Source organism: Vibrio sp. 10N.247.310.23, from assembly GCF_041467155.1.
GTDB lineage: Bacteria > Pseudomonadota > Gammaproteobacteria > Enterobacterales > Vibrionaceae > Vibrio > Vibrio crassostreae_C.
Window position 1 is genome coordinate 1 of record NZ_JBFSTZ010000023.1, and the last position, 57,671, is coordinate 57,671.

Consider the following 57,671-nt stretch of genomic DNA (forward strand, 5'->3'; position numbering starts at 1 on the left):
CGGCAAGTTATCCGCTAAACACCTGCACCCTAGAAGGGATAAACAACAAGATAAAACTAATCAAGCGAATGGGGTATGGGTATCGAGATACCGACTACTTCTTGGAAAGCCGCGATGAACCACAAATAAGCGGCTCTTTTTTAGCCCAACTTTCTGCTCTTAAACCTTATCGACTGTATCCGCCCCATGAACCCACGGGACGATATTGTTAATACGTGAGCGCCGCAATCACACTGTTAGCGCTAAGGAACCTTTGAAACCGTCATCAAAGCTCATTCATAATAAGCTATTATTTACAGTAGATTTCGGTTAATTTTCCAAAGGCCATTATGAAAAACAAACTGAGTTTAGCAATTCAAGCATACTGCAACTGGATTGATTCAAACATTATTGAAATTGCTTATGTCGGTTCCATTCTAGTTGTGATTCTAACGCTCATCATCAATCTTATTTAGGCTTCCATTTCCTAAATATTAGTTTCCTTTACTCATTACCGAGCTTTTCTAAAAGCCTCAGAGTTAAATCAATCACCTCATGGATTTGGAGTTTTACGCCTTCAAATAGCTGCGTGAGCGGATCTATTTTTGAGGTTGCAGCTTCAACAATGACTGATTTACCTCAACGATAAACTGATAACCTCTCATTCAATGAATCCTATCTTTTTAACCATTGCCTTGTTCGTTTGTAGGGGCCCGTCCTCTATACACGACTATTGGTTACGCTTGAATGAGGATACTATTGAATTAGAATGCCCCTCAAACATATATCGCCTTGGTGATTGAGAAACAAACAGAATGAAACAAACAAATCATATCGAACAATGCCAGCAAGAAATTTTGAGCTTTTCGGACCGATTACATCAATCTGGTTGTGCGCCTTACTCGGTAGCTCAATACACTCAAGCTTATGCAAAACGCCAGAACATTGATGTCTCTATTGATGTGACCCCGACAAAAGTCATCACTATTTTTGAGCAACCCACGCAAAAAGTCGTGATGGAAAACAAAAAACCACCCTCGGTTAACTTACGTGATTTAGTCGCAACGCTTAAAGGGTTTTCGACTCATTCCCATTACGAAGGTTCAGAAACCTACTCGAATCGTACCTTGTGCTTTGCCAATTTATTGCTTCCGCCATGTTATTTAATGTTAGTTGGCAGTACTTATCTGGCGGTCGGTTTATCCATTATTCTGGGCGCTATAGCCTGGCTAGCACAAATTTTCCTGACTGGGCCAAGAAGCATTCTTGTCGAGTTCTTTGTCGCCTTAGTAGCCAGTTTTTTAACCGGTATGATAGCGGCACAGGTTCCCGGCTTACCAACATTGGCACTGTGCATTTCTTCCATTGTCCTTTTTATTCCTGGGTTAACCGTCACCAACGGCTTAGCCAGTCTTGCTCTCAATGACTTTCGGTCAGGTATCGAACTGCTTGCACAAAGCGCACTCATAGTAATGAAAATATTCATCGGCATTGTTATGGGGTTAGGCTTAGCCAACATAATCAATCAACCATTATCGGTACCGGTATTTATTGATGAAATCCCATTCGTTCTTCATGTCACCGCACTGATCGGGATTTCTGTCGCTATTGGCCTTATTTTCAACGCAAGTATGACAGAAATTCTCTTAGGCCTTCCTGTCGCGGCAATTGGCATGTGGGGGCCACATTGGTTTACTTCCGATTGGGTTGTAGGTACATGGGTAAGCACAATACTCATTACGCTTTACGGGTTGGGGATGGGAAAATTGCGTCACGTTCCACCACTCATATACATTATTCAAGGGATCATCATTCTTGTCCCCGGTAGTCGAATCATTGTCGGAGCAAGTGAGTCCTTCTTTGCGACCTCCATTTTACCCATTCCGAATATTGGTCTGTCCGCCTTGCTGATGTTTGGCGCGATTATGGCGGGACAAATCATGGTTTATTCTATATTTAGTCGTCATTTTGATTCCATCATTGAGGACTAACCATCGAGCTAACAATCGCTGATCAACACGCCCCAATAAGCCACGATTGAGTCTTTATCTGCTTTTTGACGTTAACCGATTCTGAGAAGGTACTGATGAACAGAGTCTCGAAAATCGATAAGACTATTTTGTTTCAGATGGCGAGGGGAATGAGCAATATGGATTTGGAAAAACCGAATAGAATCGAAAGTAGCCAATAATTCAATAAGATAAGGATGCTTAGGATGAGTCAATGCAAAGTAGGCAGAGGTAAGCTAGGTATAGGCAAGCGCTAGGTTGATAGGCTTGCCATCTACTCCATTTCCGCTCTAACTACGCCACCAGTGCGTTCAGTTTTTTACGCATACTCTCTTTATCAAGGCCACCTTTAGGTCCAATGAAGACTAACCGTGACGAACGAGATTCATCATCTTCCCATGCATCTCCAACCGTCACATTGGCTCGCTGGCCCGTGCACTGAAATACACAGCGATGATCAGGACGATCGGTTAAATTTAAAATACCTTTCATGCGATAAGCATCAATTGAAAACTGTTGCAGTAGAGGATACAAACTTTGTAGATTAAGCGGTTGATCAGTTTCAAAGCTGAATGTTTCGAAATCATGGTTCACGTGATGACAGTGCTCATCATGACAATCATGGTGCTGGCATTCCCTTTGATCAGCCGCTATTTTGTTAGTGACAAAGCGCGTACTTTCAGGGGCATCAAATAAGATAGGTAAATCCACTTCGCCGAATGAAATATCAATCAATTTAGCAAACGGAGCTTGTACTCGGCACCATGCTTTGACTTGCTCTAGTTTATCAGCATCGACTAGGTCAACTTTATTAACCAGAACAATGTCAGCCACTTGAATTTGCTGCTTCGACAACGTCTCCATTGGGCCTTCTAGCCCTAAAATGTTTTCCGCATCGATCGTCGTCACGATTGCATTTAAAGGTGCGTGTGCTTGCAGTTCCGGATCTTCAAATTGAAGTGCCACTTCTTTGGGTTCTGCGATACCTGAAGTTTCAACAATAATATGGTCTGGGCGTTCCTCTAATGCGAGTAAACGCATTACCGAAACGACTAGTCCTTCTGCAAGGTTACAACAGATACAGCCATTCTCTAGGCTGATCATATTTTCACTTTCAGATTTAACTAACTCCGCATCAACATTGATTGATCCAAAATCATTGACGATCACAGCCATGCGCATTCCATTTGCATTGGTTAATATATGGTTTAGTAGGGTCGTTTTCCCTGCTCCTAAAAATCCGGCTAAAATTGTTACTGGAATAGGCTTCTTGCTCATAGCATGCTCTCTTTCGATTTTCGTTGTCTATATTTACTCGGTAAGCAATAAAAAAGGTTGAGCTAATGCCCAACCTTTTAAGTCAGGATAACTTAGCCAGTAACTTTGTTGCGAACCGCTTCACCTGGGTTTGAATCTAACAACATTTCACCAGCTTCAATGATAGGTGTCCCGTTTACAAGTACGTATTTCATGCCTGTAGAAAGGGCATTTGGTTTATCAAATGTTGCAACGGCTTTTACTTCATCAAGTTTGAAAATAGCTAAATCAGCATCTTTACCTACTTGAATACGACCTTTATTTGCCATTTGTGGAACAGCATCCTCAAGAATACGACATGCGTTTAAGCTAGTTCTTTCCATCGCTTCTACTAGTGTTACCGCTTTGTATTCCTCGACATATTTTTCAATAAAACGAGAGAAACAAGCAAGTGAGCGAGGGTGAGCTATTGCGTTGCTTGGAAGTGGCCATACATCACCTTCAATTAATACGCCTTTATCATCCATCCAAGGCATTGCATCTGAAGCGATAGCTGCACCTGGGAATAATACTGAACGGTCCATTTTAGCGCGATCTTCTTTGTTCTCATCGGGTTTTAAGAAGTGCATGACAACCACGGTACCGGGCGCTGATGCTTGTAGTTCAGTGACTTTTTCTTGGTTTAGTGCTTTACCATTCGCTTCCATGTAGCTAGCGCTTGGTACACCCCAACGTTGTAACCAATCGTCACCACGGAAAACTTCTGCGCCAATAACGGAAGAGCCAGCACCATAAGGATAAGCTTCAGTAGTAACGGCTAAACCTTGATCAATGGCGGATTGAACTAAATCGGCACAATCTTCGATATCTTGTACTGACGTGCTGTTGAGGTGACAAATGTGCATGTGTGCACCCGTTGTCGCCGACAGGCTAATGAGTTCTTGGTATGCTTCAAAGCTTGATTGTGGCTCTGCGCTGTTTAGGTAACGAACGTGAGTGTAGGTTGGTACTTCATAGCGTTTTGCTAGTTTAGCAAGATCATAGTACTCTTTGTGGCCATAACCTGGTGCGTAACCCGCGTTAATACCAATGCCTAAGCCCCCCTCTTTAAGACCTTGCTCAACCGAGCCCAGAATTTGTTTTAATTCATCTGGGGTTGCTAGGGTATTTTGCCAATTGTTTTTAGAAAAAGCTTTCTGGAACCAAACAATCGTACCATCAGGAGCAGGCATCGTAGGTTCTTTTGCTTGAATACGAGCGTAAGTCCATGCTACAGAAGCGCCGTAATTAATCGGGCGACCTTCAGCAGCAGTAATATCGTAGTACGTTCCGATTGGGAATAGACCAGATTCCATCTCAAGAGCGGTGGTTACGCCATCGAATGCTTGAGCACGGGCAGCAGGAAGTTGTTGTCCGTGAGCGTGCATATCGATAAAGCCAGGTGCAACCACGAGACCTTCAGCATCGATGATTGTTTTGCCTTGCAGCTTTTTGTCTGAGATTGCAGCAATACGCTTACCTTTAATACCGACGTGACGAATTGCGTCGAGTCCAGTTTCAGGATCAACAACACGGCCATTTTCGATAACGATATCAAATGGCCCTTTCTCGTTAGGCATCAGTTTGATGTTTTGGCCAACCAGTTTTTCAGGGGCTGCATGTAAAACAGAGGCAAAAGGCAGTGCCGCAGCCCCAACCGCTAACTTAGTCAAAGTCGAACGTTTATCTGTATCGACACCATCAAGTAATACTTGCGTAGCGTCCAATTCATTTGGGTCGTAATTTTTCATATTGATACCTGTTATGTTTGTTGTAAAAAAATACTAGTTCATGATTGCTATGAAAACTATGCTGCATGTAGAAAAATCAATCGATTGACTAACACCCACCTTTCCATCATTAGAATCCACTGCCAACCGTTATATAAAACGCGCTGTCAACGTCACTAAAAGCGAGGTCTACCCCCATGTGTAACCCATATCGGCAAGCTATCTGATAGCGAAATCCAGCACCATACGCATCGACACTTTCATCGTCTGACAGACTGCCCTCTACTGTCGCTTTACCCAGGCCATAAAACGCAGAAACGGTCCAACGATTATCAATCGCATTATCGTATTCCGCGACAACACCCAGCCCAGAGGTCACCGAGCTTTCGCCCATAAAATATTGAATAACGCCATTGATAGCGTTATTCACATCTTCATTACTGGTCTCAAACTCTACCGAGCTCTGGCCAATAATCTGTTTCACACCCAGCATCAATGGTGTGTTTGCCACTCGAAACTGGAGCTGCTGAAGCGCAGCGACTCCCGAGTTTTTTGTGCCGAATTGAATCGTTTTGTTGTACGACGCACCTATACTGAACTCTTTGAAAATATCGAGGTTCGCCTTTCCAGCGCCAACGCCACCCGTATATCGAATGGTATCTTTTAGCCACGACGGTATCACCGTTAATGTCGGTATCAGAACCTGCGCCATATTCAAAGTCCCCACCATGAATAAAGACATACACGGGTAATGACTCTGAACCATTGATCTCCGAAGGACGCCAAATATTAAGATTCAAGCAATCTTCAGATTGCTCTTGCTGGGTTATTTTAAGCTGTGGGCACACGACGCCAAATTGTGTCGCATCTATAGCGCTATCAGCATTGTCTTCTAATTGACGGAGTGACTGTGCTGAAAACGTTGTTGATCGGCGTAAGTGATTCCTTTAAACGCTTCAATGGATACGCGTTGCTCGTCACCTGCTAAGGTATTGATCACAACAGACTCTCTATTTGCGAAAAGAGTCGCGTCCCCGATGGATACTGAAACCTGCTCTGTTGGTAATGTCTGAAGCGGTTCTGGCTTAATAGGACGTGAGCTGGTTTCATCACTACCCCACGCAGAAAGAGCAACAGTGATAGCGATAACCATGAGTGAGCGATGCGTTAAATTCATGGTTGTACCCATAAATGTGTTCGGCCATCTGACCTGATATTGGTATCATCAAACCTGAGAATCCCTATGCTCAGCCATGCTCATTTCTGGAGTATTTGAAGTATTTTTTCTTTATGGTGCGATATTAATTCACTCTTTAAATTTGAATAAATCGCTTATGCAGGACGTGACCCTACATATATTCACTACCGTGAGTGGATGTCGCTTTTTATTTATCACAAAGACTTCTTGTTGTACCTTATTTGGCTGACTATCTAGGGTTGATAAAATTTCAACGGGTTCTTGAAACAGCTCTATAGGGGGTTGCTGTGACTCTCCTTCTGAAGCTTCAAACTCATCAAAGAACCCAAATATGTTATTAGAGTCCGATGGCATAGTTAGCACCAAACGTAAGTTTCGAGGCCAAAGCCAATATTGTTGAGGTCTGTTTTGACTTGACCCGAAGAGGTCCAAGGTAGAAGTGCGTCGATATCAGGCTCTGCTTTCGCCAGCTCTTTCATGCACTTGACCATGTAGTCTTAGAGGATAAGACCGTTGGCTTTCGCGGTCTCGATGATGCTGTAAAGCATCGCGCTCGCATCAGCACCGTTTGGTGTGTTGGAGAACAGCCAATTTTTCCTGCCAATAACCAGCGGTTTAATTGCGCGTTCAGCGCGATTATTATCGATAGATAAGTGACCATCGTCGATATAACGAATGAGTTTAGGCCATTGCCCGAGCTAGTACTTTATTGCTTTGCCTAGTGGGCTAGAGCCTATCACCTTCTGGGTTGTCATCCATTGGTAAAGCTCATCCAGTATCGGCTTGGCATACGCTTAACGCTCTGCTTTGCGTTCTTCGGCAGGCGCACCTTTTAAGCGTGATTCTATCCCGTAGAGCTTTTGGGGGTTAGCCAGCACCTTATCAGCCTTGCCCGATTTACCTTCCCCTTGAAGCTTCTTCGCGTCCATGAACTTGCGTTAAGCACCCCACATTAGTGACGTGATGCAGACCATGATAAGCCGTGTAGCCATCGGTTTGTAGATAACCGTTGTAGTCACCTAAAAAGTCCACGGGGCACACCCTCGCGCGACTGTTTTGATAGTCGTACAAGGCGATTTTTTCACATTCGGCAGTGCCGCTTCGGGCGAGTCAGCGCCTGAGCAGTAAAGCCACATATAACACTGCTTCTCTTCTTTGAGCACATTGAGCGGCGTTTCATCCGCCTGAACCACCACTTGTTGAAGTAGGTTCTCCTTCAAGGCCGCATACAGCGGGGCGAACTTCTCACTGACTTGGATAACCCACCTTGCCATGGTGGCGCGTGATAGCTCGATACCCGACTGGGTAAACAGCGATCATCAATCAATGCATTGGGTGCTAACTCTTGTCCTCCACCCGCTAAGCGACCATTACAAAAAGCACCCACAAGGATCTCGCCGGTAAAGCTGCCTTTGTCTATGGGCAACGTGCCACTGTAGGGTTTAAAGCCAAGTGCTTTCACCACACCTGTTAGTGTATACGCACCGCCACCGAGAAAATCTTTAAGCTCGACTGGCGTTTCAGCTGTGACTTCAGCACCAAAACCCGCCGCAGCGACATTCATAAAATAGCGGTCATTCGCACGCACGCTATCCACCGCAAACGCCTTGCCTTCCAGCGCCAGTTCAAAAGCACCCGAAATATCGTTAGGTATTCCCGTTGCGGTAGCAAAATCATTCGCAGTGCCCATTGGGACAAGCGCCAGTTGTGGTCTTTCACTGGCACGGAACAGGTTGAGCGCGTTAACGGCTTCATTCACCGTTCCATCGCCACCGACAACAATCAGACGCTTAACACCATCGCATATTGCCTCGCTTACCAAACGAAACATGTCCGACGATTCCCAAGTCACTCTAACTTGCAGGTCAATATCATTGTCCCTCGCCGCAAAGGTGGCTTGCCTTAATTCCGGGATATTGGCTTTCTTTCCGTTTAAAATCACGCGAATGCTGTCCATGGCTATGTCCTTGTATAGGCTAACTTGATAACTCTTTTGCTGCCGCTTTGATCTTAGCTCGTAACCACTTATGGCTTGGTTCATTAGTACGGCTTGGATGCCAAATCATACACATATCGAGGTCTTCCAACTCGAAGGGTAATGGTAGTGTTTTTACCGCGTACTTTTCAGCAAAACAACGCACTGATGAAATAGGCATTACTCCGATGTACTCAGAGCCTTCGATAACAGGAAGCATCTCTACAACGCCCGCTGCGCGATACACGATTCTACGTTTCTCAAGGTCACTATAGTGCTCAGAGCTTAATAAGCTTTTGCGCGCATGCCACCTAGAGACCACCACATGCTCGAGTGCTAAGAACTGTTCCATATCGATGGTATCGCCAACCGTAGGATGATCACTACTACACACCACGACCAGCTCTTCTGTAGAAATCACCTCGTGCTTAAGCATGGTTCTTCCTTTAGGCGTCATATCAACAATCACGTCGTGTCTTTGCAGCCTTAAATCAGACTCATAGTCTTCGGTAAACAGAGGATGAACCTCTAACGCGATACCTGGTGCGACTTGGCTGATTAACCGGATGACTTTTGGCATCATTTCGTAGCTCGCCGCCGAGACGCAGGCAATGGAAAACACGCGGCCTGAGGTTTTAGGATCGAAGTCTCTTGATGCGGATAAGGTAGAAGTAAAGTTTTTAAGTGCAGCGGCCATTGCAGGATAGATATCAATAGCGAATGTGGTTGGCTCTACGCCTGATGTGGTGCGATGAAACAGTGGCTCATCATAGATATCTCTCAACCTTGCAAGTGCTTTACTCACTGCTGGTTGGCTTATATCCATGCGATTAGCAGCTCTAGATAAGTTCTGCTCTTCATAAATAGCGACAAATATAGGAATTAGATTTAGTTCGGTACTTTTCATACAGTTCCATATTAAAGAAACAGGTTCTCCATAGTAGAGAACCTGTCGATTATGTTCGATGCGAATGACTAAAGTTTGCTACTTAGTTCTATCTTTTAAGTCTGGCAAGGCTTTAGGGATTTTCAAGCGAGCAGCAATTGAACGAGAATTGCTTGAGTTTGATGTGTCACTGGGCAAGTTACGTAACCCTTTCCATAAACGAGTGAATACGTTTTTATCTTCACATCCTTGTTGAAGGGCTTTGCTATCTTCTAGCCAACGCTTTTGTCCATTTGATTTACCATGTTGCGCTTTATCCAGTTGCACTTTATTCAGTTCTAACTGAGAGGTTTGGTTTCGCAATTGACGGTAGATAAAGGTTCTTAATGCAGCCCAATTACCTTGCTTAACTAAACGACGTAGTACCAGCCAACTCGGTGTTGGGCGGTTTGCGTAGTAACGCTTAACCGAAACAATCAACGCAATGCAGACTAACAACACCAAACCAACACTAATAAACACCGACATGTAGGCTTTGATGAAAGATTGGACTGTGTGTTTGGCTTCAAACACTTCGCCTTTTATCACCACGTTTTCAAGGCGTTGATTTTTGCTGTCCCACCACTGAAATGAAAACTCTGGCAGCGTAAACTCACCACCCTGCTGAATCACATATACAGTCTGTTCAACTCGGCTTGAGCGATAATCACCACGTTCTTGAGTGTCATCCAAACGGTTGGGCTGTGGGTAAGCTTGGAAATGCTTAGTGGACTTATTGGTTAGCACATCTGGCAGCAACACAGAAAAGCTGTCTTTTGCCTTAATCGTGATAGTTCGAGTAATAGCATCGCCAACTTTTAGCTCTTCACTTGAGCGTTGCCATTGTTGCTCTATATCTACTTCTGTCGCAGAAAACCAAGGCGTTTCATTATCGAGTAAACCTGAAGGCAACGAAGCTTCAAACTTAATCGGCTGCGTGTAAAGCGTACCGCCCACGTTTGAACCATCAGGAGCAGAAACTTGGATACGAACCGGTACGGTTGGAATAACAAACTCACCGGAAGTCATCGGATAAAGCGTCACTTCCCAACGCTGACGTGACCATGTAGTACCACCGACTCTTTCTGTGTAGTTCGTCGCGAGTTGGTTACGCTGCTTAGCGATAACGTTAGGGATTTCGATACTGCCGATTCGAGTGCCGCCCGTTAACCAGCGCGGTGTCGCCACCTCAATGTTCAGAATGACCTGCTCATTTACGCTGACTTTGCCCGGCGTTATCTTATCGCCTGACTTTGGCTTTTCCCCTACCCAAGCGATAAGCTCAACGTCACCACTTTTTTGCAGATCGAAGATATCTGCAGCAGAAACAAAAGTAGGGAAAACAGTGCTAATCAATAGAACCATCGACACAAGCAAGGTCTTGGTTAGTTTAAAGGACTCTGAGCGCCCTACCTTTACTTGAATCGATTCAAGAGCTAAATCATATCGACTCATTGCGTTTGCTCCTGTTTTGACGCTTGTTCGATGGAAGGCGCAGGATCTCTTAACTGAATTTGGAATTTGGATTTCAAGAAGAACTTAGGATCGGCTTCTACTCGCTTTAACCACTTGTCGGCAAGCTCTTGGCTGCCCAAAATCTCATTCGCGTTAAGTGTTTCCTTAAGCATCAATTCCGCTACCGTTTCTTCTTCAGCGCCATCACCCGTTCGCGGCTGATCGTCTTCGAGTTCTAAAGATTCTTCAGGGCCATCTGTGGTTCCAGACTGGCTTTCACTGGTTCGGTTTACCTCTTCGACAATTCCACTAAGCACAGCAAGATTGTTCTCCACATCCGTTCTTAGTTCTGGTGACAGATCCTCTTTCTCACTTAATGATTTCAAGAGGTCTCGTGCGGCAAGGTATTCACGCTGCCTAGCTAACGCACTCGCTGCATTGTACAAACCAAGGTCAGTTTTGGTTTGCAAAAACGCACTGTGAGCGAGCTTAAAATCACGAGCATAGTAATAAGCCGCGCCCTTTCGCATTGGGTCAGTAAAATGTTTGGCAGCTTGAAGATATTCTTTCTGATTCAACAGGCGTTGACCTTGCTGATCGGGCGTTAACCATAAGTCCCACCACCATTGAGCTGTTTTGTCCCAAGTAGTAACCGACTCCACCACAACTGGTTTCTCAGCGGTTAAGTTGACTGTTTTCGCCAAAGTGTCTGGTGAATACATGCTGCTTGTGATCATCAAACCAACGACACACCACTGCACCAACCACCCTTTTCTGAACCATAGCAACATAATGAAAGCCATTGGAATAAGCAGTCCATAGCCCATGTCTTTCCAAGGCATTGAAGATTCGCCGTTGAGCTGCATGTTTCTTTCAACCGCTCTGTTCAGTTGTTGGATATCCGAATCATCAACGGTCACTTCAATCACTCGTCCACCCGTCTTACTCGCTAAGTTACGCAGTGAATCTAGGTCGACAGGGTTATCGCTCACCACATTACTGTTTCCTGCGGCGAGAATGAGCAACTGATACGGATTGTCGTTAAAGAAACTCTCGTACGCCCTAATGGTGCTTGGGTTTACACCATCTGATACCAACAGTACAGAAGAGCCTAACTCACCAGACAGTTGCTGATTAATCAGTGGCAGTGCTTCCTCTGCTGACTTACCTGAAACAGGCATGATATCGGGTGTGATAGCCGCTAGAAACGGTTCAAACACCTTGCTGTCTTGCGTGATGGGCATCGCCACGTGTGCGCTGCCTGCATAAACCACTAAGCCCGTATTACCGCCTTTGCGAGCTGCCAATAAGTCTCTAATTTTCTGCTTAGATCGTTCCAAGCGACTTGGAGGCAAATCTTTAGCAAGCATAGATTCACTATTATCAAGCACAACCAACATCGACGCTTTGTCTTCACCAAAAGGCGAAGCCTCACGCTGCCATGTTGGGCCAGAACAGATAATGATGGCGATAGTCACAATCACCACCAATAGCTTCAACGGCAGTTGCTTGCGCCAGCCTGTTTCGCCAATCGTCAATGCATCACGTAAATGTGTAGGTAAAATGTCTTTCCACGTTGGTTTGGTCTCTTCTCTCCAACGAACCCATAACAGGAAGAACATCGGAATAAAGGCCAACAACCACAAAGGTCGGATAAAATGAAACTGGGTAAAAAACTGTTGTATCGTGAGAGAATCAGGCATCACTCTCTCCTTTCAAATTCTTAACAGAAGAAGCGAGCAGCGATCTTCGGCGTATCGTTGCTAAGCTGAATGCGGTCAAATACATCACTACAACAATCGCCATCAAATAGTGGTGCAGCCCCTGTTTAGGGCGATAAGTGGTACTTTCATATAACTGAGGTTCAAGCTCACCAATCTGAGCATAGGCTTTGGTCAGTTCGTCGCGGTTAAGTGCTTCAAAGGCTTCGCCACCTGACTCTTGAGCGACACGCTTGATGGTTTCCATATCCAGAGCAACCTCTCCAACGGTTTGCGGATCGCCCATCGCAATAACGTGAATTCGAACGCCTTTAGCCTTGGCGACTTTTGCGGCATCGATAGGCTCAACAAAACTTCCTGTATCATTACCGTCTGTTAATACGATCACGACTTTCTCTTTTTCGTTGGTGTCGACGTTTGAATCTTGAACGGCAGCACTTTGCTTTTCACTTTGTTCAAACACCTTGATCGCCAAGCCAATTGCATCGCCCAAGTGCGTACTTTGCCCTGCCATCGCGACATCGGTTTGATTAAGCAGTTCAAGCCATACATCTTGGTCCGCGGTAAATGGCGTTTGTACAAACGCTGCATCACCAAACAAGATCAAACCGAGTCGGTCTCCTTTTCTGGTTTTCGCAAAATCGGCTAACACCTCTTTGGTCGCATCTAAACGAGAGATTTTATCGCCTTGTTTAGAAGTGAAATCTTGCTCCGCCATTGAGCCAGACAAATCGACCACCACCATCACATCACGACCCAATTGTTCGCGAACCTGTGGCTCACCAAGAATGGTTGGTTTCGCTAACGCACACACGACCAATACCCAAGTAATAATGAGCGTGGTTCGTTGCCACCAGCTTGGAGTTAACTGGCTTGCACCTTCTGACGGTGCTTCCCCAATCGCTTCTACCAATTCTCGAAAAAATGGCACCTTAATCGCCATTTGCTTAGTTCGATAAGCTGGCACCGCAAAGTAGACCAACAACGGTAAAGGCAGCGCAATAAACCACAGCGGATGCGCAAATTCAAAACTGGCAGATAAAACATCAAACATTGTCTTGCCCCTCAACCGTTACCTGTACATTCGGCTTGTGAAGTTTTAGCCACATCATCGCGGTTTGAATTACCTCTAAACGCTGTTCAAAGCTCAAACGCACATTAGGGTCAATTAGGCTTTGCATCCATAATTCCGAAACTTCATCGGCAAAGAACGCATTGCTGTTTTCACTCGTGTTGGCGCTAACAGGCAGATAAGCGTTTAGACGGTTTACATAGGCTTGTCCAAACAGCTTTGCATTACTGCTGTCTAGGTAACGAAGCACCACTTTGAGAACTTTAAAGGTTCGCTCGGTTGAGTTCTTGTCTCGTGCATCCAATAGCACGAGCTCTTGAAGCGCTTCTTTGCGATAACGGTTATTCCACCATTTCTGCGCCAAACGATAAGCCAGATAGATAGCGACCAATAACAGAATAACGCCAAGGATCTTCCAGCCGATAGTTTGAGGAGCCCAGCTCACACTGTCAGGAATCGCTACATCGTGCAGTTCGCGGAGGATATAGGTACCAACAGCCATTTAGCGCCCTCCCACTAGCTTCTGCAGCTGTGATATGTGATTGCCCGACGTGTCTAATTCTATATAAGGGAGGTTTTTCATCGCCATCAATTTAGCAAGGGACTGTTTCTGCAGTGCCGCTTTTTGAGCAAGACTTTCACTCGCGAGGTTTACCTTAGATTGGCTATCCAGATTAAGTTGAAAGCGACCATCACCCACCACCCAGTTTGCGCTTGCAAGATCTTGAGGCAATGACTGTTCTAATGGGTCGGTGACCATAATGGCCAAGATATCGTTGTGTTGCTGTAACTGCTTTAGTCGATCGAGATGTTGTTCTCGGCAGTCTCGCCAGTCACTAATGAATATCAAGGTTGATTGCTTGAGTCTCATTCGCTTGATCAGTTCAATCCACTGGCTAAAACCAACACCCTCGCTGTCACTCACACTCACGTCTAAGCTTTGATTAGCCTTGGTAAGATGCTTTAACTGAGCCAATAAATCAGACTGTGAACGCTGCGCTTTGGTATGAAAGAGCTTTTGGTGTGACGCTAAAACGAAGCCGACACGATCACCATCTTTAAGCACTCGCCACCCACACAGTGCCGCCACTTCGGCAGCCACAACGGATTTCATGGTGTTTTGAGACGCAAAGAACATCGAACTGCGCTGATCGACACAGATCATCACATTACGGTCTTTCTCTTCGGTATAGCTACGAACATGAGGCTTACCCGTTCGCATCGTAACTTTCCAATCGAGATTACGGATATCATCACCCAATTGGTAATGACGTAATTCTTCGAAGTTCAAACCACGACCACGGAACAAAGAGTTATGTCTGCCCGAAAGTACGCTGCCCGCTTTTAAATGAGGTAACAGTGAAAACGACTCAGCTTGAGCCTGAATTCGCACTAACCTTGAATAATCACAATACAGTCGTGGATCAAGGCCTTGCGATTTGGGAGCTTGTGTTGGCTTCGCCATGACGCCCCCTAGTTATCCAATCTCAACATTATCGAGCAGTTCTTCAACCACTCTTTGATGGTCAACACCATCGGCCAATGCGTCGTAAGACAACGAGAATCGGTGACCTAATACGGTTGGTAACATGGCACGCACATCGTCCAACGTGACATGGTCACGTCCTTGCAACCATGCATAAGCGCGAGCACATTTATCCAACGCGATGGAAGCACGCGGACTTGAACCAATCTCAATCCATTTAGACAAGTTTGATTCTGGGTAACGCTCTGGCTTACGAGTTGCCATCACCAAGGCCACAATGTAGTTCTCAACTAAATCAGAAACGGCAATGTCTGGAAGTTGGCGCCGAGCTTCAAGTACCAACTCAGGTTCAATATGTTGTGGCGTGACTAATTCTGAACTCGTCTCGCTACCGAGTTCCTCACTGCGCACAAGTCGAATGATGTCGCGTTCAGCTTCATCTTCTGGATAGTCGACTGTCACTTTCATAATGAAACGGTCCATTTGTGCTTCAGGCAGTGGATACGTACCTTCTTGCTCAACTGGGTTTTGTGTGGCTAGCACCATGAACAAATCTGGCAGGATGTGAGTTTGACCACCCACCGTAATCGTCCCTTCCGCCATCGCTTCAAGCAGAGCAGCCTGTACTTTTGCAGGCGCACGGTTCACTTCATCGGCTAATACAATGCTGTTGAAAATAGGACCCGGTTGGAAATGCAACTGAGGCTTTCCATCAAGCTCTTGATACACCTCCGTGCCCGTCACATCAGATGGCAGCAGGTCTGGCGTAAATTGAATTCGACCAAAACTGGTGTTCAGTAGATTCGCCAGCGATTTTACTGAGCGAGTTTTCGCTGTACCGGGAAGTCCCTCTAAAAGCACATGGCCATTAGTCAATAACCCTATCACCAGAGCCCGAACGACGTGGCTCTGACCGATAACACTTTTCTCTGTTTGTTCAATCAGTTGGTTTATTGCTTGTTGCGCATGGTTCATAGGTCTTCCCTTAATTCAATCTGGCTGCGTACATCCTACTCACAAGCTCCATAACTATTAGTTATAAACGCGATAATTGGTTACAAGCGGAATAAGCAGCAAGCTCGATAGCCAAGCTCACCTCATCGCTTTATTTAAACCTAGCTTTCAATTGGTTAATGGCTTCCGGCGGTGCCACTTTGCTCAATGATGAAATACATTGCTCAAACGCCTTTGGTACGCCCGGTATATGACTGTTTCGCGCCAACACTTCACACTGGGCATACTGGTGCTGTGGGTTGCGGCTAAATTGGTAAGCCTTATGCAGTGATTGACTTGCCGCAAGCACATCCGATTTTTCCAAAGCCAATCCGTACACATACCAATATTGAGGGTCGGTTTGCGCAGTTTCAGCGGCTTGTTTAAGGTAGTCCGTTGCTTGTTCGTAATCTTTCACACGAAGCAGAGACAATCCTGTGCTGTATGGCAAAACACTCGATTTAGGCTGAGCTTCAATACCTTGCTTCAAGGTCGACAACGCTTTTGCCTCGTTACCTTGCGCTCGATACAAATCCGCTAAATTGGCGTAGCTGTTTTCGAAATAAGGCTCAATCTCGATAGCGCCTAGATAAAACTCAATCGCTTTGTCGTGCTGGCCTAAATCTCGGTAAACGTTGCCTAGGTTAGTACGTCCAAATCCTCTGTCGGCATTAAATTGCTGTATTTCAATGTACTCTTCTAATGCAGGCTTGATTTGGTCTTTCTGCAGAGGGTTCATTTCTCCCCAATAACGCACTAATGCGCCTGCGGTTTCTGAACGAATCGACAATACAGGGTCTTTCAGTAGCGGCTCTAGAATTTGCCAACGGTCAGTGAATGGGAAACCAGACGAGCCTTGTACCACACCCAAACGGATCATTTCATCATCATGTTTCACCGCTCTTGCCAGCGAAATAAGCGTATTCTTACCCGTATTACCGCCCAAACGTTCTAAGCTCGATGCACGAATGATATTGCTTAAGCTGGAGTCCTGAGCCGAGTATGCCAACGCATCCTCTGCCCCTCTGTGCCCTATTGAGTCAGCATAAAAGGCAACGGCAAAGTGCTGCTGATTACGATACTTAGAATCTGGGAACCACTCACCGATTTGCTTATCTGCCCACTGGTCGGTTTGGTCTTCATGACAGCTAGTACAAACGTTCGGCGTTTTAATGTGTTGGCTAATATCAGGACGCGGGATATGCCAACTGTGGTCGCGTCTTGGGTCGACCTCCATGTAAGTCGTCTCTGGCATGTGACAAGTCGTACATTGTGAAGCTTCAGTATTCGCTTCGTGGAATGTGTGCTTCTCAGGCGTGTATTCTGATGCAATGTGACATTGGCTACACACGGCTTCTTCCGCAATTTTTAGTTCAGCAGTATGGGGATCGTGGCAGTTAGTACATGTGACGCCTTTTTCCGCCATAACGGATTGAAGGAAAGATCCGTAAACATAATCTTCATCGTAGATTTGACCATCGTTGTGGTAAAGCTCTGGGGTAATCAAGCTCAAGCGATACTTATCAAAGAAAGACCCGTTAACGTGATCACCCGTTTCATTTAACTGAGTACGACGGCTGTGGCATTGAGCACAGGTTTGAACTTGATTGGTATGGATGATGTCTTTTGGTTGCAGGGTTGAATTACCCTCTTGATAGATCCACTCTTTGACCGACTTCGACAAGTCGCGGTCAAAACCATAATGCGCCGAGACTGGAGCATCCTTTCCACCGTTAGCTTTTGCTAGCTGAGCCTTTTCAACGTGCTCACTCGCAGGGCCATGACACGCTTCACAACCGACATTAATCTCAGACCAAGTAGTGTTGTAGGTATTACTCGCGCTGTCGTAGTTTTTCTCTAGGTTCGTTGAATGGCAATCAGCACACATGAAGTTCCAGTTTTGACCGCTATTGGTCCAGTAGAATTCATCGGTGTTGGTGGTATCAGGATAGAGGTGAAACCAGCGTTGACCGCCTTCGCCCTCAGTGCGAGAATCCCAAGCGAAAGGAATCAACTGTACACGGCCGTCTTCAAATTCAACCATGTATTGTTGTAGTGGTTCAAAGGCAAAGGTATAGCTGATTTTGTAATCTTTAAAGTGGCCGTCTTGCCCTTCAATATTGACCCAGAACTCTTCGCCCTTGCGGAAAAATCGGTTGGGTTTACCGTCATGAGTGAATGTTTGATCGTTGAAATCGCCTAATACAGATTCGTCTGTAGCGTGCTTCATCGCCATATCATGATGAGAGCCCTCCCACGCTGCGACTTCTTCACTATGACAATCAACACATGCTTCCGAACCGACATATCTGGCTTTAGAACCGATAGGTAAAGCGTCAGAGCTAACGGGTGACGCTACAGAGTTGGCCTTTGAAATATCAGAGTTGATATTAGGATCTTGCTCGTTGGCATAGGCGTTCAGACTGAACAGCGACAACATCAGTGAAGACAAGATTGCGGATAATACTGCGACTCGCTGGTGTTTCAATCCGTTTACCAGTGAGCACAACCATGCAGACATAACATTCCTTGTTTTTATACATCCTTATGCTTAATAAGGTAGACGTAAAAACAACGAATTTACAATTATTTAGTGGCAATGAGCTCGATAGTTGTGACTCATATTCACGACCGGGATTTACTCATCGGTATGCGCATAAAAAAAGAGCTCCTAAGAGCTCTTCAATCTGTTCAGTTTCACTCAAACAATCACTTACTTGTTATGAGATTCCTGCAGTTTTTCCATTACCTGATCCAAGCTAAAGCTCGCAGCTTTTTGACGTGGCGGATATTCAGCAAAGGTTTCTAGGAACTTGCCCACATACGCTTGTGCTGGAACGAACATATAAGCATGGTCTAACAACCAGTCGTAATATGTGTTCGATGTAATGTCTGCGTTTTCGTATGGGTCCATACGCAGGTTAAACAGTTTAGGAAGACGTAACGTCACGAACGGTTCAGCCCAAATTTTCATGGTACCCGTTGCACGCTGCTCCATGAACACCGCTTTCCATTGGTTGTAACGAAGCGCCGCTAAATCACCATCATCGGTAAAGTAGAAGATCTCCGAACGACGGCCTTTCTCTTCTTCACCCGTTAGGTAAGGAAGGAAGTTGTAACCATCTAAGTGAACCTTAAACGTTTTATCACCGGCAGTATGACCTTTGAGTAGTTTCTCTTTGATTTGGTCATCACCAGCGGCGGCAACGAAGGTTGGCATCCAGTCCATATGGTGCATGATTTCGTTAGATACGGTTCCTGGTTCAATCTTACCAGGCCAACGAACCATTGCTGGTACACGGTATGCGCCTTCCCAGTTGGTGTTTTTCTCACCACGGAACGGGGTTGTACCCGCATCAGGCCAAGAGTTCATGTGAGGGCCGTTATCCGTTGAGTAGAAAACAATCGTGTTGTCTTTGATACCCAACTCATCCACTTGCTTCAATAGTTGCCCAACGTGTCGATCGTGCTCAACCATACCATCAGCGTAGTTACCGACACCGGTTACGCCTTTACTGTCGGCTTTCACGTGCGTTCTAAAGTGCATACGTGTCGCGTTCCACCACACGAAGAATGGTTTGTCCGCTTTCACTGCGCGATCCATAAAATCAAGTGCCGCGTCTAGTGTTTCTTCATCAACCGTTTCCATACGCTTACGCGTCAGTGGACCGGTATCTTCAATCTTGCCATCAGCGAATGACTTAATGACACCACGCGGACCGAACTTCTTACGAAACTCAGGATCGGTTGGGTAATCTTCATTCTCTGGTTCTTCTTCAGCATTTAGGTGGTAAAGGTTGCCAAAAAATTCGTCAAACCCGTGTGCTGTTGGAAGGAATTCATCTTTATCGCCAAGGTGGTTTTTACCAAATTGACCTGTCATGTAACCCATAGGTTTCAGCATTTCTGCGATTGTCGCGTCTTCTGCTTGTAAGCCAATGTCTGCGCCCGGCAAACCTACTTTACTCAAACCCGTTCGTAATACACTTTGTCCCGTGATAAAGGTAGAGCGACCCGCAGTACAAGATTGCTCTGCGTAATAGTCCGTAAACATCATCCCTTCTTTCGCGATGCTATCAATATTCGGGGTTTTGTAACCCATGAGACCGAAGGTGTATGCACTCACATTGGATTGACCTATATCATCACCCCAAATTACAAGTATATTCGGCTTTTCTGCTGCGATACTACTCCCCACCGTGCCAATTAAAGCAGCGGTAAAAATCGCTAATCGACGTTTTACGCCATATCTCGCTGTCATAGAAACCTCTATTGTATTGGTTATTTGCATCCTGCACTTAACATATAGTTCAAATTTTAATCATTGGCGATACAACCTAAGCTATTAATATTTTTATTTTTTTGAAGATAAATAAGAAAGAAATGCCCATACTTTTCGAATCTATTATTTGACTTCCCTCACACTCAACTTATTAATTCAGAAACCATAAAACAAAATAAACCATTAATTAACAATACCCTAACCCACCTCCATAACATTTGGTTATAAAGACTATAAAAGGACAAAGAGCCTAATCGAGATTAATGTTTCGTCAACGATGCGTGGCCTGTAACGCATTAATCTCAAATAACAATTGGAGTCCTTATGGCTACCCAAATCAATAAACTAGCATTAGGTGTTGGCCTATTAGCAGCTTCTTCAGCGGCAACAGCAGCAGAAAAACCAAACATTCTTGCTATCTGGGGTGATGACATTGGTGTATTCAACATCAGTGCATACAACAACGGTATGATGGGTTACGAAACACCTAACATCGACCGTATTGCTAACGAAGGCGCACTATTTACTGACCACTACGGTCAACAATCGTGTACTGCTGGTCGTGCTGCATTCCTAACAGGTCAAGAACCTTTCCGTACTGGTCTATTGACTATCGGCATGCCAGGTTCGGACCACGGTATCCCTGATTGGGCTCCAACGATCGCAGACCTTCTTAAAGAACAAGGCTACATGACAGCTCAGTTCGGTAAGAACCACATGGGTGACCAAGACAAACACCTTCCAACGAACCACGGTTTTGACCAGTTCTTCGGTAACCTGTACCACCTAAACGCGGAAGAAGAGCCAGAGACATACTACTACCCTAAAGACCCTGAGTTCCGTAAGAACTTTGGCCCTCGTGGTGTAATCAAATCGACTTCAGACGGTAAGATTGAAGATACAGGCCCTATGACGCGTAAGCGTATGGAGCATGCGGATGAAGAGTTCCTAGAAGAATCTCTAGCATTCATGGAAAAAGCGGTAAAAGCTGACAAACCATTCTTCATCTGGCACAACACCACTCGTATGCACGTGTGGACTCGCCTACAAGAGAAATACCAAGGTAAGTCAGGTATCAGTATTTATGCTGATGGTATGTTAGAGCATGATGACCATGTTGGTGTGCTTCTAGACAAGCTGGATGAACTAAAAATCGCTGACAACACTATCGTAATTTACTCTACCGATAACGGTGCTGAAACGGTTTCTTGGCCTGATGGCGGCGCAACTTACTTCCACGGTGAGAAAGGTACAACTTACGAAGGTGGTATGCGTGTGCCTCAGTTAGTTCGCTGGCCTGGGACTATCAAACCTGGAACTAAAATCAACGATATCATGGGCCACCAAGACTGGATTCCTACTCTACTAGCAGCCGCTGGTGATGATAAAGTGGTTGAGAAGCTAGCATCTGACAAAGGTGCAACTTACAACGGTAAAAACTGGCGCGTACACCTAGATGGTTACAACTTCCTGCCTTACTTCCAAGGTAAAGAAGAGAAAGGCCCTCGTGACAGCATGCTTTACTTCTCTGCTAACGCTGAGCTAAACGCAGTACGTTGGAATGACTTCAAGATTTCGTTTGCTGTGATGGATGGTAACATTGTGGATGCAGTTCGTTTCCAACCAAACTGGCCTCAAGTTGTTCACCTACGTGCTGACCCATTCGAGAAAGCACCGCACGAGTCTGGTATGTACCTACGCTGGATGGCAGACAACATGTGGTTATTCGTTCCAGTAGGAAATCAGGTTCAAGAGTTTATGACGACGCTACCAGATTACCCTATGCAGAATAGCCAAGTACTGAACCCTGGTAACTTCAACCAGAATGCATACATGCTTCAAGGTAAACTTAAGCAATTAGAAGCGGCAGCAGCGCAAGCTAAATAAGCTTAGATAGGCGGTGTAGATTGTTCAAACTGTATAGATGTGTATTGCACTAAGATTGATAGTAAATACATAATCTAGTACGAAAGCCGTGATAACTCACTTGAGTTACCACGGCTTTTTTCGTTTAACGCCATTCGGCTTAAATTCAATTGAAAGAGCTTCATTCAATTCTGACTAAGATCTCCCGATCAATCCCCGCTAGACAACTACCTAAGCGATTTAATTTCCTACCACTTGTCTTGCAACATCAAGTATGCGCAACTAGGTTTATAAATAACACCTATCATTGGAAAGTGAAATGAAGGTGATATCAGAAGGATTCTGAATTGCCATAATTGTCAAAACTAGATGGACTAATGTTATGAAAACGCCATGTTTAGCAGGAATAAGCATCACTGTCATTGTCGTTTCAGTCGCTATGCTAGTTTATGACGCGGCCTCTTCAAAAATGCACACCTCGTTCGAACACCAAGAAGATCACGCCCATGAAAGCGATCATGATGACTCTCACTCTTCAGGGCACTCCGCACATTCCGAAGAAAAGCACGCACATAAAACCGTCGCTTCAAGCCAACCCATATCCCCGATTCCAAACTCTCCCGAGATAAATCATGAACTGGCCAAAATTGGTTGGGTGCTATTTAAAGACCCGAACCTTTCTTCTAACCGCAGTGTGAGCTGTGAAAGTTGTCATAGCCTGCAAACCAACGGCGCAGAGGTGATTCCAGTTTCGATTGGCGTAAACGGCGCAGGGATGAGAAATTCACTCACCGTTTTTAACGCGGTCTTTAACTATCGGTTCTTCTGGGATGGTCGGGTGAATAATCTCGGCGATCAAATTGATGGCCCAGTGCACAACGTCGATGAAATGGATTCAAACTGGCAACATATTACGGATTATGTGTCTCAATCGAAAACTTACATCGACTTATTCCAAGAACAATCAACGCCCATTGACGAAGCTTCAATTAAGGCTGCTCTTATTGAATTTATGCAGGGTTTGACCACACCAAATGCCCCTTTCGACCTGTATTTACAAGGTGACAACGCAGCACTTTCTGAAACCGCCAAACGAGGTTGGGAAACCTTTCAAGAAGAAGGCTGTATTCGTTGCCACCAAGGTACCAACATTGGTGGAGGCATGGTGATGCGATTTGGTTACTTCGGGTTATCGAAAACAGGAACCGAACGAAGTGAAGACCAAGGTCGCTTTATGTTTACCGCGCAACCACAAGATAAGCATCTATTTCGTGTTGCTAGCTTAAGAAACGTGGCGATCACTGCACCCTATTTTCATGACGGCCAAACAGCCACACTCGAAGAAGCGATCAAAATCATGGGTGAAAGCCAACTCGGTAAAACGTTTGAGAAACAGACCATCAACGATATCAAGGTCTTCCTCGAATCCCTTACCGGTAACCGTCCTCAAATGTTAATGGAGTTTGAAAATGAATAAGATCAGACTCATATTTCTACTGTTTGTATCGCTTTTCATCGGCTTAATTAGCTTCATTATGCTGACCTACTCCGAGCATGAAAAGGTCACCGAATATGGAGTGCCTATTCGGGAGTTAGGCCATGAAGTATTAGAAATGCGTGATCACATCACCAATGCAGCGCTTGCGGGTATTTCCAACCCTTATCAAATGTCTGCAGATTTGGTGGCTTTAGAAAGAGAGTTACAACTGCTCAGAGAAAGTTATCAAAGCGAGAATATCCACTCTACGTTCTTTAAACACTTACCAACAGCGCAATTATTGGAGCGCTTCTACGATGCTTCAATGTCGAACTTAGATACGCTAGACAACCTAGTAGGACTTAGTGTGGCTCGTCAGTTTATTTTGCAATCTTTAACTCTACAACTCACAGAGAGCAGCTCAACTGATGCTGAGATAAACAATGCAAATATCGACATTCAAAGCGCGCTTCTTGCGAGTGTGTTGGTTGGGGGAATCGAAATTAACCATTCTGGTGTCAACTCCGAGCTGGCGAACCTTTATAAAACGTTTACCGAACTCAACCAGCAACAAAGTCAGCTGTTATCTCAAGTACTTTCAGCACACAGCATGGAGTACATTGAACATATTGAGCATGAGTTTACCGATCTGCAAGACCAACTTAAAAGTATCATCGTTAAGCTTATTATCGTTTTGGCGTTGCTGACTTTAGCGTTCTCATTCACCATGTTTTTCTTCCGAGTCTTCGAACTCAAAAGAAACAACCTCTCCTATCAAGAAGCCGCAGACAAAGCAGAAAAAGCCAGCGAAGCAAAATCTCTCTTTCTAGCGACCATGAGCCACGAGTTACGAACCCCAATGAATGGTGTGTTAGGTATCGCTCAAATCATAAAGGAAGACTCGCAAAGTTTAGATACTCGCAAACAGGCCCAAATCATCATTGATTCAGGACAACACCTTGTCACCATATTAAATGACATTCTTGACTTTTCTAAGGTGGAACAAGGCAAGATGGAGTTGGAATATAGCCCGTTCTCTGTCACCGACGTCGTGACACACCTTGATAAAACATTGACACCTCTTGCAGAAGACAAAGGCCTAGCTTTTATCATTAAAGATAACATTCCTACCAATATTCAGTTGATTGGTGACTCTGCACGTACACGTCAGATCTTATTTAATTTAGCAGGCAACGCAGTCAAGTTTACTGAGTCAGGAAAGGTTGAAGTGGAATTCTTGATTGCACCGACTACCCCACCAAGCGTGAATATATTAGTGACTGACACAGGTATTGGCATTGCAGAAGACAAAATCGACCATATATTTACCGCCTTTGAACAAGCCGAGCTCTCAACAACCCGTAAGTTTGGTGGCACAGGGTTAGGGCTTTCCATTGTTCAGCAGTTAGTCGAACTGATGGGCGGAACAATTAAGGTTTCCAGCCAGCTTGGTTTGGGCACTCAATTTAAGATCTCTTTGCCGTTGGAGATGCATGAGCTTGAAGAACAAGTCATCGACCAAACGCCAACCAAAACCAATGAGACTCTCGATGACTTCTCAGTATTGTTAGTCGAAGACAACAAGATCAACGCAATGGTGATTAGGAAGTTCTGTGAGTCGATAAACTTAACGGTTGAGAATGCCTACGACGGTTTACAGGCCTTAGATAAGTTGGCGTCAAACCAATATGACCTGATCATAATGGACAACCATATGCCCAACATGAGCGGTATTGAAGCGATTCAAAAAATCCGTGGCGAACTCAAGCTGACTACGGTTGTTTTTGCATGTACCGCCGATGTATTCAAAGAGGCCCACGATGAATTCATCGAATCAGGCGCAGACTTTGTACTCACCAAACCGTTACAGAAAAACAGCTTACAAAACGCCATCAACGAGTTTCACCAACAGTTTGAGGTCAACCGCCATCACTCCGTTAACGCACACAATCTTCCAAACAAGGAAAAAAGTAACATCACGATGTTAACGCGTCACCCTAAGAACAAATTGCCACTCACAGAGGAAGAACTGTCGCGTAGCCAATTTTTAGCTAATGATGAGCTTAAAACAGACGAGAAACTCAAATGCTTAACTTCTCTCGTTGATGAGCTAGAAAACGAAATCGATGAGTTAATAGAGCTATTTTCGGACGCCAAGCAGGATGACCTCTCCAGAACATTGAAGGCGGTTAAAGAGATTGCAGCAAGATATGAAATGAACGAAGTGCTTGAACTCGCGAGCTCAGCCGAACAGATAGCCGATCAACACATCATGCCCGAAGCAGAATTGCTTCAACAACTGATCAATCGATTGATGGTCAATAGTCATCAAGCCACTCGATTGATACACAAACTCCACCAGCAACGCAAAATGGGGTAAAGGAAGGTATCACATGCTATGGAATTTGAACTTACCTAGCACCGGCCCACACTTGTTCTTGGCTCTTGGTGCAACCATCATTTTTGTGGTCGACTATCATGTACCTTTGGGCATTGCTATGGCCGTTCCCTACGTTACGATCGTATTGCTTGCGGCAACAACGAAAGATCCAACCTCCACTGTGATGTGGGCTATCACCTGCACCTTGCTAACGCTCATTGGCTACTACACATCTAGTACGGGCAGTGAAACCTGGTTCGTCGCCTTCAATCGCGTAATTACCATCTATGCTATTTGGATTTCGGCAATCGTTCCTATTTATGTCTCTTTAAAACCACATCAAGCGCCAACGAACGTCGATGAAGATGCTTTAACAGAAAATAAGGCAAGTCCACGCTCTCACCTGACTAGAAACCGCACAATAAACACGTTCAAAAACTAGGCTTAGGTTAAGTTTCGGTGAATTTTACCAAATCGAGACAAGGCAACTTGAAATACTTCTTTATGCATGCGAGTGTAGAACTACTCACCTAAATAACTGTATGACTATGAAAACATTACAATCCATTGCGCTGCTTTCGACAATTATCGCAGCGCCACAAGTGTTAGCTGACGTAACAATTGAAGTTCCTTCTAGCGCAGATGCTTTAGTCGAAGTCTTAGCTGTTAATGAGGCTAAACCTGATCTCGACGGTGGTTTCTTCTCTTCGAGCAAAACGATCACCGTTCCAGATGGCGTAAACCAAATCGTTTTCAAATATCAACTGGCTTTCAGCCAAGGTAACGACCGAGAGTTTGTCGATAGCGATACCATTATTGCTACTTTTGATGCGACAGACACAGCATTGACGTTTGACATGCCTAAGTTCCGTAACACCAACGAAGCGAAAAAAGGCCTTCAAAACTTAGATTGGAAACTGGTTGATGAAAACCAAAATGCAATCAGTGTTAAGCAAGACAAACTTATCAAAGATGGCATGCAGATTGGTCGTAAGTACCCGCAAGAAGCGAAGGAGTACAACCAGAAAGGCGGCATCGCTGCACTTACAGTAGGTTCTAGCGCGGGCGTAGCAGCTGCTGTCGCACAACCGGTAACGCTTCCAACAAAGATTGACGGAAATGCAGCAAATACAGCTGAAGAGATGCTCTATTTCTGGTACGAAAAAGCGGATGCTGAAACCAAGCAGAAATTCAAAGACTACGTGAACAAGTAGCTCAATGAGCTTAATTTAAAAATGAAAGAAGCTGGCAAACTGCCAGCTTCTTTTTTGTCTTCATCTAGATGATTTAGGCTTATAGAGATTAAGCAGACTCAGTCGATAACACTTTACCATCCACTTTAGTTGGCCATCCTAGCGCTTTATACTCAGCTGCTAGTAAATGGGCACAGCGGCTAGAAATTCTGGTCAAAATCAGCTTTAGCTAAGTAACCTTGAACAAGCTCTCGATATTGCTGCTTCAATGGCGCTTCAATAAAGCTCGCGTCTATCGCATTCAAACTAAACTGCGCTAACTCCTGATGCGTCATCTCATGAGCTTGGCTCACCGCATTAAAGTTATCCGACATGTAACCACCAAAATAAGCAGGGTCATCCGAGTTAATCGTTACAGCCACACCCTTTCTGAGCAGTTCGACAATGTTGTGGTCTTCCATCACATCGAATACACGCAATTTAATATTCGACAGTGGGCACACCGTCAGTGGCATTTTGGTTTCAATCAGCTCTTCGATTAGAGCTTCGTCTGTCATGCACTGGACACCATGATCCACTCGACTCACGCTGAGCATTTCAATCGCATCGACAATGTTTTGAGCCGGCCCTTCTTCTCCTGCATGCGCCACCGTCAAGAAGCCCGCTTGTTTTGCTTGTTGGAATACACGCTTGAACTTCTCTGGTGGGTGTCCTAATTCAGAAGAGTCCAGTCCAACCCCGACGATCTTATCTTGATGCTTCAATACCTCTGCGAACGTTTGAATGGCGCTCTCTTCAGATAAATGGCGCAGAAAACATGCGATGATTTGAGAGGTAATGCCCAACTCTTTATGACCCTGTTCAAGCGCACGATGAATGCCGTTAATAGCGGTGTCGAATACAATGCTACGATCGGTATGTGTCTGAGGATCAAAGAAAATCTCAGTATGGATAACATTGTCGGCTTTACAGCGTTCTAGATAAGCCCATGTTAAGTCGTAGAAATCCTGTTCTGTGCGCAGTGCATCAGCACCTTGATAATAGATATCCAGAAATGACTGTAAATCATCAAATTCGTATGCGCGTCTTAGTTGCTCTGGGGATGAATAAGGCAGCTCAATGCCATTGCGTTGAGCAAGCTGGAAAAGTAACTCAGGTTCGAGCGAACCTTCAATGTGTAAATGCAACTCTACTTTTGGGAGCCCTTGAATAAATGCGTTCATATTTCACCTACTATGGATTTTAGGTGTGCACTTACTCTGAATAATAGACAGGAGGTTTTCTTGAACGCCATTACAAAGAGTAAGAACACAATTGTGATCTAAACCCTTCGTAATCAGCACTTTGCGGGAGCTGGTAGAGACCCCCAAACCATATCATTGGGGTTATACGAAGCAAACGGTTGCTACTATACAGAGTTTAATGGGAATTTCACTAATCAATTGCTCATTAACCGATTTCTAAAGCAGGAACCTGTTTGGTTCGATCTCAACGGTAATCTGGTCGTATTCTCGACATCAGCAACATATCGATGTACTTACCCGCTTTGAACGTACTGAGTCTTTTTGTGCCTTCTAACTGAAAGCCTACACGTTCATACAAAGCAATAGCGGCGTGGTTATCGGCATGAACCTCTAACTCAAGACGCACGAGATTAAGCCAGTTATCCGCCTGATTGATCGCTTCTTGCATTAACGCCTTACCGACCCCTTTACCATGCATATCCGGGTGAATAGCAATACCAAGACCAGCGCAGTGCCTGTCTCTTACCTTGGTGGTCATGAATAAAGTAATGTGACCCACTACTTTGCCGGAGACTTCCGCAACCAGAGTGAAATGGTCTGAATGACCAAACAGTCGCTCCACTTGTTCAGAACTAAGATAAGGCTTTTGTGAGGTGTTTTCTGAAACTGAAGGGCGGCGATAAATATCGAAAATATCTTGGCTATCCGTTGCTTCTAAATGTCTAATTTGTATTTCCAAAGCGCTTCCTTATCCTATTATTTCTATCCATAAGCTAATTTTCATATTACGGATAGCAACGGGAACCTACAACCTTTAAAGGTGTAAGTGCCCGAAATAATTAAACAAATAGTAAGACTGAACTTAAACTTCTGCTTTGATGAGTATTTTTAAAATAGTGTGAATATCAGAATTTATAATCCACACCCACACTCGCTAATACTTGCTCGGAGTTATAGAAATCGATATTAGAATCTATGCTTCTTAAACCCAGTAAAGTAATGAACGCCCAATCTTTATAGCCCATCAAACCACCAAACTCATAAGCTAAGAATGCACCGAATTCATTCTCTTCACGTACTTGCCCGTAAATTGGATTCGACTCATCATATTCACGATCACTTGCATCTAGGGTGACAACAAAACCATGACGACCGATTCTCTTCGCGTAGTTTAATTCAATACCATAACTATCGAAGCTGAGTGCTCCTCCTTCTGCGTCTGAGTGGAAATACACCATTGAAGGAACAAATAGACCTGCGTGGTTTGGTAAGATAAAGCGGTATCCTGCTTTGGCGTACACATAGGTTCTTTCCCTATCCAGCAGCACAGTATCTTCCGGAGATAAGCCTTGGCTACCAGATAGCTCTTCATCAACATCTGATTGCCCAAATGCGAGATCCGTTCGAAAACCAGTTCCACCGATATTAGTGAGCTGCAGTCGTCCTACATTACCTTTCACATCCGTTTCATTTCGATTAACGCCAACAGCATACGGATCCGTCCAAGCCTTACCCGAGATAAGCGTAGGAATAACAGAAAAATCCAATATGGTGCCACCAGAAAGTTGATATCGATAACCGATCTCAAACGCAATGGTACCTGTTGCAATATCCTCTCGTGTCGTACCCGCATACACTTGGTGAGTCAGCGATTCGCCAAAAGTATATTGAACAGTACCCAAAAAGCCGAGTAGCCCTTGGTTTTCACTCTCCCCTTCCTGGGTGTTGGTGGCTTGATTCGAATCTTGTTCAGTACTCAAATTACTACTGTCAGAGTAGAAACCGGCCAATACACTGAAGTTACCGCTGAAGCCTTCACTTGGAGCAAGGCCACTGTATGCAGGCATTGAAGCCAATGCAGAAAAGACTACTGGTAAAACAAACCTCATATTCACATCCATTACTTGAATAATCACCAAATAACTATAAGCATCAAAATGGAATTACAACAAGCATTTAACAATATAAGTTTATTCGCTTGACGCTGTCGATATCGCTAACCATTCACTCAAAGACACAACAAATTGATCTATCACGATTGGGCTTTCGTAATACCTCTCGAAAATAACGGACAAAACTCAAAGGAAGACAATATGTTTAATAAATTAATCAAAACCATGTCAGTGCTAGTTGCGACGCTTCTTTTTACGGCTTTTGCTCACGCTGATCACCACGGAATGAAGAAAGATATCGTTGACGTGGCGGCTGAAAACGGCTCTTTCAACACCTTGGTAGCAGCGGTAAAAGCGGCAGGCTTAGTTGAAACATTGAAAGGTGACGGTCCCTTCACAGTGTTTGCGCCAACGGATGAAGCGTTCGCTGCGCTACCAGAAGGAACGGTTGATATGCTGTTGAAGCCAGAAAACAAAGACAAGCTGATTGCAGTACTGACCTATCATGTGGTGCCAGGGAAAATAATGGCGTCTGAAGTGATGAAACTTGATAGTGCCGTAACAGTGCAAGGCGAAGCGGTAATGGTAGGAATTGATCACGGCAACGTGATGGTCAACAAAGCGCAGGTCGTGATGGCAGATGTTGAAGCAAGCAATGGTGTTATCCATGTGATTGATGCTGTATTACTGCCTAAATAATAAAGATGAACACAAATCAAAGGTTCTTAGAGGGTGTGACAGGCTCACACCCTTTTGACGTTTAAATACCAAGTTAAGATCGGTATCAAACTAGCCAAGCCTGCCTTTATATAAGCAAGAACCCGGATTACATAAACAAGCGCCCGAATATCAGAAAGGCCGCCATCGATACCACCTTCGTGAAGACCACTACCCAGATGCAGTCACCAATACTAGAGTGCGTCGCTTTCCCGAGTAGGAACACAAACAGAATCAACCCTAACACCCAACCTACTGTTGGAATCAATGACACCAGAGCAACGATAACAGCAATAGTAAGAAGGGATTTAAAATCTGCGACCACGAAAGACATTTTAGAGGCGATGTACATACAACATGCGGTGATTAATGCGTCCATCACAAACGCTAAAGCTTCAATACCCACTTTACTTCCTTCACTGATATTAGTTGAAGTGAATATTATCTCTAAAGAGATGATTTTTCTTGAATAAGAGAACAAAAAGCAGGTGAAAACTGTGTCAAAAATGAGATTACCGTTCGTCTGAAGGCATAGGTTTATTTGTTCGAGTCTTCTAAGCCTTTGACCAGTGCTCGCGACCGAGTCTGATTTGCTTTTTGATAGGCATCAAAGCCATCTTCGCGTTTACCTCCGAACAAACAAAGAAACGAGTTGATGACAAATGAAAAGAATGAGATGACGACAACAAAGAGAGGAAATAGCCCCGACACCCCAGCATCTAAGGCAAGAACGCCAACAGCGAAGGACAACATCGACACCAATGTATATAGTTTAGATCTACTCACATGACTCATGAACAACACTCCTTGTATTCATTCAATGTTTAGATTAGACAAATTATCTTGCACACAATTTGAACTCATCGACAATATCAATAGATCAGGCAAAGTTATCCTTAAAAAGGTTCATTAATATTTCAAACTCGGTTTCTGTATCCCTACGAACACTAGCCCGCCTATTCAACTGACTTTTCTATCTTCAACTACCTTTTCCATCACGTAATTGGTCAGCTTTACACCACGCATTTCGACTTCCTGTTCATTTACTACCTTAAAGCCAAGGTGCTCATAAAAAGGCCTTGCGGTAATACTTACTTCAGAGAAATATCTCGATATACCACGAACTCGACCCACAGTGAAAACATGTTCCATCAACGCTTTCCCTACCCCCTTCCCTTGATATTCGTGGTGACAGAAAAAGTGATCAATCAAGCCACTTGGTTGCAGGTCAGTATAGCCAACTACGCAACCATCGAGTTCAGCCACAAAGGGTTGTAACCCATTCATACGCTTTTGCCATAACGCAAAGTCAAAGCTACTGGGTGCCCAAGCTTCGACTTGCTGTTGAGAATAATCTCGAACATTCACGTTACGTACGGTATGAAAGAAGATCTCCCACAGTGCTTTGTCATCATTCGCTTGATAGTTTCGAATTCTAATCACAACATACTCCTTTTTGTCTTAAGTCCTTTCTGAGGTGAAAATAAACAGCTGAATCAGCAAGCTTTATAACCTAACAGCCTCAGCTTTAGAGCAAGATATCAACGATAAAACACAGCGAGCCAGATCGTCACCGCATCTTTATCCGTCCTCAGCACCTTGTGTTTTTCACCTGCGGAAATATTGAGATAATCCCCTTTAGACAAGGTAACAATGCGACCATCTTCAAACTCGATGACGCCTTGACCTTCTATCACCATCACCCATTCATTCTCATCTTGATCATACCAACCCTCTTCCGGGGAGCTGTGTCCATGCGACAATATTCTTTCAATTCGAACACTGTCGTTGGCAATCAGGTCATTGAATATTTCATTGGGTATTGATGAAGGAACATCATTGTAAATGTTTGGCATCAAGCTCTCCTAGCTAGCATTGAATTGATTAACAACTTGGGCCTTAGCTGTACTGTAAACCTAAGCAGCGGCACTCTTTTTGAAGTAAAAACGGTAATAGCCCACCAAGTTACTGCAGATAAACAGCGCCTCCATAACAACCGCTGTTGGCGAACCAACTAAATAATTGTGAACCAACCAAAAGCTGGTTCCGATGATCATCAATTCTCTTAATCGACGGTCATCTTTATTGAAGGCTGCAAAGGTCTGAAATACGGAGGCAAAGCAACTCAATATGCTGGTCAGCCCTGAGTAAGTCACTGCGGTTGCGACCACCGACATCGAAGAAAACAAATATTTAAACTTAGACGAGGTAGAAAATACGCTCGTCAAATAGCGAATCGTGGCAATCGTCATTAAGCTCGCCGCTGTCCATTGTTCAAGAAGGATAAAGTGACTCGAAATAAGAACGCCAGCAAAGAACAGACAAGTGACGATTTTCTTCCTTTCCTTGAATTGGAATGACAGAAGATCAAAACAAATGGCTATCGCGACTAATACTTGGGAAAGATAAAAGGCAGACACGGTGATTCCTTCAATAATAACATTCCGCCCTAGCCGCTTCTTTCACGGTGAATAATCGAATAAAACATACTAGGCGGTTACAACAAAACAGAGCAAACAGCGCTCTAAAGCTTCTATAAAAATCTAAAGCTTCAACACACCACTAATCACAGTGGTCGCAGAGCCGATTAACTTTATTCGCCCATTAGTCAATAATTCAGTCGACATATAGCCACCACGACGAGACGCCTGATAAGCACTGAAACTGCTTTTGTTGAGCTTTTCTGCCCAGTGTTGCGTCAATGCGCAATGTGCCGAGCCAGTCACAGGATCTTCATTAACCCCAACCCAAGGTGCAAAGTAGCGAGAAACAAAATCAAGTTCCGTATTTGCTGCCAATGCTGTCACCACTACACCTCGCCCTTGAATACCTTTTAACGCATCAAAGTTTGGTGAAAGCTCCAATAACACTTGTTCGTTGGAAACTTCGATTAACTGCTTAGAGTCAAATTCTCTGAATGAAACTACTTGATGCGGATCTAAACCTAGGTGTTCAAGCAGCGTGAGGTTGGGTTCAGAACGCAATGATAGCTGTGTACTAGGAAAATCAAGCTCGATAGACGATTCACAAACGGCGGCAGATAATTCCCCAGATAAGGTGTTAAACACGACCTTATCACCTGTCTCAAGCAGTCCTTGTTCTTTCATCACATGAACCGTTGCCAGTGTGCCATGTCCACACAGCTTCACTTCGACTTCGGGAGTGAACCATTTAAGCGTCATAGTGTTAAGCGCGAGAAAAGCCGTTTCAGATACCGCCATCTCTTCAGCGATTGAAAACATTAACGACTCATCCAACGGCTCTTTGGAGATACAGACCCCGGCAGGGTTCCCTTTAAACGCTTGAGTTGTAAACGAATCTACTTGATATATCTCTAAATCCACAATGGCTCCTAAATGCACAACATTTCCCAAACCGGCAATCATGGCTCGTTGGGACATAACCTAGATATTGCTGCCCACAATAAGCACAATCACCTTGTGCTACAAGTCTTTAGCAACAACTTTATCGATACTTATTGAGAAACGAAACAAATGATAAACAAAACGTTATAGAAGTGTTTTTAGGGATAAAAGAACATTGAACATAAGAGTAAATCGCGATGGCAAAACAAAGGAATAACGACGATTAATGCGAGCGAAAACCCGAAAAAGGTAATCACCGCATCATTATTTAATGCTTAATATTTGCATAATAACTTGTAAGAATGGATATTATGATGAATATTAATTTAAATAATCCATTCACGGACAATAAACTGGAATACGTACTTGTGTTGAATACGATACGACGGAGTCATCCTTGCCTCACACGATAAAGGTTCGGTATCAAGTAGGAGTAGCAAGTTGCTATTTGCATGAAATGCATGAAGTTGAAGTTGAAGTTAAATTAAGTGCCTAAATTTGAATCATGTCGCAAATTTTGGGCTACGATTTAGTTATCACGTACGAAAGGGAATCCGTCAGTGAAAGCGTTTTGCGTATCAATACTTGCGTCAACATCCTTTTTGGCTAGCCCTGTATTTGGCCAGCAGCATGATATTTATCTCTACAATTGGGATGAATTTTTATCTGACAGCGTCGTTACCCAGTTGAGTGATACCTACGGCATCTCACTAAAGCAGCAATATTTTTCTGACGAGTCCATTCGTGATGAAGTGCTATTGAGTGAACGACGAGGTGCGTTTGAATTGGTTGTCATTGAAAGTATGAAACTGAAAGCGCTGGCTAAACAGAACTTATTCCACAACCTGAGCGACTTGCAGCACTCCCTTTCAAGCAACTTTGACTCAAGATGGGTGGATGGGTGTGGCGAATATGGAATCCCCTACGCTTGGGGGACATCCGGCATCTTATACCGAAGCGGAAAAGTTGAGACTCCCAAGTCTTGGGGCGCTCTTCTAGACCCTGAAACCAAAACCAGCGGCCGAATCAGCATGTATTATGAGCCTACGGATTTGGTGAGTGCTGCGCTTCTGATGAATCAATTTGAGCCGTTTACCAACAACGAACAAGAACTTCGAGTCGCTTACAAAACGCTACAAGCACAGAAGCCTCACCTTGAAAGTAATGAATACGTTGTCGATTATATTCGTCATCCCGAACACTTAGCCAACATCGACCTCGCCTACGGATACTCAGGTGACAGCTATGTGCTTAATGATGCCGAACCTGAGGCATCTTGGGCCTACACAGTGCCTCTAGAAGGAACAACCTTATGGTTAGAGTGTATGGCTGCAATTAACAACGGAGAGCGATCTCCACAGGCAACCACGATTCTCTCCTTCTTATCGCAACCCGAAATCGCCGCTCAAAACGCAATGGATTCATGGTTTGCAACGCCAAGTTCAAAAGCAAAAGCACTCACTTCTCAGGAGTATCAAAACGATCCCGAGCTTTTCCCGAATAAAGAAGTATTAGATCGCAGCTACCTTTATCAGCCGTTAGAACCGAGTAGCATTCAAATTCGCAATCGTATTGTCGACAGTTTGAGATAACTCATGCCAGTATTGAAGAAGCTCTATTTTGTACTTTTACCAACGCTGACATTTGTGCTCCTGATAGCAGGAATCGTGATGTACAACTTCGCATCAAATCATGCTAAGCACATGTATTTGGACAAGGTGCAATCTGATGTGAACACCGCTTTAGTCGCGGCGGAATACGAGCAGCTCGGCTTGTCCTTACTAGTTAAAGATATCGGTTCTTCGTTGCAGTTCCTCCGCTACATTCAAAATCCTGGCGACTACACGACTCTATCGCTATTGGAAAAACGAGTACTCCGAGTATTAAGCCAGAATCACGTCTATCAATTTGGGCAACGCAATGTTTATATCGTGGACCCTAAGTTCAAATTAACGCTTTCGACTCTCAGAGCCGATCCTTTCGAGGGGCTAAAGATCCCTGACAAGATTTACGAAAGAGTCTTCGATATATACACCTCGTTAATCAGCAAAAATGAACTCTCCTACGAAGGCTTCTCTTATATCTCGATCAGTGGAGAGCTCAGATACTCGTATGTTGCAGCAATTGACCCTTACCTCCTTCCTCAAGACAAACGTGCAAGTAACAGTTTAAATCGCTACATCTTGATTGCTGACGGGCCTCTGATGCAACTCTCTAGCCTGCTAATCAAATACAATGACGATGACAATATTCAGTTCTTAATCGAGCCATCCTCAGACGCTGCCAACATTGAAAATACCCAATTCGTTATCAAATCAATTGAGCAAACCCAAGATAATATCAATGTGCAGATGACCAGCCGACATCTCATCGCGCAAGTAAATATTCGAGAACAAAAGTTCAACCATGAGAAAGCCATCATCGCTAAACAAACCTTGTTAGGTGGCTTTGGTACTCTCTTTACGATCATGTTGATCGTACATTTAGTGGTACGTTACCAACTCGTGCGCCCGCTTAAAGACTTACTGCAAGAGATATCGATCGGCGGGCTCAAACTTAGATACTTCAAACGCTCATCAGGGCAAAGTGAAGTTGATGGTTTAAAGAACGCGTACATAGACTCATTAACAGAGTTGAAGTTCGAAGCCGAATTCGACCAACTCACCAAGCTAGCTAACCGACGCTCTTTCATCAGACACCTTGATGTACGACTAAAAAGCTCGATGAGCCCACACTGCTATGTGGTTTGTTGGGACATCATCGATTTTCGTAAAATTAACGATCTCTACGGGGCAAAAGTTGGTGATAATGTACTGATAAGCTTAGCTCAAGCACTGAAAGAGACACTACAAAACCAACAAGCCTCTTTGGGCTTTAGTTGCAGTGATTACTCTTTAGCCAGACTGGGAGGGAATCAGTTTATCGCGATCTTGGAGATGGGTAAGAACCAAGTGATAAACGAAGAAATTGAGAACATCAACAATACGCTGACCGGCACCACCTTCCTTGACTACTATGGGTTTCGATTATCACTCGCAACAGGTGTTTTACCGCTCGACACGCCAAAGTTCGATGAGATTTGGCACCGATGCATCGATGAAATGTTAGCTAATGCGAAGTCTCATAGTGATGGCGAAAGTCGTATTGTTTATGGCGAAGAGTTGTTACATACCTTGGAACGCCATGACGTTGTAGAGAAAAGACTCTTAGAGTGCTGCGAAAGTGACAACTTTGAACTTCGCTTTATGCCTATTTTTAACGCCAAGACACTTCAGATAGATGGCGCGGAGTGCCTGATTCGTTGCCCAGCCTTATTCGATATCGATGCGGGACCAGAAGAATTTATCCCAGTTGCAGAAAAGAGTAACCTTATTGCCAGGCTCGACATGTGGGTCATTGGCACCGCGATCAAAAGCTATAAAGAGCTTTCAGAACTTCATAAATACAAGGGCACTCTGTCAATTAATATCTCGGCGATGGAGCTCTACAACCGTAATTTTGCCGACAACATCCGTAAAGTACTCGAACGTTATCAAGTGCCACCTGGCAACATTATTATAGAGATTACCGAGACCAGTTACGTGAAAAGTACCAAGCTTACGGTGCAGACTATCGAGAGCCTCAGAAGCTTAGGTTTAAAGGTCTCCCTTGACGATTTTGGTACGGGCTACACAGCGTTTAACCAACTTCTCCACTACCCTGTGGATGAGCTCAAAATTGATAAGAGCTTTATCGATAACATGGTAGACGACAAGGCCGACCGCAAGATGGTCGAATCTATGGTTAACTTAGGCCACTCTTGTGACACGCTAGTCGTCGGAGAAGGTGTTGAGTCGATAGAACAGTATCATTACCTCAGAAAAGCCAACTGTGACCTAATACAAGGCTACTTCTTCAGTCAGCCACTCACTTATCTGGAATTCATCGAGTTTGTTCGAAACCATAACCCGCAAGCAATTTTAAACCCGCAGTCTGTTAGCAGTTCGAGATCTAACGAGCGAATCGTTGCACTCACTCAAAAGCAGTAACCTTAAACCTAAACCTAAACCTCAAAGCCTCTCTTCCTATTCAAGCGCGGAAAGCCACTATAGCTATAACTAGTAGTAGAACTATCTTCATCAGAGCAGGAGCTCTCTATTGGCTGCACATTGAATGAGGAGGCAAATAAAGAATGGCAAAAGCCATGATAGTGAAGCGGGAAAATGGTGAGCGTACAGTCAACAAAACCTAATGATCTAACTTATCGCTGATGCGGGGATTAACTCTGCATCGTCGTTAGTAGCTCCATCATATCTTTAGAGCTGATGTTCTTCTTATGCCTGACTACAGCGTCAATCATCAATTCTAAATTCCCCGCAGAGATATAATCCTTAAGCACGTCATTGAATTTTTCCTGTATCTCATCACTTGTGTACAATTGCTCAGGAATGAAGAATAGAAACTGACTGCCACTACTACGAAACGAGATAGTACTTTCCGGTACCTTTGCCGTCAGGGACTTAGCAGCTGAACTCACCACCAAGTCTCCATATTCAAGTCCATACTTTTGGTTTATCTCACTAAGGTTTCTGATTCTTACAAAGTAAAGGTCGAAATTACCGTTTGTTGGATAGCTGTTCTTAACAAACTGCATGAGCGAGACTCGATTGCGAAAGCCAGTAATGAAGTCGGTAGAATGAAGTTTTCGTTTGATTGCAAAGTCGACGTAAAAAATCGCTCCTGTCACAAGCAGTAGCAACACCAGAAATACGCTGCTTATCTGATGCATCATCACCAACTTGTCGACCATTGTGGTGTTTTCTTCAATAACCGGGCTTTGAAGTCGAAACTTTTCGTTAATAAATTCGACCAGCGTGTTGTAACAAATATCAATTTTCTTCTGCAGTGATTCCTTAGGCAAAGCGCCTTGATTCACCAACTTAATTGAGGATTCTAGCGACTTAAATTTCTCAAACTCTCCGGTGAAATAAGGTTTGAAGTTGGCAGATTTAATGAAGTTAGAAGATTCGGTACTGTTGATCAGAATATCAAAGCGGCTCCACGTAATATCATAGGCTAACCACAAATCGTCGTAATTGAGATTATCCGAACGGCTCACCATCAAGAAATTCGCGTATTCCTTTACCAATTGGAAAACAAACCATGTTGCCTCATTTTGGCGATTAGAAAAGCTCTTGTTGATGTCATTAATTCGAGTAACGCTGTAGATATTGACGGATAGAACAACCACGGCCAAAGACAAAACAACGACTTTGATTGCGGCCATAGACAACAGCTTCTTCATAATTAGCCTCTACAGGTGAATATCACGAATCTGCCAAATCATCTTGGCATGGAAATCAGGGGTATTAGTCTCAGGATTCGCAGAGAGTGGGTAAATCAACCAAAACGGGCCTTTCTCTCTCACAGACATAAACTCCCCATTCTTTTTAATCGCAATGATGGGTTCATAGGTATCAAAATCTTCTTTGGGCACGGCAATTTTATAGTCATTCAATGCCACAAAAGTAACTTGTGATGATATCGGTAAATCCATATTTCCAAGCACCGTTTGTAACGTCACACCACTATAAACGGTCAGACCCTCGACCCAAGGCAAGGTGGTAGTAATTTCTTTTTGAGGAAGTGACAGGAGTTGCTCTCTACTAAAACCATGCTTTTGCCCGGAGTGGTCGAAAACCGTTAACTCTGAGGCTGCAAAAATCGAAAACGAGCAAAGCCAAAGCATCAACAAGAATACAGTTCTCATTCTAAACTCCATTTAAAAAGGTCACTAATTTGAGTCTAGTATAAATTGACCATTTAACTTGTACCGATACCACTCAGATTGATTGGTATCGCTTTATCCCTAATGCCCCTACACCTCGCTGTTTTTCAATAACTTCGCCGTTTCTCTGTCTCTTCCATCACCGCTCTCGCTCAGCACTCCCTACCCGCTTGACGTATTCCTTCTCAACCGTCTAGTAACAAAAACTCGTATTTTACTCTGCGTAAGTAAACCAATAAGCCCTATGAATACGTATGAAACAACAAAATTAACAATAAATATGAGTAATTCAGTAGCGAGAATGCTGGTTGCTGCATAACCTTTAATCGAACGTAAGCAGCTTTAAGAGACTTAATAACGAGTTCCAGTCGTTTCTACTTCACCAGTTGATCTCGTGTATTGATCTTAGAAAGCTTACTCATTTCATAATCAAGGGAATCGAGAATGAGTTTGAATATAAAAAAATTTAACCCCATGGCGACACTTTCTACCCTAGTAATGACGCTGGTCATGTTTCCTGTTTCTGCTGAAGTTAATCAAGAACAATTCGAATTAGGTAAACAAAAAGCTAAAGTGTGTATGACCTGTCATGGCGCTGATGGCATCTCAACACAAGATCCCTACCCGAACCTTCGCGGTCAAAAAGTGGGTTATCTCATCTCTTCATTGAAAGATTACCAGACTCGAGAAAGAACCAGTGGCTTAGCGATTCTCATGCAACAACAAGCCGACACGCTCTCAGACCAAGACATCCGTGACATTTCCTATTTCTATTCTGTGCTCGGCAACGAAGCAGGCTCGCTCAGCGATTCAAATTAAGTCAGCGATTCAAAACCTCTAGGCAAGGAGCCTTGTTATGGAACAAGTGACAACGCAATACAGCATTAAGGTCGTGAAGTACTTCATCATTGCATCCTTAGTGTGGGCGATTGTAGGTATGATCATCGGCGTGATTCTCGCCGCGCAATTATATTGGCCAGTCTTAAACTTTGATTCTCAGTATTTCCAATTTGGTCGACTGCGTCCGCTACATACCTCTGGAGTAATTTACGGCTTCGTCGTGAATATCTTGATGGGGACGTCTTTATACATTGCCCAGCGAACAGGCCATTGTGACTTGTTCAACAAAAGCCTTTCATGGATGGTATTTTGGGGCTGGCAATTCATCCTGTTACTTGCGGTCATTTCCTTACCCGCAGGCCACACTACCTCAAAAGAGTATGCGGAGCTTGAATGGCCAATCGACTTGATGATTGTGTTGGTTTGGGTGCTGTACGCGGTGTTGTTCTTTGGCACCCTTGCTAAACGAAAGGTCAGCCATATCTTTGTGGCTAACTGGTTCTTTGCTGCATTCATTATCGTCGTTGCAATGATTTTCATCGTGAACAACCTCGCGATGCCTGTGTTGGCGATGAAGTCCTACTCTGTGTTTGCAGGCGCTCAAGATGCGATTGTTCAATGGTGGTGGGGACATAATGCCGTCGGTTTCTTGCTGACCGCTGGTGTGATTGGTATGAACTACTATTTCATACCCAAAGCGGCGGATCGACCTATCTACTCGTACCGTTTGTCTGTGATCCATTTCTGGGGCTTGGTCGGCTTTTACACGTGGGCCGGAACGCACCATTTGGTTTATTCTTCTGTTCCCATCTGGATTCAGAACATCGGCATCGTTATGTCTTTGATCCTGTGGCTCCCTTCTTGGGCAGGCGCGTTCAATAGCGCAATGACCCTCCTACAAAATAAAGAAAAGCTGAAGTCCGACTACGTTCTTTTATTCTTTTTCTCAGCGATTCTTTACTACTGCTTGGCAACATTCGAAGGTCCGCTACTCGCTATTCGCTGGTTCAACATGGTGGCACACAACACCGAATGGATCATCGGGCACGTACATTCCGCGGCTCTCGGATGGGTTGGGATGTCAGGGATAGCGGTTTTTTACTACTTCATTCCACGCTTATGGGGCCAAACCGATCTATGGTCACGACGACTGATTAAATGGCACTTTTGGCTTGCTCATGCTGGCGTCGCCATCTATGCAATAGCACTTTGGATCGCAGGCATCGGCGAGGGATATATGTGGCTCGCTCAAAATGAAAATGGCGAACTGATTTACAGTTTTGTAGAAGCTATGGACTTTAAAGCACCTTGGCTATTCATGCGTTTCTTTGGTGGCGCGCTGTTTGTACTTGGATTGTTCTTAATGGCTTTCAACTTGTACAAAACGGTTCGTATGCCCGTAACAAATGATGCTAAACACACTGTTAATGAAGGAGCTTAAATGATGAGTAAAGACTTTACACATTCAATCGTCATTTTAATTTTGACCACTGTTGTCGTGGCCTCCTTCTCTTTATTGGTCTGGGTAGTGCCAAGCATTGTCCGTGGCGATGATATTGCCAAAGGCAGCTTAGCGATGCCTCTCACACCGATTGAGTTAGCAGGCCGAGACATATACATCAGTGAAGGCTGCCATGTTTGTCACACACAAATGGTTCGCCCTCTAGAGCCAGAAGTGAAGCGTAATGGTCGCCCGAACCAAGAAGCAGACGATATCTATGAGTTTCCTAACTTGTGGGGCTCTAAACGTACTGGTCCTGACCTCACTAACTTAGGTAGAAAGTATTCTGACCAATGGCATGCTATTCACTTAATTGACCCTCGAAAAGTCGTACCGACCTCGATCATGCCCTCTTACCCGTGGCTATTTGAGCAGACTCTGACTGGCGATGATATTAGCGCCAAAATGGAAGTGTTACGTACCTTAGGTGTGCCTTATACCGATCAAGAAATTGGTGATGCCCGTTTGCAAGTAAGAGGCAAAACCAAAGGTGAAGCTCTGATTCGCTATTTACAAAGCCTGGGTAAAGATACGTCACAGGAGGTATCACAATGAGCACATTCTGGAATCTATGGGCGGTACTCTTAACCTTAATATTCTTTGTTCTGATGGTGTCTGTTGTCGTTAAATACTGGCGTAGCAATCACAAGGCCGATCACGACCACACCATTGGCACCTTTGATGGTATTGAAGAGAAAGATGCGCCTCCACCTAAGCTGTTATTTATCAGTTATGCAGTGGCATTTCTTTTGTCTGCGGGTTATTTGGCGCTCTACCCCGGGCTTGGAGAATGGGAAGGCTTAGTCGATTGGGAACAAAGCGACGATAAGCTCAGTTCACCATCCACCACTCTCAATGAGCAATTTGCACAAACCAGCGAAACCACGTTAGAGGGATTAGCTGCTGTCCCAGAGATCGTGAACAGCGGTAGGATTCTATTCCAAACTCACTGTGCCGCTTGTCACCGAGATAATGCACAAGGTCAGAAACACTTCCCTAATCTTATCGACCAAGAATGGTTATACGGCGGCAGTGATGAAGCTGTGATCCATTCGATTGCCAAAGGACGAAATGGAGCGATGCCGGGTTGGAGTGAAATCATGCGCCCAGACGAGGTGGCAAAAGTCTCCTACTATCTAGCCTCCCTCAACCAACGTCATACCGATGTGCCGGAGATTAAAGTCGAGCTCGGTAAAACCTTGTTCGTCCAATACTGTTCGTCTTGTCATGCCGATGGTGCTGTCGCTAACCCAGCGATTGGCGTACCTGATCTTTCCGATGATATCTGGCTTCACGGAGGGAGTATTGAAGAGATTCAGCACACCATCAATTACGGTTTGAACAACCTAATGCCTGCGTTTGATGAGCAGCTCAGTGAGAACGAGATACTCGCGCTTGGGGCTTATATCCGACACGCTGGTGACGTAGAGCAACAACGGCTCGCGAGTTTGAAAGCATCATCTGTTGAGCGCGGAGAATATCTCGCTTATGCCGGTGACTGTGTGGCTTGTCATAGTGCAGAAGGTGGCGAACCCTTTGCTGGAGGCCTACCGTTTGTGACCCCTTTCGGTACCGTGTATTCAACCAACATAACGCCACACACCACCGAAGGGATCGGGACTTATGACTTCGACGATTTCCGAGCTGCGTTAGTTGCAGGTAAAGGTAAGAATGGTTACCTGTACCCTGCAATGCCCTACACCTCTTATCAATACCTCACCGACCAAGACATGGTCGATTTGTGGGAATACATGCAGTCAATCACTGCCGTGCCACGACGCAATGATGACAACAGCATGATGTTTCCATCCAATATTCGCTTAGGTTTGCTTGGCTGGAACATCGTATTTATGGATACAGACCCTATTGATTATGAAGTACCAGAAGAGCTCAAAGGAGAAATTGAGGATGTCGATAAGTGGCAACAAGGCAAATATTGGGTCGCAGGACTTGGTCACTGTTCGGAGTGCCATACACCTCGAAATATTGCCCAAGCACTGATACCAGAACGTATTTTCCAAGGTAACTTGATCGACGGTTGGAACGCGCCTGATATTACAGCCAATGAGCTCTATATCGATGGTTGGGATGAAGCAACACTCACAGACTTTTTACACACAGGACATTCAGACAAAGGCACCGCTTTTGCGGGTATGGCTGATGTAGTGAAAAACAGCCTAAGCTTGATGACGCGTGAAGATATTGAGTCGATGTCCTATTACCTACTCAGTGGGGACATCAACAACACCATTGCCAGTGATGCCGTTCAGTTACAGCCTAAAGGGTTTGATGAAGCTGCGTATGCCAGTGAAATCTACACCACGTATCGTCAAACCTGTGGGGCCTGTCATGGTGACGATGGTAAAGGTCGCGATCCAATCGCCCCTACTCTGTTGAACAACGGTATTATCATGCACAGCGACCCATTCAATACCATTGCGGTAACGGTGCGCGGCTTGCAACCCACCTATCTCGACAAAGACAGAAATTTCATGCCAATGGCAAGTTTTGAGGATGTACTGTCGGATCAACGCTTAGCTGAGTTAATCACGTTTGTGCGTTTAAACCTTGGCGACAGAAATGAACCGGTCACGGCTGAGCATGTTCGAGAGGTAAGAGAAACACTTGAAGCAGCAGGCTATGCAGGTGGATTACACACCACACCTGAAATGTACGAAAATCGAGATAAGAACATTAACATACGATAGGCGCTGTAGCTGTGCGTAGCCGATTGGCCCAACAAGCAGCGAACAGCACGTAACTTTTATGTTTGCCTAACAAGCCAAAAGGAGACCACTGTGTCTCCTTTTCTTTTGCCCAAACCCAAGTTTTCGATACTTTGCCGTACAACACAATTGTAACTAACTGATTACACAATTAAGCAGAGCTGCACATAATGCGATCAATCTCGCAGAACAAAAATGACACCAAGTGCATAATATGCAAAATTTTCTAAAGATGTACTAAGGACAGTTATGGATATAACTACACTCATCTACGATACGTTGGAAGGCCTGTCGAGCGCAAAGCCTCAGCAACACGCTCAAATCCGCCAAAATCTATATAACCAATTAGATTTATCATTTGAGAAGCAGTTGGCTTTGTATTCATCAGTTCTTGGTCCAGCAAGTGCTGGTAGATTGACCGATTTGGATAGTGCAGTGATGTCTGCACGCAAGATTGTTGGCTTAGAAAACAGCTAAGCAATCTTCAACCTATCTCAACTTTAACGCTGCCATTGTGCAGCGTTTTTTTATGGACGCTATTTACGATAAGTAAGGTTGGTTACGATAAATGCTGTTAGTTGCGATAAATACGGTTAGTTGCGATAAACGCGGTTAAGAAGATAAGTGCAGTTGGGTCTGTTTTTCAAGTTACACGCATTCTCATTTGGTTAATCTTATGTTCCATTTTTAACAGGTGTGTAACCACAATAATGGCGCTAATGTTAGTAGCACGTTAACCACACATCGGATGGAAGAATCATGAGAGTACTTATTGAATATACACAGACAGGCAAATACCGTGATCATGCGTGGGAAGCATTAACGATTCGTTCAAAAGGCGAAATTCAAGCTGTGACTCCCTCTTATGCGGCTCAGCTTATCGAACAAAACCGCGCCAGCTTATCGACCACTGAAAATCAAGATATCGTCATCCAACCTTAATGGCTTTAAGGGCTACCCCTCCTAGTTCCTTAAATCTAATAGTTCGATGACATAAAAAAACGCTGCACGGATGCAGCGTTTTCTTGTTTCTGGCGTGCCTTGTCTCTAACGTAAAGAGCTTCTAACTTAGATAGCTTCTAACCTAGATAACCTACACAGAGAATTGGATTATTTTGGCAAGTTTTCTAATGCATCAACCATCGTCATTAGCTTATCGACGATTCGCTCACCATCCACTCTCAAACCGTTGTGCTCATACTCGTTGGTAATCCACGCTTTCGAGTTTGGAATATTAGCCAGTGTTTCGCGGCTGTAATCCAGTTCTACGTACATGTCGTCTGCGTAAACGGCACACGCCATCGGAACCGTATTCTTGCTCAACTGCTCTGCATTGTACAAAGTACCCCAATCCGATTTCTCAGCTAATAGATTGGCGGCTTCACGCAATGGCTTCAACGTTTCTAGTTGGTCGAACATCCATGGGTAGACCATTTCTCCGGTAAACCAGAACTCACTACCCGATTGGTAGTTGAAGTGTGGGTACTGCTCACGAACACGATGTGCAGACCAGTTAGACGCTGTACCTTGACAGTAAATCGATTCATGCAAGATTGCGTAAATTGGGTTAGTTAAGTAACCCTGCTCTTGCTGCATTTGATTTAGGAAGCTGTAGCTCAGCTGTCTGTTACCGTTCACTTCAACAAACGCACTCTCCAGTGTGAAATACATTGGAAGGTTTGCTTCGCCGCCACCAAGATTAATACCTATTAGCTGGAACTGTTCAACTGTGAACACCTGACCGTTTGGCAGTCTCACATCGTTGTTGAGCAGGTAATCAGAGATCTCGCGACACATAGCTTGTGCTTGTGGGAACTGAGCAAAGAAAGCTCTGTTTTTGTCTTCTACACGCTTGTAAGTCGCACGATAAACATCGTCAGCTTCTCGTTCAATAGAAGGAATGCCGCCCGTCACATAACAACGCTGCAAGCTCTGTGGGAACAGTGACAAATAGCTCAGTGTACAGAAGCCACCAAAGCTTTGACCAATCGTCGACCATTGCTTAATACCAAACTGTTCACGAATCGCTTCAGCGTCACGAACGATGTTATCCGCTCTGAAATGCGTTAAGTATTCGACTTGTTGTTCTGGAGACAAATGCGCCAAAGTTTCATGGCTGATAACCGTGCTGTTGCCAGTACCACGTTGGTCTAGAAGCAGAACACGGTAGTTTTGTAATGCACGCTTTAGCCAACCCGATTGACCACTCACCCGTGGAGAAGGAAAACCTGGGCCGCCTTGAAAGTAGATCAACCACGGCAGCTCTTGCTCATCTTTAGCGAGATCAACCAGCTCACGTGCGAAGACTTGGATCTGTTGTCCATCTTTGGCTTGATAATCAAGTGGCAACTCGAAAGAGTGCTGACGGTACAGGGTGGTTCCATCAATAAAGTTAGCTTGCACGCTTCATTCCTTTTTATCTGATTCTAAAGTCATTGGTACGAATAAAAATGGCACCCTTTGGCACCGTAGTTAGCAAGATACGCATACTAGCTTGTAAATGAAACCGTTTGTTGAACCTGAATGTGAAGGTACTTCATTAAATCGCCAAATTAGCTTTATACGCGTAACAACTTGTGTCAAAACAGAGAGTTTAAGATGTGATCTATTGAGAAGAAGAACAAAAGTGGGACACAAATAAAAAGAGCTTAACGAGGTGAGGATACGTTAAGCTCTTTGGTTTTATCTGTTGTAAATGAGGTTTTTAGGTTGAACAAGCTCAGGCTTTATAGGTTTAGTTTCTATAAGCCAAAGATCTATAAACTGAGCTTCTGTAACTTATAGCTCTATAAAACAAAGCTAAGAAGCCTCGAGCTCACCTGCACCTTGAATTGAACGTTGGCTGTTTTCAACAAGGATAGCCGTCGCCGTTTCTTTCAACGCGCCCCACTCTCCATCGTCAACTTCAATGCCCTCGTTCCACGCCTTCTCTTGAGTTTTAAAAAGCGCTTCCGATTCAATGTGTGTTTGGTAGCCATCTGACAAACGTTCGATATCGAAATCCTGGACGGAAAGCTCGATGGTCATATTGTGGATATGATCGTCCGATGCCAGAGGCAAATCTGATAAAAACAGTTCTGGTGCAACGCAACCACGGTTAAGCACATACAAGGTGCTCTTAGGATTTGAGCCATTATCCCAACGTGCGGTACATGCGATGCCTTTCGCTGCCAGTTTTACAAGCTCACTGTACGCTAACCAACGGTTATGGCAGTTGTTTAGCTCGATTTTCAGCGTCTTTTTACCGACCATTTTTTCAATGGCGTAATCCATCACCACAGGAAGATGACACGCTAAGCTCGCCTTGTGCAGGTCCACTTCAACTGTGTTGTCGCTTGTCACTTGGATGTCTACAGGGCAATCGTCTTCTAGCCCCATAAAGTTGCTCGCATTGTTAAAATGACGAACACCATCCAAGCCAACCATTTGTAAATCTGCCACCATGTTCGCTATCACATCGGCTTCACCACATGTACGACGCATACCCAGAAAGGCTTTATTAACGGCCGCGACCAATTCATTGTGAGAAACGATCATAGCGATTTACCTCCATGTTGAGCATTGATATGTGTAGGAACGTTATGAGAGCCAGCAAGCTCCGCTTCACTTGGTAAGACTGGGAACACCCACTCGTCTTGATGAATTTCGTCAAGCAGCGGTGCGCCTTGGAAGAAGGTCACGCGAACCCAACGATCTGAGCGAGGATCAAACTTAGTAGCACCAAACATAGCTAGCTTGCAACGTAACAGATGCATCGGCAGCGACTCTTTATGAAGCACGTTCATTTGAATGTCGCCCATCGCTTTGTTGCCAAGCGTCCATACACGACGTGCTATCGCACGATGTTGCGGTTGTTTTACCAAGAACTCTGCTAGAGAAAGCTCTGGTGTGAACTGTAATAAGGAGTGGTACAGACGGTAAGCTTGACGACCAATATCTAATGGCAGCTCACGCTCTTCACCAATTTCTTCTCCTCGAACACCGAGCCTTGGCTCTTCTTTGTCCTGAGAGCGATACCAGAACCAGTAGTTGTTATCTGCTTTCGTAAAGTCGGTGGTGATTGCCCAACGGTACTTTTCTTCTAACACAACCAATAGGTCTTGGATCTTTTTGCCACTAGGAAGCGAGAGTGTTTCGCTACAATTCATATGCTCTTGATGGGCGTCCACTAATTCTGGGTACAATTCCATCAAGCATGAGATAAGGATTTCTTGGGCTTCCATACTCATGTGCTTAGATTGTTCAACTAACTGCGCCCATGTATCGCAATGGTTTACAGAAGCTTCTAGTGACTGTTCTGCGTGTTTTAACTCATCAACAGCGGTTTTGTTCAACTCTTGCTGGTTTTCATTGATGGTAACAACTTGTTCTAAATGACACACAGCTTTGTTCATCAAAGCGCGTAACGGTTCAATCAGTGCTGTATCCGTGTGACTAGCTAACACGTCAGCCAATGCATGCTCACGTGTTGTCATCCACTGATCGACAATACTCGGGTGGTTAATAAGGTATGGCGCCATGCCTAAACCAGTCGCATTACCAACACCAAGGTAACGCTGTAATCCTCTATGCAAGGTAATCGCTTGTTCACCGCCCTGTTGCTCGGCTAGGTAATGAACCCAATCTAGGCTGAACTCACGCAGCATATAAACCGCACACATTTGCGCACTAAACGACTGATTAAAATCTTCATTTTTCTCTAAGATTTTAAAGTCAGCAATGCCAAATTTGCCATTACCGTATACCGCTGTCGTTCGCAGGATGTAACCCACTTCAGCCAGCTCTTTTGGCGTTGGTTGAACACCTTTAGCCAAGTGACTCACGATGTGTTCAAACACACGTACACTTTTGTTTGCACGCGCCAACACAAGCACGTTATTTGGATTACGGCCTGCTTCTTGAAGCGGTACGTTCGCACGAAGTCTTTCAAGTAGGGCGACATCAACATCACCAAGAACAAGCGCAAACGTTACGTCCCACTTTTCAGCAATTACACGGTCATTTCGTTCGTCATCTGCAATCTCATCGCAGAAAACAACCAAATGATAAACATGGTTTGGCGTCGCAAGCTTATAGATAACATGACCAAAACCTTGAGCGTCTAATTGCCACTCATGTTTCGTCACTTTCCATTCTTGCTGAGCCATTTTACGAATCAGAGTTCTAACGAAGCTGATACGTGTTTGGTGCATTGCACCTAGCCTTTCCGGTGCCATGACGACAGTCGCGTCACGCAGTGCTGATTCAGTGTAGGTAGAACGATGTGCATCCATTTGCTCACCACCTTATAGTTATAGGATTTTGCTAGCCATTCAGAACCGATCGTTGCCATCATTTGAAGCATTCGTTTTTACAGTGTGTTGGTTAGCTTTCACGTTATTTGGGGCAAGCGAGCTCGCCCCTTATTATTTTGTCCTGACTAGATCGATTGACCTAAATACGTGCCGCCCGATGTATCTTCACCAGTACGGTTTTTTGTTCCTTTCGGAATTTTGCATCAGCCTTCTTTCAAAGGCTGATTTGTTCTTATTTAATCAGTTTCTTACAGAGCCTTATTATTACAGCCCCTGCTCTTTTGCCATCTTGATTGCGATTTGAGGCGCGTTCCAAAGTGATGGCAGCAAGATTAAGGAAACCGGTACCGCGGTGATAACAATGAAGGATTGCAGCGCTGAAATACCGCCAGAACCTAGGGAAATCAGAATTAACGCTGTTACCCCCATCATCACACCCCAGAAGGTACGAATAATTGCATTGGGTTCTGTCTCACCACTGATAACTACACTGATGGTGTAAGTCATTGAGTCACCAGTCGTTACGATGAAGATCGTTGTTAAGATCAAGAACAAAATAGATATCAGCATTGGCATTGGTAATTGCTGAGTCACAGCTAGTAGTGCGCCTGGTAAGTTAAAGCCTTCAAATGCCTTACTTACGCTACCCGGATCTGCGATTTCGAAAGCAAGACCAGAGCCACCAACAATCGTGAACCAGAAGCAAGTAACAAACGGTGCGATAAGGCTAATGGTTGATACCAATTGGCGAATACTACGACCGCGTGAGATACGAGCGATGAAGATTGCCATCATTGGGCCGTAACCTAGAAACCAGCCCCAGAAGAATACTGTCCACCAGCTCAACCAACCTTCGTCACCACGGTAAGTCGCCATTGGGATGAAGTTATCAATCATGCTGCCTACACCTTGAATGTAGCCATTGAAGATAAAGTTCGTTGGACCAAAGATCAGGATGTAGACCATCAATGCCATTGCCAAAATTACGTTGTACCGGCTTAGCATTTGCATCCCGCGGTTAAGACCACTTAATGCCGATAATGTGTATAAAACGATTGCGAACAGAATGATGATTAGCTGTGTTGTGAAACCATCTGGAATATCAAACAGTGCGTTCAGTGCGTAGCTGACTTGCAAGCCTAAGAAGCCGATAGGACCGATAGTGCCCGCCGCTACTGCGACAATACAACATGCATCAATCAATGCGCCTGTGTGGCCTTTCAGTGCACGCTCACCCAATACTGGGTAAAGCAAAATACGAGGTTTAAGCGGCAAGCCTTTGTCGTAGTGAAGGTGCATAACCACGATAGACGTTAAGCTGCCGACGATAGCCCATGCTAAGAAACCCCAGTGCATGAAGGATTGCGATAACGCATTCACCGCGCCTTGCTGTGCGTTTTCTTGTGCGCCGTACAATGGTGGTGGGCTAACGTAGTGAGCAATAGGCTCTGCTGCTGCCCAAAATACGCCGCCGCCTGCCAGTAGCGTACAGAAGATGATCGCCATCCAACGGAAACCATCCATTTCAGGTTTAGCGATGCCGCCTAGGATAACCTTGCCTGTTCGCCCTGCCGCAAGGCCAAGACCAATAAGAAAAGTCAGAAGAAGAAGCATTTGCCAGTAAGGACCGAATACTTTAACAGACCATGCAAAGCCAGCGTTTACTAGGCTTGATAACAGCTCGCCATCAAATAGAGCAAGTGCCACGAACAGAGCGATAAAGCCGCCGCTGTACCAAAGTGCTGGGTTGGATAGACCTAATTTATCTGATGTAGACTCAGACCCGTTTGTGTTGCTTGTTGTGTGTGCTTGACCCGCATTTAAGCTTGAAGATTTCACGCTATTGGTTAAATCAGACATACTCTGACTCCAGAGGTTTCTTTGCAGCTGTCATTTGAATGATGACTACAAGGGTGTATTTAACACCTGCCCTATTGTTTTTTGTGTTGGGCAGGCTAATCCATGTTTGGGTTATCGCGTTGCGAAATAGACCGTTGTTCCTTTTGAATAGTGAAATTGGTTTAAGCAGCACTTGCTAATTGAACGTTTGTTAGAAGGCTGCTAATTCGATGATGGCTTGCGAGAAATCGTTAACCCTTGGTTTGAGGCTCTAGGCCATCTTTCAAGAAGTTAAACCAGTTTTCTCCCAAGACTTGCCCAGCTTCAGACTCGCTGAAACCATGACGCATCAATCCGTTATAAATATTTTCCATACCCGCACTACCACAGAACCAAGGCAACGCATCTGGCCAACCTGAGTTGTTCGCAGAGCCTTCACCGTAGTCCATAGCTTTAGACCAACGACCATTTCTCATCCACTCAAGAACGGCTTGAGGTTGGTTTAAGCATAGGTCACTGCCAATACCAAGGTGCTCTACGCCGACCATGTCAGCGGTAGTCGCAACCATCTGGCAAAAGTCTTCCAATGTACATTGGCTGCCATTTGGTAGGTGGAATGGGTATAAGCTGAATCCGATTAAGCCACCGCGTGCGGTTAGGGCTTTAATCACATCGTTTGATTTGTTTCGTAATGCATCATGAGCGAACGTCGGGTTCGCGTGACTGATACAAATAGGACGAGAAGACAAGTCAATCGCTTCAAGTGTTGAGCGCTCGGCACTGTGAGACATATCGATGATCATGCCCACTCGGTTCATCTCTTCGATGGCTTGTTTACCAAAGCGAGTAATACCTGTGTCGTTCTTCTCGTAGCAACCCGTCGCCAATAAGCTCTGGTTGTTGTACGTCAGTTGCATGATCAAAAGACCTTGCTTACGCATCACTTCGATAAGACCGATCTCATCGTCGATTGGAGAACAGTTTTGAGCACCAAGGAAAATGCCGACTTTGCCAGTCGCTTTTGCAGTCTCGACATCAGCCATTGAGTGAATCGGCATGATAAGGTCTGCGTTCTGCTCGAATCTTAAATTCCATTCTGCAAAGCGAGATAAGGTTTCACGAGCCGTCTCGTGGTAAACCGCGGTAGCGTGAACTGCTGTAATGCCGCTCGCCTTTAGTGTTTGGAAATATTCTCTGTTCCAATTGCAGTATTGCAATCCATCTATAACAATCCGTTGCTGGTACATAACCACTCCTATTGAAAGCTCAGTGTTCTAGCTCGGTTTTGAAAACACGCTCAAATAACATGTTTTCAAAAATGGGTTAAATCACTTGTCTAATTTCGTTTGCTGCTTTGGTTGGGATGTTGGCCTGACTCTGTGAATCAGGCCAATTCGATAGCTGGATAGCTAGGCACTTAATATCCTCAGCTATCCAATTCTTATATAGAAAGTGGATTAGTAAGGACGCTGGTAAGCCGTCTTAACCACTGTGTAGAACTCTTTCGCGTATTGACCTTGCTCACGAGGACCGAAGCTAGACTCTTTACGACCACCAAACGGTACGTGGTAATCCGTGCCTGCTGTTGGTAGGTTGACCATCACACAACCGGTCTGCGCTTGTTGCTTGAACATTGCGCTAGTACGTAGGCTCTGAGTAATGATGCCGCCTGTTAGACCAAAGCGAGTATCGTTGGTCGTCGCGATAGCTTCTTCTAGGTCAGCCACACGAATCACGCTTGCCATTGGTGCGAACACTTCCTCTTGGTTCACTTCCCAATCGTTCTTAGTGTTTAAGAACAGCGTTGGAGACATGTAAAAACCTTCGTGTTGCATGCTCAAGCGTTCACCACCAAATGCCAGCTCACCGCCGCTTTGACGCGCTTTCTCAACCCAACCTAGGTTTGCTTCAAGTTGGTTGCCATCAACGACAGGGCCCATGAACACACCCTCTTCCAGTGCGTGACCCACTTTCAGCTCGCTCATACGTTTAATCAGTGCTTCAACGTATTGGTCGTGAATGCTATCCATAACCACAAGGCGAGAAGACGCGGTACATTTTTGGCCTGCGCCAGAGAAAGAACCTGCAATCGTTGCATCAACCGCAGTTTGGATATCAGCATCGTCAGCAATAACAAGTGCGTTCTTACTGCCCATTTCTAGTTGGCATCGAACGAAGTTTGGCGCTGTAGCCACTGCCACTTTACGACCCGTATCAACAGAACCGGTAAAGCTCACACCGTTCACTTCTTTAGAGTTGATCAGTGCATCACCTACTGTTGAACCGCTACCCAGTACAAGGTTAAACGTACCTGCAGGGATACCTTGGCGGTGGATGATCTCTGTAAGCGCGACCGCACTTGCTGGTGTTAGGTTTGCTGGTTTCCAAATAACGCTGTTACCGAAAGCCAATGCTGGAGCAATTTTCCAAGCTGCTGTTGCTGTCGGGAAGTTCCAAGGAGAGATGATGCCGATAACGCCCACCGCTTCGCGAGTCACTTCAACAGAAACACCCGGGCGTACAGAATCTGCGTTGTCACCAATTTGGCGAAGCACTTCAGCCGCAAAGTATTGGAAGAACTGACCTGCACGGTAAACCTCACCGCGACCTTCAGCAAAAGGCTTACCTTCTTCACGAGATAGCAAAGTGCCCAGCTCATCACAACGGGCAATCAGCTCATCACCAATCGCTTGAAGCACCGCTTGTTTGCGTTCAATCGGCGTTTTTTCCCACTCTGGTTGAGCGTGTTTCGCCGCTGAAATCGCTTGTTGAACTTGCTCAGCACTTGCTTGTGCAAAGTTACCGATGTTTTCAGAAATATCTGATGGGTTAATGTTCGCTACGGTGCTTACACCCGCTTGCCATTCGCCGCCAATGTAAAGTGCGTTTTCTGCTTGAACATTCTGTAAGTGAGTCATCATTCTATCCTTGTAACGTTAGGTTGCGGTTGAGTCTGGCAACCATCGGATTAATTAATAAATTGTTAATTTATATAGAGAATAAGTATTAATTTTGTATCTAGACGTAAAACTATTCGCTTGTATCAGTAAAGATCTGCGTAGACAAACAGCTTTGATTGGCAAATTGCCTCAGTTCACAGTCCATTTATTCAGGTTGAGACGCCGATGCATAAACCACGAACTCAACCAACATCTCTTCTCTAGCTAGCCCTGCAACAACGACTGCTGCACGATTTGGATAAGGTGCGTTGAAGTATTCCCCGTATACGCTGTTTACCGTTTTCAGGTATTCACGGTCAGTCACGTAAATCAGAACCTGCAGCACAGAATCCATCGATTCGCCTGCACACTCCAAGGTATGAACAAGGTTGTTAAAAGTTTGACGCGTTTGCGCTTCAATACCGCCTTCTACTACTGCGCCCGTTTCATCGATTGGAATCTGAGCAGTGTATAGAGTGCCGTTATTAACGATTGCCCACTCTAGTGGTGCTTTTGAAGCAAAAAGAGCGGTTTTTACTGGGTGTTTTTTAGTTTGTGCGTTCACGATTCCATCCAACTTTGTAACAACTATGTTTCAAGATGGTTAAATACTGCACCTTGACGCCTGATAAATCTAACGGTAAATTTTGTGCATTTGATAAATAAAATCTATCACCTTTCAAAAAGTAAGGTATAGCAAGGGCTAGAGAAGGATCGGAGTCATGAGTATTAAGCTACAACAGTTAAAACATTTTGTTTTAGTGGTCGAAGAAGGTGGATTTCGTGCCGCCTCTCACCGAGCAAATCGCTCTCAAGCGGCACTGTCTACTTCAATAAAAGAGCTTGAGAAAATACTTGGTCAGCCACTGTTTGAAACAGGCAACAAATCTACACTGACACCTTTTGGAGAAATATGCCTACCAAAAATCATTCAATTCTTGAATGTTTACAAAGCATTAGACAACGACTTACGCGCAGCGGCAGCAGGACAACAAGGAAGAGTTCGAATAGCGAGCGTGCCTTCGGTGGCCGCAAAACTCATCCCTAGTGTTTTAGGGGCATTTTGTGAGCAGTACCCGAATGTAGAAGTGAGTTTGATTGATGATAATGCGGCAGGGGTAGAAGCAAGATTACTCTCTGGCGAGGTGGATGTTGCCCTCGGTAATAGCTCCCATTTAGAAGAAGAGAGCATCGACTTCACGCCTTTGCTTTCTGATCCTATCGGTGTGGTGTGCCTCAAAGATAACCCTATCGCCTCTCAACGGGAAGGAATCGAATGGCAAACCTTGTTAAAGCAGCCCTTCATTCGTAACGGGACTTGCACCCTACTGGACCCAACACCTGCGCGCATGCTCAGCGAACAAGCCCTGTACTCTGTCGAGAACATTACCTCGCTTTTTTCGGTGTTAGAGCTCGGGATAGGCGTGACCACGCTACCTAAGCTGGCTTTCCCAACCAATGAAACCCGCTTGGTGTGGATTCCGCTAATTGACCCACCCTTGCAACGACAAATCGGCATTTTCAGACTGTCTGATCGTACGATCTCGCCACAAGCACAGGCTTTCCATGACTTATGTATTCAATACCTCAGTTATGAAGAGTCATAAGAGAGCCTAGATTAAGTAAATTAGGCAGCGCTCTGCTGCCATTTACTTCCTCAAAACTCGGTGTTCTTCTCCGCACCATGCTTCTCGCACACACAGTCCCCCATTTCACTCCTATATCATCAACATTTAGGCGCTGAATTTTCACTCTCGCGCACGCAAATAGTGACAAGCTGACGACAATATAAAAAATATTCGCTTATTGATAAGGAGCGACGTACGTTTAATTTACCAGAAAAACCAGATCTTCCATCATTGCCTCAAACAAGCTTAACCCCTACCAAAATCACACTTCACAACTCAGCTTGTAAATGAACCTAAGTGTTTGAATAGTCGTAATTGATAAGATCATAAGTTGAAAATTTAGCTCGCTACTCCCTTCTAAAAAGACCCTCTTTTTCACAAGGATAAAGCATCTTAAATATTCATGAATAAAGTGATAGAACTATTACTTTCATAAATGAAAAACATTCATTTCAAAAATGGAATTATTGATATCAATATTTGTCGTTTTGATCACATAATTTTAGGCGTAGTTTATATTTTGTCGAAACGAGAGCGAACTAGTTTATATCGTTCTATTTCGTCAGGAGATATAAAACCAGCAAGATTATCTCTTTGTTAACAAGCAAAGTTTTATTAACAAGTAAATGCGAGTAGCAAGACATATTCAAACTGTGTTTTATATGAGCTTACACTGTTAAATATAAGGTTTTATTATGAGGCTTAATGGGATAAGTGGTGACATTCTTGTTGCTGCTAAAAGAGTTGTTCTCTGCCAAGTAGTATTGGCCGTCGGTGTAGTTTTATATGAAGTGTTTTTTGGTAATAAAGTAGATATGGAATCGTCGGCTTTGGGTATCGGAATTGCGATGCTACCTCCGCTGTTTGGTTTTATATATGCAA

49 protein-coding genes, 3 pseudogenes and 1 riboswitch (1 of these 53 running past the window's edge) are annotated in these 57,671 nt (G+C 44.5%); of the genes and pseudogenes, 18 read left to right on the plus strand and 34 right to left on the minus strand.

Going from position 1 to position 57,671, the window contains the following annotated elements; genetic code table 11:
* Together AB6D93_RS16865 and AB6D93_RS16870 are read left to right on the plus strand one after the other, a co-directional pair.
* Positions 1-212, plus strand: a 212-nt coding sequence (locus AB6D93_RS16865; RefSeq protein WP_229648123.1) for a transposase, incomplete at its 5' end; no start/stop codon positions are given.
* Between the two features lie 582 nt (positions 213-794).
* Positions 795-1,970 carry a threonine/serine exporter family protein gene (locus AB6D93_RS16870; protein ID WP_017064690.1) on the plus strand — a complete coding sequence of 392 codons (1,176 nt, stop codon included), beginning with the start codon at positions 795-797 and terminating at the stop codon, positions 1,968-1,970.
* Between the two features lie 312 nt (positions 1,971-2,282).
* Here the strand turns inward: AB6D93_RS16870 and AB6D93_RS16875 are convergent, their stop codons facing one another.
* From AB6D93_RS16875 to AB6D93_RS16950, 16 genes and pseudogenes are all read right to left on the minus strand, one after another.
* On the minus strand, positions 2,283-3,266 hold the full coding sequence (locus AB6D93_RS16875; RefSeq protein WP_032548688.1) for a GTP-binding protein: 984 nt from the start codon (positions 3,264-3,266) through the stop codon (positions 2,283-2,285).
* Between the two features lie 92 nt (positions 3,267-3,358).
* The gene (locus AB6D93_RS16880) at positions 3,359-5,035 is read right to left on the minus strand and encodes an amidohydrolase family protein (protein WP_017062008.1); all 1,677 of its coding nucleotides are present in this window, start codon (positions 5,033-5,035) and stop codon (positions 3,359-3,361) included.
* 109 nt (positions 5,036-5,144) lie between these two features.
* Positions 5,145-5,780 carry a hypothetical protein gene (locus AB6D93_RS16885; protein ID WP_017064692.1) on the minus strand — a complete coding sequence of 212 codons (636 nt, stop codon included), beginning with the start codon at positions 5,778-5,780 and terminating at the stop codon, positions 5,145-5,147.
* Positions 5,740-5,862 (minus strand): annotated as a pseudogene (locus AB6D93_RS16890) (carboxylesterase family protein); the annotation flags it as partial. The pseudogene AB6D93_RS16890 and the gene AB6D93_RS16885, both read right to left, overlap by 41 nt.
* 44 nt (positions 5,863-5,906) lie before the next feature.
* Entirely contained in the window at positions 5,907-6,191 is a 285-nt protein-coding gene (locus tag AB6D93_RS16895) for a hypothetical protein (RefSeq protein WP_017062010.1), read from the minus strand.
* Between the two features lie 377 nt (positions 6,192-6,568).
* Positions 6,569-7,528, minus strand: a pseudogene (tnpC, locus tag AB6D93_RS16900) (IS66 family transposase); the annotation flags it as partial.
* Complete coding sequence (locus AB6D93_RS16905; protein WP_102332858.1) at positions 7,429-8,169, minus strand: YegS/Rv2252/BmrU family lipid kinase; 741 nt, start codon at positions 8,167-8,169, stop codon at positions 7,429-7,431. The gene AB6D93_RS16905 and the pseudogene tnpC, both read right to left, overlap by 100 nt.
* 19 nt (positions 8,170-8,188) lie before the next feature.
* Positions 8,189-9,094, minus strand: coding sequence for a LysR family transcriptional regulator (locus AB6D93_RS16910; protein WP_102332859.1), 906 nt, complete (start codon positions 9,092-9,094; stop codon positions 8,189-8,191).
* A gap of 78 nt (positions 9,095-9,172) precedes the next feature.
* Positions 9,173-10,567, minus strand: a complete 1,395-nt coding sequence (locus tag AB6D93_RS16915; RefSeq protein ID WP_102332860.1) for a BatD family protein — start codon at positions 10,565-10,567, stop codon at positions 9,173-9,175.
* Complete coding sequence (locus AB6D93_RS16920) at positions 10,564-12,270, minus strand: VWA domain-containing protein (protein WP_102332861.1); 1,707 nt, start codon at positions 12,268-12,270, stop codon at positions 10,564-10,566. Before AB6D93_RS16920 ends, AB6D93_RS16915 begins: the two co-directional genes overlap by 4 nt.
* A complete protein-coding gene (locus AB6D93_RS16925) occupies positions 12,263-13,342 on the minus strand; it encodes a VWA domain-containing protein (protein WP_102332862.1) in 1,080 nt (359 codons plus the stop codon). The genes AB6D93_RS16920 and AB6D93_RS16925 overlap by 8 nt, the downstream gene beginning before the upstream one ends.
* Positions 13,335-13,862, minus strand: coding sequence for a DUF4381 domain-containing protein (locus tag AB6D93_RS16930; protein WP_102332863.1), 528 nt, complete (start codon positions 13,860-13,862; stop codon positions 13,335-13,337). The genes AB6D93_RS16925 and AB6D93_RS16930 overlap by 8 nt, the downstream gene beginning before the upstream one ends.
* A complete protein-coding gene (locus AB6D93_RS16935) occupies positions 13,863-14,825 on the minus strand; it encodes a DUF58 domain-containing protein (RefSeq protein ID WP_065679397.1) in 963 nt (320 codons plus the stop codon).
* A gap of 12 nt (positions 14,826-14,837) precedes the next feature.
* Positions 14,838-15,821, minus strand: a complete 984-nt coding sequence (locus AB6D93_RS16940) for a MoxR family ATPase (protein ID WP_017060007.1) — start codon at positions 15,819-15,821, stop codon at positions 14,838-14,840.
* Positions 15,822-15,951: 130 nt separating this feature from the next.
* The gene (locus AB6D93_RS16945) at positions 15,952-18,360 is read right to left on the minus strand and encodes a tetratricopeptide repeat protein (protein WP_102332864.1); all 2,409 of its coding nucleotides are present in this window, start codon (positions 18,358-18,360) and stop codon (positions 15,952-15,954) included.
* A 192-nt stretch (positions 18,361-18,552) separates the two neighbouring features.
* Positions 18,553-20,100 carry an arylsulfatase gene (locus tag AB6D93_RS16950; protein ID WP_102332865.1) on the minus strand — a complete coding sequence of 516 codons (1,548 nt, stop codon included), beginning with the start codon at positions 20,098-20,100 and terminating at the stop codon, positions 18,553-18,555.
* Positions 20,101-20,445: 345 nt separating this feature from the next.
* Here AB6D93_RS16950 and AB6D93_RS16955 point away from each other — a divergent pair, with 345 nt between their 5' ends.
* The 5 genes from AB6D93_RS16955 (at position 20,446) to AB6D93_RS16975 (ending at position 27,058) form a co-directional block, all read left to right on the plus strand.
* Positions 20,446-22,008 carry an arylsulfatase gene (locus tag AB6D93_RS16955; RefSeq protein ID WP_102332866.1) on the plus strand — a complete coding sequence of 521 codons (1,563 nt, stop codon included), beginning with the start codon at positions 20,446-20,448 and terminating at the stop codon, positions 22,006-22,008.
* A gap of 361 nt (positions 22,009-22,369) precedes the next feature.
* Positions 22,370-23,464: a cytochrome-c peroxidase gene (locus AB6D93_RS16960; RefSeq protein ID WP_102332867.1), complete on the plus strand. Its 1,095-nt coding sequence runs from the start codon at positions 22,370-22,372 to the stop codon at positions 23,462-23,464.
* On the plus strand, positions 23,457-25,844 hold the full coding sequence (locus tag AB6D93_RS16965) for an ATP-binding protein (protein ID WP_102332868.1): 2,388 nt from the start codon (positions 23,457-23,459) through the stop codon (positions 25,842-25,844). Before AB6D93_RS16960 ends, AB6D93_RS16965 begins: the two co-directional genes overlap by 8 nt.
* Positions 25,845-25,857: 13 nt before the next feature.
* A complete protein-coding gene (locus AB6D93_RS16970; protein WP_102332869.1) occupies positions 25,858-26,286 on the plus strand; it encodes a hypothetical protein in 429 nt (142 codons plus the stop codon).
* A 106-nt stretch (positions 26,287-26,392) separates the two neighbouring features.
* Complete coding sequence (locus AB6D93_RS16975) at positions 26,393-27,058, plus strand: DUF2057 family protein (RefSeq protein ID WP_102332870.1); 666 nt, start codon at positions 26,393-26,395, stop codon at positions 27,056-27,058.
* Between the two features lie 179 nt (positions 27,059-27,237).
* On the opposite strand, the gene AB6D93_RS16980 is transcribed toward AB6D93_RS16975, so the two are convergent.
* The 3 genes from AB6D93_RS16980 to AB6D93_RS16990 all read right to left on the minus strand — a co-directional run bounded on the left by AB6D93_RS16980 (position 27,238) and on the right by AB6D93_RS16990 (position 30,170).
* Entirely contained in the window at positions 27,238-28,260 is a 1,023-nt protein-coding gene (locus tag AB6D93_RS16980) for an adenosine deaminase (protein WP_102332871.1), read from the minus strand.
* A 90-nt stretch (positions 28,261-28,350) separates the two neighbouring features.
* Positions 28,351-28,450, minus strand: a riboswitch (purine riboswitch).
* Positions 28,451-28,525: 75 nt separating this feature from the next.
* Positions 28,526-29,020 (minus strand): GNAT family N-acetyltransferase, encoded by a 495-nt coding sequence (locus AB6D93_RS16985; RefSeq protein ID WP_017060016.1) that lies wholly within the window; start codon positions 29,018-29,020, stop codon positions 28,526-28,528.
* A gap of 166 nt (positions 29,021-29,186) precedes the next feature.
* Positions 29,187-30,170: a DUF2860 family protein gene (locus AB6D93_RS16990; RefSeq protein ID WP_102332872.1), complete on the minus strand. Its 984-nt coding sequence runs from the start codon at positions 30,168-30,170 to the stop codon at positions 29,187-29,189.
* A gap of 204 nt (positions 30,171-30,374) precedes the next feature.
* On the opposite strand from AB6D93_RS16990, the gene AB6D93_RS16995 reads away from it, so the two are divergent.
* The gene (locus tag AB6D93_RS16995) at positions 30,375-30,872 is read left to right on the plus strand and encodes a fasciclin domain-containing protein (protein WP_017064709.1); all 498 of its coding nucleotides are present in this window, start codon (positions 30,375-30,377) and stop codon (positions 30,870-30,872) included.
* Between the two features lie 127 nt (positions 30,873-30,999).
* On the opposite strand, the gene AB6D93_RS17000 is transcribed toward AB6D93_RS16995, so the two are convergent.
* The 6 genes from AB6D93_RS17000 to AB6D93_RS17025 form a co-directional block, all read right to left on the minus strand.
* On the minus strand, positions 31,000-31,296 hold the full coding sequence (locus tag AB6D93_RS17000; protein ID WP_017064710.1) for a hypothetical protein: 297 nt from the start codon (positions 31,294-31,296) through the stop codon (positions 31,000-31,002).
* Positions 31,297-31,427: 131 nt separating this feature from the next.
* Positions 31,428-31,685, minus strand: coding sequence for a hypothetical protein (locus AB6D93_RS17005; RefSeq protein ID WP_017060020.1), 258 nt, complete (start codon positions 31,683-31,685; stop codon positions 31,428-31,430).
* Positions 31,686-31,850: 165 nt separating this feature from the next.
* Positions 31,851-32,333: a GNAT family N-acetyltransferase gene (locus AB6D93_RS17010; protein ID WP_017069854.1), complete on the minus strand. Its 483-nt coding sequence runs from the start codon at positions 32,331-32,333 to the stop codon at positions 31,851-31,853.
* 98 nt (positions 32,334-32,431) lie between these two features.
* On the minus strand, positions 32,432-32,746 hold the full coding sequence (locus AB6D93_RS17015) for a cupin domain-containing protein (protein ID WP_102332873.1): 315 nt from the start codon (positions 32,744-32,746) through the stop codon (positions 32,432-32,434).
* Between the two features lie 60 nt (positions 32,747-32,806).
* Positions 32,807-33,310, minus strand: coding sequence for a YgjV family protein (locus AB6D93_RS17020; protein WP_017060023.1), 504 nt, complete (start codon positions 33,308-33,310; stop codon positions 32,807-32,809).
* A gap of 123 nt (positions 33,311-33,433) precedes the next feature.
* Positions 33,434-34,234 (minus strand): PhzF family phenazine biosynthesis protein, encoded by an 801-nt coding sequence (locus tag AB6D93_RS17025; RefSeq protein ID WP_102332874.1) that lies wholly within the window; start codon positions 34,232-34,234, stop codon positions 33,434-33,436.
* A gap of 581 nt (positions 34,235-34,815) precedes the next feature.
* On the opposite strand from AB6D93_RS17025, the gene AB6D93_RS17030 reads away from it, so the two are divergent.
* Together AB6D93_RS17030 and AB6D93_RS17035 are read left to right on the plus strand one after the other, a co-directional pair.
* The gene (locus AB6D93_RS17030; RefSeq protein WP_102332875.1) at positions 34,816-35,847 is read left to right on the plus strand and encodes a PotD/PotF family extracellular solute-binding protein; all 1,032 of its coding nucleotides are present in this window, start codon (positions 34,816-34,818) and stop codon (positions 35,845-35,847) included.
* A 3-nt stretch (positions 35,848-35,850) separates the two neighbouring features.
* Entirely contained in the window at positions 35,851-38,283 is a 2,433-nt protein-coding gene (locus AB6D93_RS17035) for a bifunctional diguanylate cyclase/phosphodiesterase (protein WP_102332876.1), read from the plus strand.
* Between the two features lie 230 nt (positions 38,284-38,513).
* On the opposite strand, the gene AB6D93_RS17040 is transcribed toward AB6D93_RS17035, so the two are convergent.
* Positions 38,514-39,539, minus strand: coding sequence for a GGDEF domain-containing protein (locus AB6D93_RS17040; protein ID WP_017060027.1), 1,026 nt, complete (start codon positions 39,537-39,539; stop codon positions 38,514-38,516).
* A 9-nt stretch (positions 39,540-39,548) separates the two neighbouring features.
* Positions 39,549-40,004, minus strand: a complete 456-nt coding sequence (locus tag AB6D93_RS17045; RefSeq protein ID WP_017060028.1) for a hypothetical protein — start codon at positions 40,002-40,004, stop codon at positions 39,549-39,551.
* Between the two features lie 462 nt (positions 40,005-40,466).
* On the opposite strand from AB6D93_RS17045, the gene AB6D93_RS17050 reads away from it, so the two are divergent.
* The 6 genes from AB6D93_RS17050 to AB6D93_RS17075 all read left to right on the plus strand — a co-directional run bounded on the left by AB6D93_RS17050 (position 40,467) and on the right by AB6D93_RS17075 (position 46,031).
* Positions 40,467-40,841 (plus strand): cytochrome c, encoded by a 375-nt coding sequence (locus AB6D93_RS17050; RefSeq protein WP_029235248.1) that lies wholly within the window; start codon positions 40,467-40,469, stop codon positions 40,839-40,841.
* A gap of 37 nt (positions 40,842-40,878) precedes the next feature.
* Positions 40,879-42,303, plus strand: a complete 1,425-nt coding sequence (gene ccoN, locus AB6D93_RS17055) for a cytochrome-c oxidase, cbb3-type subunit I (RefSeq protein WP_017066459.1) — start codon at positions 40,879-40,881, stop codon at positions 42,301-42,303.
* A complete protein-coding gene (locus AB6D93_RS17060) occupies positions 42,304-42,918 on the plus strand; it encodes a cbb3-type cytochrome c oxidase subunit II (RefSeq protein ID WP_017064719.1) in 615 nt (204 codons plus the stop codon).
* Positions 42,915-45,071, plus strand: coding sequence for a cytochrome c (locus tag AB6D93_RS17065; protein ID WP_102332877.1), 2,157 nt, complete (start codon positions 42,915-42,917; stop codon positions 45,069-45,071). Before AB6D93_RS17060 ends, AB6D93_RS17065 begins: the two co-directional genes overlap by 4 nt.
* Before the next feature lie 267 nt (positions 45,072-45,338).
* Positions 45,339-45,566 (plus strand): PAS factor family protein, encoded by a 228-nt coding sequence (locus tag AB6D93_RS17070; RefSeq protein ID WP_102332878.1) that lies wholly within the window; start codon positions 45,339-45,341, stop codon positions 45,564-45,566.
* A gap of 282 nt (positions 45,567-45,848) precedes the next feature.
* Positions 45,849-46,031, plus strand: a complete 183-nt coding sequence (locus AB6D93_RS17075) for a hypothetical protein (RefSeq protein ID WP_004730424.1) — start codon at positions 45,849-45,851, stop codon at positions 46,029-46,031.
* 168 nt (positions 46,032-46,199) lie between these two features.
* On the opposite strand, the gene AB6D93_RS17080 is transcribed toward AB6D93_RS17075, so the two are convergent.
* The 7 genes and pseudogenes from AB6D93_RS17080 to AB6D93_RS17110 form a co-directional block, all read right to left on the minus strand.
* Entirely contained in the window at positions 46,200-47,492 is a 1,293-nt protein-coding gene (locus AB6D93_RS17080; RefSeq protein WP_102332879.1) for an alpha/beta fold hydrolase, read from the minus strand.
* Between the two features lie 396 nt (positions 47,493-47,888).
* Positions 47,889-48,626, minus strand: coding sequence for a DUF3726 domain-containing protein (locus AB6D93_RS17085; protein ID WP_017064722.1), 738 nt, complete (start codon positions 48,624-48,626; stop codon positions 47,889-47,891).
* Positions 48,623-50,424 (minus strand): annotated as a pseudogene (locus AB6D93_RS17090) (hypothetical protein). Before AB6D93_RS17090 ends, AB6D93_RS17085 begins: the two are co-directional and overlap by 4 nt.
* Before the next feature lie 223 nt (positions 50,425-50,647).
* Complete coding sequence (locus tag AB6D93_RS17095) at positions 50,648-52,243, minus strand: BCCT family transporter (protein ID WP_048660322.1); 1,596 nt, start codon at positions 52,241-52,243, stop codon at positions 50,648-50,650.
* 230 nt (positions 52,244-52,473) lie between these two features.
* On the minus strand, positions 52,474-53,469 hold the full coding sequence (locus AB6D93_RS17100) for a membrane dipeptidase (RefSeq protein ID WP_017060833.1): 996 nt from the start codon (positions 53,467-53,469) through the stop codon (positions 52,474-52,476).
* Between the two features lie 210 nt (positions 53,470-53,679).
* The gene (locus tag AB6D93_RS17105) at positions 53,680-55,140 is read right to left on the minus strand and encodes an aldehyde dehydrogenase family protein (protein WP_102332882.1); all 1,461 of its coding nucleotides are present in this window, start codon (positions 55,138-55,140) and stop codon (positions 53,680-53,682) included.
* Between the two features lie 187 nt (positions 55,141-55,327).
* Positions 55,328-55,726: a RidA family protein gene (locus AB6D93_RS17110; protein WP_004741170.1), complete on the minus strand. Its 399-nt coding sequence runs from the start codon at positions 55,724-55,726 to the stop codon at positions 55,328-55,330.
* A 157-nt stretch (positions 55,727-55,883) separates the two neighbouring features.
* Here AB6D93_RS17110 and AB6D93_RS17115 point away from each other — a divergent pair, with 157 nt between their 5' ends.
* Together AB6D93_RS17115 and AB6D93_RS17120 are read left to right on the plus strand one after the other, a co-directional pair.
* Entirely contained in the window at positions 55,884-56,768 is an 885-nt protein-coding gene (locus AB6D93_RS17115; protein ID WP_017060836.1) for a LysR family transcriptional regulator, read from the plus strand.
* Between the two features lie 716 nt (positions 56,769-57,484).
* Positions 57,485-57,671 carry the start of a hypothetical protein gene (locus tag AB6D93_RS17120; protein ID WP_017060837.1) on the plus strand. 215 nt of this gene lie beyond the right edge of the window, so the window shows 187 of its 402 coding nt (coding positions 1-187); its start codon is at positions 57,485-57,487; its stop codon lies off the right edge, out of view.

Coding starts and splice junctions, on each gene's coding strand:
- AB6D93_RS16870 (WP_017064690.1), top strand. CDS start 795: ATGAAACAAACAAATCATATCGAACAATGCCAGCAAGAAATTTTGAGC.
- AB6D93_RS16875 (WP_032548688.1), bottom strand. CDS start 3,266: ATGAGCAAGAAGCCTATTCCAGTAACAATTTTAGCCGGATTTTTAGGA.
- AB6D93_RS16880 (WP_017062008.1), bottom strand. CDS start 5,035: ATGAAAAATTACGACCCAAATGAATTGGACGCTACGCAAGTATTACTT.
- AB6D93_RS16885 (WP_017064692.1), bottom strand. CDS start 5,780: ATGGTTCAGAGTCATTACCCGTGTATGTCTTTATTCATGGTGGGGACT.
- AB6D93_RS16895 (WP_017062010.1), bottom strand. CDS start 6,191: ATGAATTTAACGCATCGCTCACTCATGGTTATCGCTATCACTGTTGCT.
- AB6D93_RS16905 (WP_102332858.1), bottom strand. CDS start 8,169: ATGGACAGCATTCGCGTGATTTTAAACGGAAAGAAAGCCAATATCCCG.
- AB6D93_RS16910 (WP_102332859.1), bottom strand. CDS start 9,094: ATGAAAAGTACCGAACTAAATCTAATTCCTATATTTGTCGCTATTTAT.
- AB6D93_RS16915 (WP_102332860.1), bottom strand. CDS start 10,567: ATGAGTCGATATGATTTAGCTCTTGAATCGATTCAAGTAAAGGTAGGG.
- AB6D93_RS16920 (WP_102332861.1), bottom strand. CDS start 12,270: ATGCCTGATTCTCTCACGATACAACAGTTTTTTACCCAGTTTCATTTT.
- AB6D93_RS16925 (WP_102332862.1), bottom strand. CDS start 13,342: ATGTTTGATGTTTTATCTGCCAGTTTTGAATTTGCGCATCCGCTGTGG.
- AB6D93_RS16930 (WP_102332863.1), bottom strand. CDS start 13,862: ATGGCTGTTGGTACCTATATCCTCCGCGAACTGCACGATGTAGCGATT.
- AB6D93_RS16935 (WP_065679397.1), bottom strand. CDS start 14,825: ATGGCGAAGCCAACACAAGCTCCCAAATCGCAAGGCCTTGATCCACGA.
- AB6D93_RS16940 (WP_017060007.1), bottom strand. CDS start 15,821: ATGAACCATGCGCAACAAGCAATAAACCAACTGATTGAACAAACAGAG.
- AB6D93_RS16945 (WP_102332864.1), bottom strand. CDS start 18,360: ATGTCTGCATGGTTGTGCTCACTGGTAAACGGATTGAAACACCAGCGA.
- AB6D93_RS16950 (WP_102332865.1), bottom strand. CDS start 20,100: ATGACAGCGAGATATGGCGTAAAACGTCGATTAGCGATTTTTACCGCT.
- AB6D93_RS16955 (WP_102332866.1), top strand. CDS start 20,446: ATGGCTACCCAAATCAATAAACTAGCATTAGGTGTTGGCCTATTAGCA.
- AB6D93_RS16960 (WP_102332867.1), top strand. CDS start 22,370: ATGAAAACGCCATGTTTAGCAGGAATAAGCATCACTGTCATTGTCGTT.
- AB6D93_RS16965 (WP_102332868.1), top strand. CDS start 23,457: ATGAATAAGATCAGACTCATATTTCTACTGTTTGTATCGCTTTTCATC.
- AB6D93_RS16970 (WP_102332869.1), top strand. CDS start 25,858: ATGCTATGGAATTTGAACTTACCTAGCACCGGCCCACACTTGTTCTTG.
- AB6D93_RS16975 (WP_102332870.1), top strand. CDS start 26,393: ATGAAAACATTACAATCCATTGCGCTGCTTTCGACAATTATCGCAGCG.
- AB6D93_RS16980 (WP_102332871.1), bottom strand. CDS start 28,260: ATGAACGCATTTATTCAAGGGCTCCCAAAAGTAGAGTTGCATTTACAC.
- AB6D93_RS16990 (WP_102332872.1), bottom strand. CDS start 30,170: ATGAGGTTTGTTTTACCAGTAGTCTTTTCTGCATTGGCTTCAATGCCT.
- AB6D93_RS16995 (WP_017064709.1), top strand. CDS start 30,375: ATGTTTAATAAATTAATCAAAACCATGTCAGTGCTAGTTGCGACGCTT.
- AB6D93_RS17005 (WP_017060020.1), bottom strand. CDS start 31,685: ATGAGTCATGTGAGTAGATCTAAACTATATACATTGGTGTCGATGTTG.
- AB6D93_RS17015 (WP_102332873.1), bottom strand. CDS start 32,746: ATGCCAAACATTTACAATGATGTTCCTTCATCAATACCCAATGAAATA.
- AB6D93_RS17035 (WP_102332876.1), top strand. CDS start 35,851: ATGCCAGTATTGAAGAAGCTCTATTTTGTACTTTTACCAACGCTGACA.
- AB6D93_RS17040 (WP_017060027.1), bottom strand. CDS start 39,539: ATGAAGAAGCTGTTGTCTATGGCCGCAATCAAAGTCGTTGTTTTGTCT.
- AB6D93_RS17045 (WP_017060028.1), bottom strand. CDS start 40,004: ATGAGAACTGTATTCTTGTTGATGCTTTGGCTTTGCTCGTTTTCGATT.
- AB6D93_RS17050 (WP_029235248.1), top strand. CDS start 40,467: ATGAGTTTGAATATAAAAAAATTTAACCCCATGGCGACACTTTCTACC.
- ccoN (WP_017066459.1), top strand. CDS start 40,879: ATGGAACAAGTGACAACGCAATACAGCATTAAGGTCGTGAAGTACTTC.
- AB6D93_RS17060 (WP_017064719.1), top strand. CDS start 42,304: ATGATGAGTAAAGACTTTACACATTCAATCGTCATTTTAATTTTGACC.
- AB6D93_RS17065 (WP_102332877.1), top strand. CDS start 42,915: ATGAGCACATTCTGGAATCTATGGGCGGTACTCTTAACCTTAATATTC.
- AB6D93_RS17070 (WP_102332878.1), top strand. CDS start 45,339: ATGGATATAACTACACTCATCTACGATACGTTGGAAGGCCTGTCGAGC.
- AB6D93_RS17075 (WP_004730424.1), top strand. CDS start 45,849: ATGAGAGTACTTATTGAATATACACAGACAGGCAAATACCGTGATCAT.
- AB6D93_RS17085 (WP_017064722.1), bottom strand. CDS start 48,626: ATGATCGTTTCTCACAATGAATTGGTCGCGGCCGTTAATAAAGCCTTT.
- AB6D93_RS17095 (WP_048660322.1), bottom strand. CDS start 52,243: ATGTCTGATTTAACCAATAGCGTGAAATCTTCAAGCTTAAATGCGGGT.
- AB6D93_RS17100 (WP_017060833.1), bottom strand. CDS start 53,469: ATGTACCAGCAACGGATTGTTATAGATGGATTGCAATACTGCAATTGG.
- AB6D93_RS17105 (WP_102332882.1), bottom strand. CDS start 55,140: ATGACTCACTTACAGAATGTTCAAGCAGAAAACGCACTTTACATTGGC.
- AB6D93_RS17115 (WP_017060836.1), top strand. CDS start 55,884: ATGAGTATTAAGCTACAACAGTTAAAACATTTTGTTTTAGTGGTCGAA.